The sequence below is a fragment of the bacterium genome (genome assembly GCA_035945995.1).
GTDB lineage: Bacteria > Sysuimicrobiota > Sysuimicrobiia > Sysuimicrobiales > Segetimicrobiaceae > DASSJF01.
Map to the genome: position 1 here is coordinate 1 of DASYZR010000163.1, position 53,840 is coordinate 53,840.

Genomic DNA, 53,840 nt, shown 5'->3' on the forward strand with positions numbered 1-53,840 from the left:
GCACGACGCCGAGTCCCAGGCCCCCGGCGATCGCCCCGAAGAACGAGCCCATCCCGCCCAACGCGAATGCGACGAAGCCGAGGTTGGTGAAGAAGCGCCCGGTATCGAACGCGATCGAGGTGACCGGTCCCAGCACCTCGCCGCCGATCGCGCCGATTGCCGCACCGACGGCGAACGCGAAGAGCGTCATCCCCGAGACCTGGACGCCCATGAGGCTGGCCGCGACCGGGTTCTCCGCGCAGGCGCGGAGCGCCTTGCCGAAGGCCGTCCGCGCCAGCACGTACCACAGCGCCGCGACGATGAGGCCGGAGATGCCGACGATCCAGAATGCCTGCGTCGGGACACCGACGCCGCCCACGATCACCGGCCGCTCGCCCGAAAACGCCGGAATCGAGTAAGGCTGGCTGCCCCAGATGAGCAGGCTCGCGCCCTCGAAGAACGTGAGGAGCCCGACGAGCAGAATGAGCATGCCGCCCACCGCGAGGTGCGCCCGCGCTGGCCGGACGACGAACCGTTCCATCGCGGCGCCGATCAGCGCGGCCGCGCCCGCCGCGCCGGCGGCCGCGGCCGCCGGCGGCCAATGGCCCTGCGTCTCGAGCGAGTACATCCCCAGCGCCCCGAGCACGACGAACGCACCCTGTGCAAGGTTCGGGACGCCCATGACGTTGTAGACGAGCGTAAACCCGAGGGCAACCAGGGCGAAGACGCTGCCCGCCAGCAGGCCGCCGACGGCGATCTCAGCGGCTTCCCGCACTGCCGCGCCGTTCCTTCGATCGGGATGAGGGGAACGTCATGGTCCCACGCACGCCTCACGACGTTCAGGCTCGCGGCGCGATTTCCTTTCCGCGGCCCCGCGGCCCGCGTAGCGAGGCGCCGGCGTCCGGCGCGGGTCCGCCGGCGAGGGAACCCCCGTGTAGGTTTCTCACGATAGTTTTCAGTGGCACCCCGTCAAAATCAAGGAAATCGAGCGGGTCACCTGAGATACTTTTCAGTGGTATTCTCAAGATAGTTTTCAGTTTCTACGTCGAACGACCGTGCGGTAGTGTGGCCGCGCCCAAAGGTGTGTCCCATGACGACGCCTTGGATCGAGGTCCTCCGCAACGCCACCGTGGGGGCATTCCAGGGGCCAAACGGGGATTACCCATCCGTACTCGACGTGCTCGACGGGCTGACCGCCGTGCAGGCATCTTGGAAACAGTCCCTGTACCGGCATTCGATTTGGCAGATCGTCGATCATCTCGCCAAGAGCAAGGAATGGGAGCGCCGAGTCATCCTCGGCGAGCGGCCACCGGCACCGACCTGGGAGGATCCCGGCGGCGACGATGCCGCATGGCTGGCGGCCATTGTGCGGCTTCGAGGTGCGCAGGGACAGCTATTGGAAACGATCGACCGCTTGGCCGAGGACGAGTTGTGGAAACGCCCGCCGACGCAGACAGGATGGCCGGTCGTTAACCTGGTCCTCAACAAGGCAGCCCATGACGCGTACCACGCCGGCCAAATCCGCCACCTGCGGGCACTTCAAGAGAATCTGAACGATGAGATGGTGACTCGTCTAGTCAGGCAGCGCGCAATGCCAACAGGACCTATTGAGGCGACGGTTCGCGCCGTACGGAGAGAGCACTTTCTTCCCGGGGTAGCGTTGGAGGCCGTTTACAGCGGCGAGGCGGTAATCACGCGGCGAGGGCCCGAGGGGATCCCGATCAGCTCATCCAGCATGCCCGAGATCATGGCGCTAATGTTGCAGCAACTCGACGTGCAGCCCGGGCACCGCGTCCTCGAGGTTGGCGCCGGAACCGGATATAATGCGGCGCTCTTGGGCGTCCTGGCAGGGCCGGCCGGCGACGTGACGACTGTCGATATCGACGCGGCAATCGTTCAAGAGGCACGACAGCGCCTTGATGCTTCAGGCCACCCGGTTGTTCGCACTGTGACCGCCGACGGCTGGCTTGGCGTGCCGGAATACGCACCCTTCGACCGGATCGAGGTGACGGTCGGCGTGTCGGACCTGTCGCCCGCATGGGTGACCCAGCTCAAAGACGGTGGCCGGCTCGTCGTCCCGCTGTGGCTCGCGCGGGGCCAGGAAGTGGCGGTCGCCTTTCATAACCGCGCGGGTTGCCTGCGGAGTGTCGCTGTCATACTCTGTGGCTTCATGCGCCTGCGCGGTCCGCACGCCGGACCCGAAACCTTCGTCACGGTGCGCGATTGGTTCATTCCGTTGGAGGAACCTGATCCAGTGCGGTTGGCGGCGCTCGAGACTGTTCTCGCATGCGAGCCGCGCGTCGAGCCGGCTCCGCCTGGACTGCAGGGCTGGTGGGCCCGCCTGCTGCTCGAGGAGCCCCGCGCCATTACTTTAGGCCGCAAAGGTGAGTGGCGAAAGAACGGGTGCGGCATTTTGGAGGTTGGCGAACGGCCAGGTCTCGCGTTCGTCACCGCGAGGACGTGGGATCATCAACTCTACACGTTCGGAAGCGATGCCGCCCGCGCCATGCTTCTTGAGAGGTTGGTGGGCATCCGACCCCTCGACGTTCGTGATCTAACCATCGAGGCGATTGCTGCGACGGCGCCGCAACCGCAGGATGGCATGGTGCTTCGCCGGCGGAATTTCCAGTTCGTACTCCGAGAGCGCGGAGCCACCGACAGGCAGGGGTGCTTTACGATCTAGGGCCTAGTGATGGGGGACCCGTCGCCCGCGAGCGTCAGCACCCAGGCCATGCGCTCTCCGGACCGGCGCATCTCCTGGCACTGGCGAAGAAACTCGTTTACCTCGTCAACCGCGTAGTCCGGGCCCCACGTCAAGTATCGGACGACGTCGGCGTCCTGCGCCCACCGCTCGAAGATCGCCGGCCCATCGTCCATCGTCGGTGCGCGCAGCACAAGCCGCGCGGTCTGGATGCGGTCGGGGAACGACAAGGTCATCCGGCGGCCCTTTGGGACGAACTCCAGTCGGCCCGGTTGAGCGCGTACCATACAACATCCCGCGGGACGTGCAGCCGGCGGTCGATCACCGCCACGGTACCTTGGTAGGTCAAGCCGCACTTCTCCATCACGCGGCGTGACGCGGTGTGGTAGGGCACCGTGATTGCGATGAGCCGCTCAAGCCCAAGACCCTCGAACGCTTGCCGGATGACGGCGCGCAGCCCAGGCGCCAAACCCGCGTTCGTCCCAGAGCCGAAGAATCCGCGCGTGAGCCTGTTTCGCCTCCTCGTAGGACAGCGGTCCATACTCGTGCGTGATGTAACGCATGACGTCGGGATCAGCAAGCAGGCGCGCATACTCGTCCAGATCGGTGGGCCGCCAAGGGTACAGCACAAGACGAGCGGTCTCGATCTCACGAGTCATCGAAAATCATCCCAGTCGACTACTGAGAACGAGATTTTGTCGCCATCGCTCAGGCCGAGAAGTGGCCTAAGCTGAATCCCCGCGACCAACTCGACTTGGTCCGCGGGGTATCCGGGTTCGTCAGCCTGAAACGCCAACCCTCGGTAGCGGTCGGCGATGAGGGCGCGGATGAGGAAATAGCCAGCTTGACCAATCTGCTGATGCCACTGCGGGCTGATTTCCGCTGCGGCGAGGTAGCGCCAGTTTGGGCCCCGCGTAGCCGGCTCGGAGAGGCGCACGTTAAGCGTACCGGGGACGATCGGACAGCCGGCTGCTGCCTGCAGTCGTTCGATGATCGCGGAGTCGGTCATGCGTGGCACTGCGAGTCCGCGGCCTGGCTTCACAACCCCGGTCATGACTGCACCCACACCACGATTCTACCGGTAAAGGCGAACCGGAGCAGTCCGATTGCTGACTAAGGTATTGTGCCAGCTCGCCGACCTACGTCCTCGGGGAAGGGAATACGATCAAGCGTACGCTGAAAAGTACCTTAATCGAAGGTGATCGCCGATTCCGAAGGGAACGCGGTCACCATTCCGGGATGATCCCGGTCAGCCATCGGAGTGAAGCGACACAGATTTTGTGATTGTGGAAGAAGTGATCGGATTCGTCAAGAGAAAATCCGGAGCGCAGCGGAGGAAGAATGCCGCAGCCGAGGAAAGGGGCGCGGGGAAAGGACGGCACGTCCTGTCCCCGCCTCAGCGCACAGAGACCCCGGAGCGCGAAGAGCGCTCCGGCACCAAAGATAATCCGGATTGCCGACGATGCACCCGAGGCGACGCTGCGCCACCTTCCCCAAAATGCATTGCACCGGCGGCGCGGGAGAATAGTAGCGAGGGAGGGATTCCCGTGAAAGCAGTCAGGACTCACGGCCGGGGCGGGCCGGAGCAGTTGTTTTTCGAGGATGCACCGGTGCCGGTGGTTCGGCCTGGGGATGTGCTGGTACGGGTACGCGCGACGGGCATCACGCCCGCAGAACTGACTTGGGATGAAACCTATCAGAGCGCCGATGGCACGCCGCGGATTCCAGGCATTCCGGGACACGAGCCATCAGGCGTGGTAGAGGAGACGGCACCCGATATCACGGATTTTCGGGCGGGCGACGAGATATATGGCCTGGCTGATTTTCCACGGGACGGGGCGGCCGCCGAGTTCGCGGCAGTGCGTGCGGCGAACCTCGCGTTAAAGCCACGCAGCATCCCACACGTGCAGGCGGCGGCACTGCCGCTTTCGGCGCTGACCGCCTGGCAGGCGCTCTTCGAACACGCGCATCTCGCTGTGGGGCAAGCCGTGCTGATCCACGGAGGCGCCGGCGGGGTGGGAACGTTGGCAGTGCAACTGGCACGGTGGCGAGGGGCCCACGTACTAGCCACGGCATCTGCGCGCGACACGGCGCTCGTGCGCAGTCTGGGGGCTGACGACGTGATCGACTACCACGCTACGCGTTTCGAAGACATTCTGCGAGACATCGATGTAGTGCTGGACACGATCGGCGGCGAGACGCGGGAGCGTTCCTGGCGCGTGCTGCGGAAGGGCGGTGTGCTAGTGACAACGGTCTCCGCGATTCCGGCTGATGTCGCCGAGCAGCACAGCGTGCGCGGTGTGTTTTTCATTGTTAGCGGAAATCGAAAGCAGCTTGATCAAATCACCGGACTCGTGGACACCGGGAAGCTGAAGCCGGTATTATCCGAGGTGCTTCCGCTTGCCCGCGCACGCGAAGCGTTCGAGCACGGTGCTGCAGGCCACACTCCAGGCAAAATCGTGCTTCAGGTGGCTGCATAGCCGCGTATTAACCGTCGTGAGACGGTATCATCCTGACCACGAAAGGATAAGTATGCATAGATATCTTTGGTTTCGTCTTCGTAGCTCTTGACGATCGAAATTCGGATCAGCGGCATAAAGCATACGGGAGTCTGTAAAAATCCCTCGCGAAGTCGTTTCACTGTATTATGATGGCAATCTTTTACAGTCAAGAAGAAAAGGAATCTTTTCTAAAGAAGTGGCAAAATAACATAGCTGATTAACGTGTAACCATTATCCTCCAGCCGAAAATACGATTTATGACGGCGGCGTCGGCGGGCCTCATCATGTTCGGCTACCTGATCGGGGCGGTGCCGACGGGGTTGGTGCTCGTGCGCCTCTTGTCCGGGGCCGACATACGCGAGCACGGCAGCGGCAACATCGGCGCCGCCAACGTGCTTCGGGTGGCGGGCCCCGCGGTCGCGGCCGTCGTGCTTGCCGCAGACGTCCTCAAGGGCTACCTACCCGTGTGGCTGGCGATCCGGTACGGCGGGGGGCCCTGGACGACCGTGCTGTGCGGGCTGGCCACGATCGCTGGCCACAACTGGTCGGTGCTCCTGCGCTTCGGCGGCGGCAAAGGGATCGCGACGTCGTTCGGGGTGCTGCTGGGGCTATCGCTTCCGGCCGCGCTGGTGGCCGCTGCGGTCTATGTCCTCGTCGTCGCCCTGACCCGCTACTCCTCGCTAGGCTCGCTGCTCGCAGCCGTCCCCGTGACGTCCTCCCTGTGGCGCCTCCGCGCGCCGGATGCCTACGTCGTTTTCGGCGTCGTGGCCGTCGCGTTCGCGATCTACCGGCACCGCGGCAACATCGAGCGCCTCCGCGCCGGCACGGAGCGCCGGATCACCGACCGCGAGTCCCCCACGCGCTAACCCAAGTTCCGCAGTTGAGGCACCACTGAAAGAATTTTAGGCCATTGAATCGGAAATCCGGACTTAATAGTTCCTAGGCGCAGATCTCCGACGGGAACCGGCTGCAGATGTCCACCCACCGGAGACGCAGCAACTCGATGGTGGAGTAGTGCCTCCGTGGCTGTAACAACTCGACGTGGTGCCTCTGCGGCAGAATTTGATTTGTCCCCGTGAAGTTTGCGATGGCCGCGATGGCGATGAGGAGCAATCCTGCGGCAGCGAGCCTGATCAAAACCTCGCGGGTTCTCATGGGGATCGCCTCCGTCGATGGTCGCCGGCCTAAGCTTCGCTATATCGTCCGCCATCGTGCCCCAGTGCTCTCATGGCGGGGGCGCGGGCACCGATCAAACGTACGCTGAAAAGTACCTTGACGCTGTTCGCTGAACGTTCGCTGAAAACTATCTTGATGTCATAAGAGCGTTGGCTTCCGATCCAGGGTAGGGTAGGCTGGCTCTCAAAGGGCCAGCCGAGACGATCCGGGGGAGGCTGAGGCATGGTGACGGTTGGGGTAGACCTCCACAAGCGCGTGTCCCAGATTGCAGTGCTCACGCCGGCCGGCGAGATCGTACAGCATCGCCTGGACAATGATGCGGAGAAGATCGCGCAGTTTTTCGGTCAGATCCCGGCACCGGCGTCCGTGGCCATCGAGGCCTCAGGCACCTGGTGGTGGCTCGCGGACCTACTCGAGCAACTCGGTCATCACCCAGTGCTCTCCAACCCGAAGCAAACGAAAGCGATCGCCGCGGCCAAGCTGAAGAATGACCGCGTCGACGCGGAGCTCCTGGCGCTATTGTTGCGGGCTGATCTCCTCCCGCGAGTGTGGATCCCTCCGGCGGCGTTGCGCGAGGCGCGCGAGCTCCTCCGACATCGCATTGGCCTAGTGTGGCTCCGTACCCGGACAAAGAATGCATTGCAGAGCCTCGTGGCGCGCCGAAACCTTTCCCCACGGTCGGCGATGAGCTGGATGAGTGCCTCGGGGCAACGCGAGCTGGCGGCGTTGCCTTTAGCGCCGCAGCCGGGGACCATCAGGCAGCAATATTTCGCGCTGCTGGATTTCCTCAATCAACAGATCCGTGTGGTCGATAAGACGTTGATGGAACACTGGCAAGCCGACCCGCAGGTGCGTCGACTCACGACGATCCCGGGGATCGGCTTCTTCACCGCCACGCTATTGGTGCTGGAGCTCGGCGATATCCATCGCTTTCCCTCCGCGAAACACGTGGCCAGCTATGCGGGCCTAACGCCCCGGGTGCGCGCGAGCGGCGAGCGGCTTCGTACCGGCCAGATCTCAAAGGAGGGCAACCGCTTGATCCGGTGGGCCCTGGTCATGGCAGCGACACAGGCCGCCCGCCGGCCGGGTCCATTGCGTGTCTGGTTTCGCGCGATGCAACGACGCCGCGGTACAAAGATCGCCAGAGTCGCGCTGGCGCGGCGGCTGAGCGAGATCGTCTACCAAGTGTGGAAGACGGAGACGGATTACTTCTCCACGATGAATCGGACGGCTTGTGCAGGGGCGGGCCCGTTAGTTTCTCTGGTCTCCGGACCGCTATCTTGATTGGGCAACCCCTCGCCTTCGACAGAGGGCGATAGTCGAACCGTCATCATGGGCCGCACGTGCCCGAAGAGATGAGTGGTGCACAAGCAAGTGTGGGCCAACGCTTGCGACACCGCCCGCGTGAAGCGCAGCAGCAGAACCACGTCCGCGAGCAACGGGATGGCGGGAGGTAGGTCGATGTTCATAAGTCAGGCAAGCAAAGGCGGACGGCTAATCGCGGATCAGATCGCACCACGCTACTGCGAAAATCCCCACGTTGCCGCCGCGGTCGTAGGTGGATCGGTAGCTAAGGGATGGGCAGATGAGTTCTCAGACCTCGAGCTTACGATCTTTTGGTTCGAAGCTCCGTCGGATGCGGAGCGTAAACAAGCGATTGGGCAGCTTGATTGTGATATCTGGAAGTTCGACTCGTATGATCAGGGACAGCGCGGGGAAGCGGTGGAGCACCTAGGCCTGCGTTCCATCGAGATCGACGGGACCCGCCACAATGGCACAGTGATGGTGAGTGTGCAGCACCTGACTGTCCGGGAGGTTGAGGCCCATCTCGAGGACGTCACCGATCACTGGGACACCACGGTAGAGAAACAGACTCTCGTATATGCTATCCAGCACTGGCTTCCGTTGCGAGGAGCCCGCTTGCTGGATGCTTGGCAGGCAAGGGCAGCGCAATATCCGGACGGGCTAGCTCGAAAAATGGTTGAGGAGAACCTCTGGATGGGCCCGTGGTTCTATCCCGAGGCGTACGCGTCGCGGAATGATCGACTGGTACTCTACCGGCATTTCTGCATGACAACGCAGCGTCTGCTCTGCGTGCTGCTCGGACTGAATCGAATGTACCACCCCTCGCATGAGTACAAGTGGTTGGAGCACGTTGCCGGAAAGATAAAGATCGCGCCGCAGGATCTGGCCGGGCGACTGAAGGGGGTATTTGGTGGCGATCTGCTGGCCGGCGGCCACGAACTCATCTCGCTGATTCACGAAACGCTGACACTGGTGGAGCGAGAGATGCCGGAGATTGATACGAGACGGGAACGCGGTCGATGGCAAGGTTGGCACCCGTACACGCTGTTGAATCGAGTAGGAGCGACAGCAAGCTGAATTGGTCTATGATTTGAAGCTGGCTGCTGGATGCCCGTCGCATTCGGCTTGACAGGGCCAACGCCCTTAGAGATGAGAAACTGAAAACTATCGTGAGAATCTACACCCCGCCGCCGCAGGACCCGTTTACTGTGAGCGCGAACAGACGCGGCAAAATGAATAACAATAAGACAATTAGGAGGTCTCCGCCGTGCGTGTAGCCCTCAGCAGGCGACAGGTCCTGACGATGGCCGGAGGCGCCGCGGCCGCGGGGTGGCTCGGGGCCGCCCGGGCGCCGGTCCGGGCGCAGGGCATGACGCCGCTCCAGGTCGGCATCGCGTTCCAGAACCTCGACGCGGTCTGCGCGTGGATCGCGCTGGACCGGGGGTACTTTCAGCGGTACGGGCTCGACGTGACGATCGTCACCATCCAAGGGGGCGCCCGGACGATGGCGGCGATGGCGGGCGCCGACGTCCCCCTCGCGTTCACGGCCGGGTCCGACGTCATCACCGCCCGGTCCCGCGGGGTACCGCTGTCGTTGGTCGCGGGCCTCATCGACAAGTTCCCGTACGACTTCGTGGTGGCGAAGAACATCTCCAGCGGGGCACAGCTCAAGGGGAGCAAGGGCGCGATCAGCGGCTTCGGTGGCTCGTCCCATTTTGCCGCGCTCTACGCGCTCGGCAAGCTCGGGGTCAATCCCACCGACGTGACGCTGCTGCAGGTCGGCAACGAACCGGCCCGGCTCGCGGCGCTCCAGTCCGGGCAGATCCAGTTCACCGTGCTCACGGCGGGGCTCGATCTCGAGGCGTTCGACATGGGATTCAAGCCGATGCTCAAGCTGTATACGCTGGACCAGCCCTACCAGCACACCGGGATCGCCGTCAATACGAACTGGGCCAAGGCGCACGCGTCGACGCTGGACGGGTTCATGAAGGCCATCGTGACGGGCACCGTGTACGTCCAGGACCCCCTTCACGTGGCCGCCGCGCAGGCGCTCATTCACAAGCACCTGCCGATCAAGGACGACAACCTGCGGCGCGGATTGGCGCTCTACCGCGAGCAGTTCTATCAGACCTACCCGCTGGTCACGGTCCCGGGGATGGAGTTCATCCTGCGGCAGAAGAAAATGACCGACCCGGTCACGGAGTTCTACGACAACAGCTACATCCAGGCGCTCCAGAGCGCGAACTTCGCGGCGACGGCGAAGAAGTCGCTCTGATGCCCCGCCCCGGGACGGCCGCGATCTGCGCGCTGCTCGCGATCGCGTGCGGCGCCGTCCCGCGCGCTCTTCCCGGTCCGGCGGACGCCGCGCCCGCCGGACCGCGGACGATTGTGGACGAGTGGACGGCGGCGAAGGCGCCGCCGGCGCCCCCGCTCAAGCCGGTGACCGCGGACCCCGGAACGACGGCGTTTCTCATCCTCGACGTCCAGCGACAAAACTGCGCGTCCCGGCCCCGGTGCGCCGCGACCGTGCCCCGGATCGCCGCGCTGCTGGCCCGCGCGACCGCCGCGGGGGTGCTGGTCGTGTACAGCGTCTTTCCCGGAGGGCACGTCGACGACATCCTCCCCGAGGTCCGTCCGCTTCCGGGCCAGCCGCTTGTGGCCGCGGGACCGGACAAATTCTTGAACACGAATCTCGACGCGGTGCTGCGCGGCCGCAGCATCAAGACCGTCATCGTGTCCGGCACGGCGGCCAACGGGGCGGTGCTGGCCACGAGCAGCGAGGCGGCGGAGCGGGGATTCGCGGTGGCGGTGCCGCTCGACCTCATGTCCGCCGAGGCGCTCTACGCGGAGCAGTACACAGCCTGGCACCTGAGCCACGCCCCCGTGATCTCTCCGCATATCACCCTCACACGGAGCGATCTGATCCGGTTCTGATGCCGCCCGACGCGCGGAGGCCCGAATACGGATCCGACGTCATCGTCGACTGCCTGAAGGCGTTCGATGTGGAGTACGCCGCGCTCAATCCCGGCGCGACCTATCGGGGGCTGCACGACTCCCTGGTCAATTACGGCGGCAACACGCGCCCACAGATCATCCAATGCTGCCACGAGGAGATCGCGGTGGCCGTCGCGCACGGCTACGGCAAGGCCAAGGGCCGGCCCATGGCCGCGATCGTGCACGACCTCGTCGGGCTGCTGCACGCCACGATGGCGGTCTACATCGCGTGGCTGGATCGCGCCCCCGTGCTCGTGCTCGGCGCCACCGGGCCGATGGCCGTCGAGCAGCGGCGGCCGTGGATCGATTGGATCCACACGGCGCTCGTGCAGGGGCAGGCCGTGCGCGATTACGTGAAATGGGATGACCAGCCGGCGAGCCTCGAGAGCATCGTCGACTCGGTCGTCCGCGGCCATCGGGTCGCCATGACCGAGCCGCGCGGCCCGGTGTACCTCTGCTTCGACGCCGCGCTCCAGGAGCAGCGGCTCACCGGTCCCGTGCCGATTCCCCCGGTCGGGCGGTTTGCGCCGCCGGCGCCGGCGCAGGCGGACCCGCGGGCCGTGGAGACGGCCGCCCGCTGGCTGGTCGAGGCCAGGTACCCCGTCGCCGTGGCGGATTACGTCGGCCGGAACCCGGACGGCGTCGGCGCCCTGGTCGACCTGACGGAGGTCCTGAACCTGCCGGTCATCGACCTCGGCAGCCGCTTCAATTTCCCGAACACCCATCCGCTCGATCTGACCGGGGCGGACGAGGGCCTGCTCGCGGACGCGGACGTGGTGCTCGCCCTGGACGTCTTTGACCTGCAGAAGGCGCTCGGGACGGTCGACCGGACGACCCGGCTCGCCCGAAGCCTCGTCGGTCCGGACGCCAAAGTGATCCACATCTCCCTGAACGATCTCGTCACCCGCGCGTGGGCGCAGGAGTACGGCCGGCTGCAGCCGGTCGACCTGGCGGTGACCGCCGACACCGCGGTGGCGCTGCCGGCGCTGGCCGCCGCCTGCCGGGCGCTCCTGCACGATGACGCCGGACACCGTGCGCGATCCCAGACGCGCCGGGCGGCTCTCGACCGGATCCGCCGCGAGGTCCGCGGCCGCTGGCACGAGGCCGCCGAGCGCGCCTCGGACGCGCGTCCCATCTCGTTTCCCCGGCTGGCCGCGGAGCTGTGGGAGGTGGTCCGGGACGAGGACTGGGCGCTCGTCAACCGGACGCTGCGCGGGTGGACGCGGCGGCTGTGGGACTGGACTGTGCCCGCGCAATACGTCGGCGCGCTCATGGGGGGCGGCGTCGGGTACGGCGTGGGCCACGCGATCGGCGCCGCGCTCGCGCATGCGGACACGGACAAACTCTGCATCGACATCCAGCCGGACGGCGACTTCCTGTATACCTCGAGCGCGCTCTGGACCGCGGCCCATCACCGCACGCCCCTGCTCGTCGTGATGTTCAACAACCGGTCGTACTTCAACGACGAGGATCACCAGGTGTTGATGGCCAAGGCCCGGGGCCGCCCGGTGGAGAACGCGCACATCGGCCTGCGCATGGACGATCCGCCGGTCGACTTCGCGGGGCTCGCGCGATCGCTCGGCGTGTACGCGGAGGGCCCGATCGACGATCCGGCCGATCTTCGCCCGGCGCTCAGCCGCGCCGTCCGGCACGTGCGGCGCGAACGGCGGCCGGCGCTCGTGGACGTCGTCACGCAATCCCGGTAGGCCAAGAACGCAGCGGAGGTGCGGGATGCGAATCGTGCGCACGGCGCTCGGGACGTTGGCGGCGGCGGTGCTCGTCGCGAGCCTCGGGGCGCCGCCCGGCCCGGCTTGGTCCGGCCCAGCGGGCCAGGCCGGGCCGGGCGCGACGATGTTGTGGGTCGCGGCGTCCGGCTCCCAGGCCGTGGCGTGGGTGACCCAGGAGGGGCATTACTTCACGCGCAACGGCGTGAACGTGAACCTCGAATACATCTCCGGCAGTCCGACTGCGGCCGCCGCGCTTGTGGGCGGGCGCGTCGATTTCGTCCAGATGGCCGGCCCGGCCGTCGTGACGGCGGACGCGCACGGCGCGCATCTCGTCATGGTGATGGGGTTCGTGACCAAGCCGGTGTTCGTCGTCATGGCGACACCCGACATCAAGAGCCCGGATCAGCTCAAGGGCAAGACCGTGGCGGTCGTCAAGGTCGGGTCCTCCGACGACTTCATGTTGCGCGAGGCGCTGACACACTGGAGCCTGGCGCCCGAGACCGACGTCAAGATCACCGGCGTCGGCTCGGTGGCGGGGCAGATCGCCGCCCTGTCGAAACACTTGGTCGACGCCGCGGTCTTCGATCCGCCGAACGACGTGCTGGCTTCGCAGGTGGGCGCGCATCTGCTGGCCCGCGTGGCCGACCTCGGGATTCCCTACCAGGCGGCCGGGCTCGTGACGACGCGCGAGTACATCCGGGCGCATCCCGACATCGTCGCGAAAGTGGTGCGCGCGATGACCGAAGGGGTCCACCGGTTCAAGACCGACCGGGCCTTCGCCGAGGAAGTTATGGCCAAGTACCTGAAGAACAGCGATCCCGTGGTCGTGAACGCGTCGTACGACGCCTACGTCGACGTGTTTGCGCAGGTGCCGGCGCCGAGCAAGGCCGGGCTTCAGGAGATCGCCAAACAAGATCTGGCGACCGGCGCGCTCCGGAGCCCGATCGACGTGACGCCGATGCTCGACGCGTCGTTCGTCGAGCGCCTCGCGCAGACCGGGTTCATCCAGCGTCTGTACGCCAAGTGAACCGCCGGTCGTGACGCGGGAGGTGCTCGTCCCCGTCGAGGAGGGCCGGGACGGCCGGATCGACGGGGATTTGAAGCTGGCGGGCCGGATGCTCTACGCGGCCGACGTCCCGGTCGGCGGGTGTCTTCACGCCGCGGTGCTCCGCAGTCCGTATCCCCACGCGCGGATCGACGCGATCGACACGTCCGCGGCGGACCGCCTGCCGGGCGTCCATGCCGTCCTGACCGGCGCGGACGTCGCGGACATCCGGTACGGCCGCCTGGTGCGCGACGTGCCCATCCTGGCAGTCGGGAAGGTGCGGTTCGCCGGCGAGCGCGTCGCGGCGGTGGTCGCGGACACCCGCGCGCAGGCCGAGCGCGGTACCATGGCCGTCCGGGTCGACTACACGCCGCTGCCCGCGGTCTTCGACCCCGCCGCCGCCCTGGCCGAGGACGCGCCCGCCGTGCACGACGAGCCGTGGGCCTACGCCGGCGCGCTCGTGATACCGGGGGGCCCGCGGAATCTGCAGAGCCGGCACGTCTGGAGCGGCGGGCGCGACGTGGACGCATCCCTCGGCGAGGCCGACGTCCGGATCGACGAAACGTTCACGACCCCGGCCGTCCACCAAGGGTACATCGAGCCGCACTCCGCCACGGCGTGGATCGACCCCGACGGGTCCATCCACCTCTGGGCGTCCAACAAGTCGCCGTACCGCCTCCGCGCGCAAGTGGCCGCCGCGTTCGCGGTCCCGGAGGAGCGCGTGGTGGTTCACGCGCTGGCCATCGGCGGCGACTTCGGCGGGAAAGGTTCCCCGATGGACGCGCCGTTGTGCGTGGTGCTCGCGCGCCGGACCGGCCGCCCGGTGCGCCTGACGCGGCGGTACGCCGAGGAGTTGATGGCCGCCAATCCGCGGCACGCCTCGACGGTCACCGTGCGCCTGGGACTCGGGCGCGACGGGGTGATCGGCGCGATGGACCTGCTGTTCACCTTCAATGTCGGCGCCTATGCCGGCTTCCGGCCCCGGCCGTTCCTGCACGGCGCCGCGGACGCCGCGTGCTGCTACCGCCTCGGCGCGTTGCGGATCGAGAGCCGCATGGTGTACACGAATCAGGTGCCCGGCGGGCACAAGCGGTCGCCCGGCGCGCCACAGGCCGTGTTCGCGGTCGAGTCGGCAATGGACATCGCCGCGCGCCGGCTCGGGATCGACCCGTGGGAGTTTCGACGACGGCATCTCCTGCGGACCGGCGAGGCCACACTACTCGGGGAGCGGTGGTCCGAGATCCGCGGGGGGGAGACGCTCGCGGCGGCGCACCGGCTCGAGCGGGCCGCCGTGCCGGCGCCGGCCCGTCCCTCCGTCCGGGTCGGCCGCGGCGTCGCCGTCTACTGCCGGACGACCGCGATGGGCGCCACGAGTCTGCGCCTGTGGGCCGACGCCGCGGGACGTGTGTGCGCGGAAGTGCCCATTCCCGAAACGGGCACGGGGTCGCACACGATGCTGCGCGCCGTGCTCGCGCGGCACCTCGACATCGATCCGGCGCGCGTGCGGGTTCACTACAACGGCACGGCAGATCTTCCTCATGACGACGGCGTCGGCGGCAGCCGCGTCACGGCGACGGTCGGCGAAGCGGCGCTCCGTGCGGCGCGGCTGCTGCGCGGGCGCGCCGCCGCCGAGGCCGCGCGGTACCTCGCCGTCCCCGCCTCACAGGTCGTGACGGCCCCGGGCGGCCGGTGGGTCGATCCGGCGTCGGGGCGCGGGGTGGATCTCGCCGGCCTCGCCGCGGCGGCCGGGGCGCGCGGGGCAGAGGTGGCGGTCGATCTCGAGATGCGCCGGCCGGCGGACGGCCACCCTGACGAGGCCGTCGGCTTCTGCGTCCAGGTCGCGCAGGTCGGCGTCGACGTCGAGACCGGCCAGATCTTCGTCTACGAGATCCTGACGGTCCACGACGTGGCGGAGGTGCTGAACCCGCGCGCGCACCAGGTGCAGATCGAAGGCGGCGTCGTCATGGGCCTCGGCGAGGCGCTCACGGAGGACCTGGCCGTTCGGGACGGGCGGGTGGAGGCCGCCCACCTTGGCGACTACCGGCTCCCGTCGATGCGTGATGTCCCGCGGATCCGGATCGCGTACCTGACCGGGGGCCGCGGCGTCGGCGAGAACAACGTGAAGGCGATCGGAGAGATGAGCAACGTCGCGGTGGCGGCCGCGCTGGCCAACGCCGTCGACGACGCGGTCGGCGTCCGGCTCCGCAGCCTCCCGCTCGCGGCCGAGAACGTCCACGCCGCCCTGTCCCGCGAGCCGTGAGCCACGACGTCCCCATCCGGCTCACCGTCAACGGGCGGGCGGTCGAGGCCCGCACCGCCACGGACTCGCTGCTGCTCGATTTTCTCCGCGACCGGCTCGGCCTGACCGGCACGAAGGAAAGCTGCGGCGTCGGGGTCTGCGGAGCCTGCACGGTCCTCCTCGACGGCCGTCCGGCCAGCTCGTGTCTCCTGCTCACGGTCCTCGCAGGCGGCCGAGAGGTCTGGACCATCGAGGGACTGGCGGACCGCCTGGACGTCCTCGACGGCCCGGGCGCCGTGCGCCGGTTTCTCGACGTGCGGCGGGCGATGCTCGAGCACGAAGGGCTGCAGTGCGGGGCCTGCACGCCGGGCGTCGTCGTCGCCGCGTGCGCGCTCCTCGAGCATACGCCGCGGCCGACGGATGAGGAGATCGCGGACTGGATGGCCGGCAACCTCTGCCGTTGCACCGGCTACCGCTCGATCATGCGCTCGATTCGCGCCGCCGCCGGTCAGGCACCGCTCGAGGAGACGCCCGAAGAGATCGCCGCCGGAGACCGCGCGGCGGACGGTGGGGACGATGCAGCCGTTTGACTACCTAGCGCCGGACCGGCTCGAGGACGTGCTCGAGTTGGTGGCGCCCCCGGATCACGACGTCACGTTGCTCGGAGGCGGGACGGCCGCCGTCCTGCTGATGAAGCAGGACCTGATCGCGCCCGGCACGGTCGTCGACCTCGCGCACGTCGCTGAGCTCGGCGGTATCACCCCGCAGCCCGACGGGGGGCTGCGGGTGGGGGCGACGTGCCGGCTTGTCGAGCTCGAGGAGTCCCCCATCGTGGGCTCCACGTATCCCGCAGTCGCCCGGGCCGCCCACGGGATCGGCAATGTGCGCGTGCGCGCCGTGGCCACCGTCGGCGGCAACCTCGTCCACGCCGATCCCGCCCAGGACCTGGCCCCCGTCCTCATGACGCTCGACGCCCGCGTCGTCCTCGCCAGCCGGCAGGGCACGCGGCGGCTGGCCGTCGACGCGTTCTACGTCGACGTGATGGAAACGGTACTCCGGCGTGACGAGGTGCTCACCGCGGTCGAACTACCGCCGCCGCCCGCGGGACGCCGGGCGGCGTACCTCAAGTTTACGCCCCGGAGCCTGGAGGATTACGGCACGGTCAACGTGGCCTGCGCCCTCGTGATCGAGGAGGCCGCCTGCCGGTCGGCCGTCCTGGTCCTCGGCGGCGTGGGCCCGACGCCCATCCGGATTCGGGCGGCCGAGGCCGTGCTTGCCGGGTACCCGATGACCGACGCGCGCATCGCCGAGGCGGCGCGGCTCGCGGCGGAAGGGATCGAGCCCTGGGACGACCTGCGCGGCAGCGCGGCGTACAAACGCGCCATGGCCCGGGTTTGGACCGCGCGCGTCCTCACCCGCCTGCGCGGGGCGACCGCGTGACGTTCGCGTATACGATTCCGTTTGCCCGTCCGGCGGACGCGGCCTGGGACGCGCTCGCGGACACGGAGCGGTTGATCCGCTGCATCCCGGGGTGCGAGGCGGTGGAGCCGGCGGCCGGCGACGCGGCCGGCGGGCCCGGACGCGAGCCCGTCCCGGCCGGGGCGGAGACGTATAGCGTCCGGGTGGCGACCGGCCTCGGCCCGGTCCGGCTGCGGGCGGCGGGGATCGCGGCGGTGCGCAGGGACCCGTCCGCCCGGTCCGTGACCGCCAAGGTCTCGCTCGCCGATCCGCGCGCCGGCGCGATGTACGCCACGATGACGCTCGAGGTGCGCCCCGCCGCGGACGGCCGGAGCGAGCTCCGGCTCGCGGCCGACGTCGTGCTCGCCAGCAAGATGGGCGAGTTCGCGCAGCCGCTGCTGCGCCACAAGGCGGACCAGACCGTTCGCCAGTTTGTCCAGAACCTCACCGAAGCACTCGACGCGCGCGGCTGATTTCGCCCCGACGCTACTTCTGCATCATGATGCGCTTGATGAGCGCCGCGACCTCGGCCGGCGGATGTGAGGCGTCCGTGATCAGGCGCGTCGTTTCCGCGGCGTCGAGCGGGTTGACGACCAGCCTGGCCCGGGCCGCCGCGGCGCGCAGATCCGGGTCCTGGAGCGCCTGGGCGAACGCGCGGCGGAGGGCCGCGAGCCGGTCCGGCGGCACCCCCGGCGGCGCGGCGAGAGGGTGTCCCAGGACCGCCTGGGAGAGCATGAGAGAAACCAGCGCCTCCTTCCCCGGCGGCGCCGCCTGCGGCAGCGCCGGCGCGTCGGGAAACTCGGCCACCGGCGCCTTGCCGATCACGAGGATGACCCTGGCGCCCTCATTGTGGATGAGCGACTCGACGGAGCTGAGCGTGCTGACTTTGCCGTCCACTTCGCCGCGCAGCAGCGCGAGATCGATGTCGTTCCCCTGGTAGCCGGTCACGATCTTGAGATGCCTCAGGTCGAAGATGGTCTCGAGGAACTTGTAGTCTTCGTAGTCCTCCGTGCCGACCCCGTTCGCCGCGACCGTGACCGTTCGCCCGCCCTCGACCGCGTCCTTGAGGGTCCGTATCGGCGAAGTCTTGGACACGATCCAGACCCGCGGCTCGGAGTCGGGGACGCCGATCCAATCGAATTTGGTCATGTCGAAGCGGATGCCGTGCACGCCGGCGATCTGCGCCACGACGAGGCCCTTGTTGAAGGTGCCGACGGTCAGCCCGTCGGGCTTCGCGTTGTAGACTTCGTTGGCGCCGATGATGTGTCCGCCGCCGGGGATGTTGCGCACGACGAACGTGCTGCCGGGCAGGTACTTTGGCATGTAGCGGGCCAGCAGGCGGCCGTATCCGTCGTAGCCGCCGCCGGGCTTCGTGGCCACGATCAAGGTCACCGTCTTGTCCTGGTAAAATGCCGTGCCCGAGTCCGCGGCGGGCGCGGCGCCCCCCGCGGGGGGCCACAGCATCGCCGTCACCACGAGCAGGCATGCCGCGATGGCGGCGGGCAGGGCGGGGCGCGTGCCTTCGTGCGTGTGGTCGCTGCGGTTCATTCCCATCGCTCCTTTCGTGGCCGCGGGCCGGGTCGAGCGCGGGCCCGGGCGTTATGTCAGCCAGTGCATCAGAAAGCCTCTGAACAAGAAGACCTTCATCCCGACCGCGAAGACGGCGTAGACGAAGGCGAAGCCGCCCCCGGCCAGCCCCAGCGTCACCGGCCAGCTCTCACGGCCGCGCAGCCGGAGAAAGAGGACGAGGAACAGCGGAATGCTGACCGTGAATCCGAAGCCGAGCGTCAGCGCCACAAGCGCCGCGGCCCATCCGAGAACGCCGAGTTCCTGCCGCGCCCAGGCGGCGGTCGCGAGCGGCGCGGCGGCCCACGGCACGCCGGTGCGCAGGTCGAGAATGAGCTGCGCCGCGGCGAGCAGCACGCCCGGGATCGCGATCACGAGCGGCATGAGCCGCGCCAGCCCCGGATAGCCGAGCGCAATCGCAAGGTAGCCGGCGAAGGCGGCCGTGAGCACGCCGCTCAGGAGCGCGCCGCCCCCCGACGAGACGGGGCGCGGTTCGTGAGAGGCGGCGCTCCGCCGGAGCCGCGACCAGACGTGCGCGCCCACCGACAGGAGCGCGAGGGCGAGCAGGAACGCCGTGAGCGGCCGCGCGAGGAACGCCCAGCCCCACAGCTGCAGCGCGAGGTTCAGGTTCGTCTCGGCGAGCCGGCCGAGGACGAAGCCGATCACGAACGGCGCGCGCGGATACGCGAGGCGCTTCATCGCATAGCCGAGCGCGCCCGCCCCGAGCGTCAGGATCATGTTCTGCCAGGCGCCCTCGGACAGGAAACTCCCGAGCGCGATGAACACCAGCACAAACGGCACGATCAGGCTCACGCGCAGGAACGAGATCCGCGCGACGAGGCCGCTCGCGGCCAGAAACACGGCGACCGCGAGCACGTTGGCGAGGCCGAGGATCCACACCATGGCCCACACCACGTCGAGGTGCTTGATCAGCATGAGCGGCCCCGGCTCGAGACCGAGGATGACGAACGCGCCCAGCAGGATCGCCATGCCGGACCCGCCGGGCACGCCGAACGCGACGGTGGGGATGAGCCCGCCGCCTTCCTTCGCGTGGTTGGCGCTCTCGGGCCCGATGACGCCTTCGACGTTGCCTTTGCCGAAGGTCTCGGGGTGTTTCGACGTCTGGCCGGCGTGGCCGTAGCAGATCCACGCGGCCGCATCGCCGCCGAGGCCGGGGATCATGCCCACGAACGCGCCGATCAGCCCGCAGCGCACGCACAGCCACGCGTGGCGCCGCACGTCCATGAGGCCCCGGACCACGTCCCGGAGCGCGTAGGCCGTGCCGGGATCGCGGTCCCGCTGCGCGATCGCCGTCCGGTGCCAGCCCAACTCGATGACCTCGGCCAGCCCGAAGATGCCGACGACGATCGTCACCAGATTGACCCCGTTCCACAGCCAGAGCTGCCCCCACGTGAGCCGGCCGATCCCTGTCTGCGGATCAAGGCCCACCGTCGACAGGGCCAGGCCGAGCGCGCCGGCGAGCAGGCCCTTCAGGATCGACCCGCGGCTGACCGCGGCGATCAGGGTGATGCCGAGCACCGCCACCATGAAGATCTCCGCGGGACCGAAGGCGAGGACGATCGGCCGCACCGCGGGGATGAGGGCGGCGAGGAAGAGATCGCCGACGATGCCGCCGAAGAGCGACGCGCCGAGGGCCGCGCCCATCGCCCTCGCCGCCAGGCCCTGCTTGGTCATCGCGTACCCGTCCGCCACCGCCGCCGCGCTGGGACCGGTGCCCGGCGTCCCGAACAAAATCGCCGGCAGCGCCCCGCCGGTGTGCACGACGGAGTGCATGCCCAGGAGAAAGGCGAACCCTGCCACGGGCGACATGCCGAAGACGAACGGGATCATGAGCGCCAGCCCGAGGTTGCCGCCCAGTCCGGGGATGGCGCCGAAGAGCATGCCGATCGGCACGGCGACGAAGATGAGCCCGACCGCCGGCCACGAGAGCGCCAGCGCCAGCCCGTGCCAGATCGCCTCGAGCATCAGTCGCGAATGTCCTCGAGAAACCAGGCGTCCGGGACGTCGGTCCCGAGCCCCTCCTCGCGCGCCCGTTGGAGCACGTGCCCGCCGACCGCGGCGAACTGCAGGCCCTGCGTCCCGGTGTTCAGGAACAACGTGATCTCGTCCGCGCGGGTTCGGCCGGGATGACGGCCCGCGCGAAGGTCCGCGAGCGACGCGTCCGCCGGCCGCTCTGGCGCCGCGCCGCGGCCGGGGGGAATGCGGGCGCGCTCCGCCGCGGTGCCCGCGATGAAGGCCGCGATCCCGCCGCGCCGCCACTCCATCCCCGGCACCGGCGTGCCGGCCGGCACCGTGTCCAGCCCCAGTTGCACCACCACGTTCGCCCGCGCCAGCAGCGCTTCGTTCACTTCCCGCCGGGTCACGCACGTGACGTGAGCACCCGGCGCGAGCCACGCCGGGTCGAACGTCTGGTGCATGGCGTCTGTGGCGGTGGCGACGATGTCGGCGCCCACCACCGCCTCCCGGGCCGACGCCACCGCCTCGACCGCGATGCCGAGCTGGTGCGACATCTCGGCCGCGAGTCGCTCCCGATGCGCCGGGGTCGGACTGTAGACGCGCACGGCGCCGAGCGGCCGTACCGCGGCGATGGCCTCGAGGAAGGTGCGGGCCATTCCGCCCGAGCCGAGCATCCCGAGCGTGCGCGCATCGCGCCGGGCGAGGGCGTCGGCGCCGAGGCCGGCGCTCCCGCCGGTCCGCATGTGCTGCAGGTAACCGTCGTGCATCAGGGCGAGGGGACGTCCGTCGGCGAGGGCGTACAACAAAATGATGCCGGAGTAGAGTCCCGGGCGGACGCAGTACTTCTCCTCGGTGCGGCCGTCCGGCCAGGACACGACGTCGGATTTGATGCGGCAGGCCAGCACGCCGAACGACCGGCAGACGCCGGTCATGCTTCCCCACCGGTAGTAATCCTCGGTGCGCCCGGTCGGGGCGTAGAGGTCGATCCGCGGGATGAACGTGGCGTCGCCGCCGTCGGCGTCGCGGTATCCTTGTTCTAGGGCGGCGAGGCATCCCCGCATGTCCAGCACTGCCGCGACATCCCGGTTGTTAAGGAAGAGCACCGTCAATGCTCCCTTCTGCGAAAAAAGGGGAAACGTCTCGATCTGAGATATAACAGTATGACAATACGCGCCGCGAGGCGGCTGGGGGTCGGCCGTGACGCCGAAACTGGAAGCGGTGGACATCACCGTCCTCTACGAGAACCCGCGGACCGGGACCGCCACGCTCGCCCTCGACGGCTTCTCGGTTGACGTGCACGCGGGCGAGTTCCTCTGCCTGGTCGGGCCGAGCGGGTGCGGGAAGACGACGTTCCTGCACTGCCTGGACGGGCTGCTGCCGCTCACCCGGGGCACCATCCGGCTGGACGGCAGGCCGATCGCGGGGCCGGGGCGGGACCGGGCGATGGTCTTCCAGAGCCCGTCGCTGCTGCCGTGGCGGACGGTGCTGCGCAACGTCACGTACGGGCTCGAGCTGCAGCGCACGCCGCTGCGCGACGCGATCGCGCGGGCCCGGCAGATGATCGCGCTCGTGGGCCTCGAGGGCTTCGAACGCTACCACCCGTTCGAGCTGTCCGGCGGGATGCAGCAGCGCGTCAACCTCGCGCGCGCGCTCGTGATGGACGCCGACGTCGTGCTCCTCGACGAGCCCTTCGCGTCCCTCGACGCGCAAACGCGGGAGTTCATGCAGGCCGAACTGATGCGCATCTGGCAGGAGACCCGCCGGACGGCCGTGTTCATCACGCACCAGATCAACGAGGCGATCTACCTGGCCGACCGCGTCGTCGTCTTGTCGCGGCGGCCCGGCCGGGTGAAGAGCGTTCTGCCCGTCGAGCTGCCCCGGCCGCGTGAGCTGCGCGTGAAGCGGACGCCGCCGTTCCTCGAGCTCGAAGATCACATCTGGGGCCTCATCGAGGAGGAGGTCCGGGCGGATCTTCGGAGTCCCGCGCATGCTTGACGAGAAGACGTTGACGGCCTCCGCCGAGCAGGCGGCCCGTCTCCCCATGCTGCCGGCCCGCCGGCGGACGTCGCCCGCGCTGCGCTCGCGGACGATCAGTACCATCGCGGTGGCGGTGTTCCTGATCGCCTGGGAGGGCGTCGTGCGGCTCGGCGGCGCGAACCCGCTGTTCACGAGCTCGCCGACGCGGATCGTCAACATGTTCGCGCAGATGCTGCACGAGGGCGTCCTCGCCAAGGACATCCGGGTCAGCGGGACCGAGTTTCTCATCGGGTACTCGCTCGCCATCGTCGTCGGCGTGCTGGTGGGCGTCGGGACGGGGTGGTATCGGGACGTGTCGGCCGCTCTGCAGCCGTTCGTCTCGGCCCTGTACTCCACCCCGCGCATCGCGCTGCTGCCGCTGCTCATCATTTGGCTCGGGATCGGGATCTGGTCGAAGATCGCGGTGGTGTTTCTCGTGGCCGTGTTCCAGATCCTCATCAACACGGAAGCCGGCGTGCGCGCCGCGGACGAGGCGCTCATCAAGACCGCCCGGTCATTCGGGGCCAACGACTGGCAGATCTTCACGACCATTGTCGTCCCCGGGGCGGTGCCGTTTCTGATCGCGGGGCTGCGCCTGGGGCTCGGCCAGGCGCTCGTCGGCATCGTGGTCGGCGAGCTCTACGCGGCCACGGCCGGCATCGGCTACGAGATCGCGGTGGCCGGCGAGACGTTCCAGACCGACCGCGTGTTTGTGGGCATCGTGATTCTCGCGACGGCCGCGATCTTTCTGATGTGGTGCCTGCGGCGGCTGGAAGTTCGCTTCGAGGCCTGGAGACCGCAGCGCCTCGGCTGACGCGGCGTCGTCCATCGGCCTCAGCCGTCGGGGCCGGGCCAGTCACGCAGCTCGGCCAGGACCGCCTGCTCGATCGCCCTGAGCGCGCCGGCGTCGGGGCCCCGCCACTCGTACGCGAGCGGTGCCACCGCGACCGGCGGCCACGCCTGATCCTTGATCTCCGCGACCGCCAGTTCCCACATCGCCATGGCGAACGGGGATGCGGCGACGCGCCCGCGGCATTCCCGGGCCGGGCCCTTGATGAGCGCGACGAGATCATCCCGGCCGATCACCTGCAGCGCCGCCTTGCCGGTCCGGGCGAGGTTCGCTTCGGTCGCGCTCCCGCGGTCGGCGATGAATCGCACGCGGTCCCTGGCCCGCGGCCGGGCCGCAGCCGGGGCCCCCTGGGCGGGGGCCAGGGCCACGGCCCAGGTCATGGCCGCATGTCCCCACCCGTCGGCACCGACGGTGACCAGGATGGCGGGAACGCCGGAGGCGAGCGCGCGGGCAAGCCGGGAGCAGAGCGTCGTGCCGGTCACCGCGCGACTCCCCGGACGCGGCGGAGCAGCCGCGCCGCCGTCCCGCCGAGGATGCCTTCCGCCGTCTCGGGCGGCAGCCCGGCGTCGCGGATCAGGGCGGCGTAGTCGCGAATCCCGGCGACGCCTTTGCCGGTCTGCGTGGTGGCCCCGGTGAAGTCCTGCGGGTAGTCGGTCGCAAAGACCAGCCGGTCCGGCCGGATCGTCTCGAGCGCGCACCGGAACGCGCCCGGTCCTCCCTCGAACCCGGCCGTGTCGAAGTAGAGCCGGTCGAACGACTCCGCAAACGGCCGGCGGAGCGTGCCGAACCGCCCCGCCTTGGCGACGAGGCGCTCCTTGACCGCGGCGATGCCGCCCCCGAAATGCGCGAAGACGAGCACGAGCTCCGGGAACTCTTCGAGCACGCGGCCCGCGATCACGCGGGTGACGGCCAGCTGGAGGTCAAGCTCCCGTCCCAGGATCCGCGCCAGGTCGTAATCGCCGCAGAACGGGTAGCCGGCGGGGAGCTGCGCGGGATGAACGAAGACCGGCAGGCCGCGCGCGGAGGCCAGCCGGTAGAAGGGGACCAGGGCGTCTGCGTCCAGCGGCAGCCCGTTCACCTGCGAGGTGATCGTGGCGCCGCGCAGTCCCAGATCCTGGACCGCGCGCTCGATCTCCGCGAGCCCGGCCGGCTCGAGGATCGGCGCGTGCGCGAGCCCGAGGAACCGCTCCGGATGCCGGCGCTGGAGCTCCGCCGCCCGGTCGTTGATCAGCCGGCAGTCGTCGAGCGGCGCATCCCACCCGAGGTTGCAGGACAGGACCGCCACATCGATGCCGGCCGCATCCATGTCCCGCAACTGGAGATCGAGATCGTACAGGCGGTTGTGCAGGGTGAGCTTCGGCACGCCGCCTTCGATGAGGTTGCGCCGCTCGCCGGCGCCGAATCCGCGCCGCTCGACCAGCTCGAACGGGACGAAGTGGTGCTGCACGTCGACGACCATCGGCCCGGTCCGCGGGTCTTGGCTCGCCGTCATGTCACGGCGATGACCACGTCGAGCAGCGCCGGCCGCCCCTCGTCCTTGACGGCGCGGACCGCCCGCCGGAGCGCGGGACCGAGGAGCGACGGATCGTCGATCGGCCCGTCGGCCTCCACGCCGAAGGCGCGCGCCATTCCGGCGAAATCGACGGCCGGATCGTCGATCCGAATGCCGACCGTCCGGTTCTCCACCGGACGGCCCCGTGCGCGGGCGATGAGCGTCTGATGGTGCTCGTCGTTCGCGTACGAGTGGTTGTTGCAGATCACGAACAACACCGGGAGCCGGTGGTGCGCCGCGGTCCACAGGGCGCTGGGGGTGTAGAGGAGGTCCCCGTCGGCCTGCAGGTCGAGACAGATCGTGCCGGTCCCCCGGTAGGCGAGGGCGGCGCCGATCGAGGCCCCCGCGCCGTAGCCGAGTCCCGCCCCGCCGCTGCCGCCGAGGTATTGCTCGGGCCGGGTCCACTCCCACAGATCCCGCGCCCAGCCGTCGAGGCCGCCGTTCGCGAGCACCCAGTCTTCGTCCCGCAGCACGTCCCACATCTCGGCCGCGAGCCGCGCCGGCGACATCGGCCGGTCTTCCCACCGTTCCTCGCAGCGCGTCCGGGCCTCTCGACGGAGCGCCTCGTGGCGCGTCCGGAGCCGGTCGGCGCGCGCGCGGTGCGCGGCGCCGCCGGCGGGCTCCGCTTCCAGCAGCGTCGCGAGCGCCGGAAGGGCGACCGCGGTGTCCGCGAGGATCGGCAGATCCACGGGATGCAGCCGCCCGTACGTCTGCGCCCACGACCGGGCCGCCGGTTCGTTCAGCGAAATGTGCACCACGCGGGCGGCGTCGCCGATCAGGGGGCGCGCGCGGCGCGTCGTGCGATCCACCGTCCCGAGCGCGCGCTGCAGGTCGACGACGTCGAGCGCGAGGATCAGGTCGGCCTCGCCCAAGATCTCCGCCTCGGCGCCGGTGAGGTCGAGGGGATGGGTGGTCGGAAAATTGAACCGGCCGTGCCCGTACCCGTCGATGACGGGGGCTGCGGCGAGTTCCGCGAGGCGGACGAGGGCGGCGGCGGCGGCCCGGTTCCGGCCGACGTACTCCGCCACGATCACGGGCCGCTCCGCGCGCCGAAGCAGCGCCGCGGCCTCCTCGAGGGCCGCCGGCGCCGCCTGGATCGGGGAGGGCGCCGCGTAGCGCGCGACGTCGGGGATGGCGATCGGCTCGTCGAGCGTCGTCTCCTGCAGGTCCGCGTCGAAGCACACGTAGACCGGGCCCTGCGGTTCGGTCGTGGCGATCCGGTAGCCTCGGATGAGCGCTTCGGGAATCGACCCGAGGCTGGCCGGCTGGTCGTCCCACTTCACGTAGTCGCGCACGGCCTGGCCCTGCACGAGCGCGGTGTGGATCCAGTCGATCCAGGGCCGCCGCCGCTCGACGGCCATGGGCCCGGTGCCGCCGAGGACCAGTATCGGAACCCGGTCGCACCAGGCATTGTAGATCGCCATGCTGGCGTGCTGCAGGCCGACGAGATCGTGGACGATCGCGGCCATTGGTTTGCCGGCCGCTTTGGCATAGCCGTGCGCGATCGCGACCGCGATTTCTTCGTGGCAGCACTGGATGAGCGCCGGCCGCCCCGGGGCCAGGCCGCCGCCGTAGTTCACGACCGAGTCGTGAATGCCGCGAAAGGTCGCGCCGGGGTTGAGCGCGGCGTACTCGATGCCGAGCGCCCGCAGCACGTCGACGATCAGGTCGGACCCGTACGCCGGTCCCGCGCCGCGCTCCGCTCCGTGTGTCATGGCCGTTCTTCGATCCGCAGCAGTCGCCACGCCCCGTACGAAAGCGACCAGGTCGCCACGAAGAGCCCGACGAGCAGGTACCCGAGCCGGCCGAAATCGAGCATCTGCAGCCGGCCCCAGACGCCGGCGGTGAGCCCGAGCGCCTGGGCGGCGGCTTGGGCGAGCTCGATGCCCCCGACGAGGAGCGCCGCGACGACCGAGAGTCCGGTCACGGTGAGATTGTAATACACTTTGCGGATCGGCGTGGCGAACGCCCACCGGTAGGCCGTGGTCATGAAGATGCCGTCGGCGGTGTCCATGAGGCTCATCCCCGAGGCAAACAGCAGCGGCAGGGCCAGCACGCCCCAGACGGGCAGCGCGCTGGCGGCGGCGCCCGCGGCCAGCGCGAGCAGCGCCACCTCGCTGGCCGTGTCGAACCCCAGGCCGAACAGAAAGCCCAGCGGATAGGCATGCCAGCCGCGGCTGATGAGGCGGACGAGCGGGGCGGCCGCCCGCATGACGAGGCCCCGCGAGTCCAACAGGGCCTCGAGCGCCGTCGCGTCGTGGCGGCCGCGGCGCATCCGTTGAAAGATGAGGTAGATGTCGAGCCAAATGAAGAGGTTGATCACGCCGATGAGGATGAGAAACCCGCCCGACACCGTGGTGCCGATCAGGCCCCCGAGCGTGCGGAGATGCGGCAGCGCCTGCTCCGTCCCGTGCGTCAGCGCGACCGCGGCGGCGGCCATGAGGAAGACGACCGTGGAGTGGCCGAGCGAGAAATAGAAGCCGACGCCGAGGGCGGCCCGCCCGCGGCGGGCCAGCCGGCGGACGACGTTGTCGATCGCCGTGATATGGTCGGCGTCGAACGCGTGGCGCAGCCCGAGCGTGTAGGCGAGAAACCCCATCCCGAGCAGCGCGGGATGCGCCCGGGCCGCCGCGAGCAGGGCCGCCAGCCCGCCGGCGTGCAGCGCGAGAATCGCGGCCCCGTAGCCCGCCCACGCCGGCCGGACCTTCGCCGTCACCCCCGGCCCCCCGCCGGCCGCGTACGCGCCCGCCGCATGCCTACCGTCCGGTGCGCGCGAGCAACTCGACCCATCCCCGCATCAGGGCCTTGCCCTTCGCAATCTGCTCGGCGTCGAAGAATTTGTCGAGGCCCACCGTCTGGATGGGGTAGACCGGCCGCTGGAAGTCCTTCTCGTATCCGTACGGGACCGTCGCGTCGATCGCCATGCCGCCCTCGAAGCGGGTGTTCATGGCGGTCCACTGGCGGTCGCCCGCGGTGAGCCGTTCCTCGGGCATGAAGGTCTGGCCGGCGCCGCCCGGCACCGGGTTCAGGATGTCGTTGCGCGGGTTCACGCGGGTCGTCAGACACCAGATGATCTCGTCCATGTTGTAGATGTCGACGTCCTGATCCACCGCGATCGCGAGCCGCATCCCGTGGCTCGTGGCCATGGTGGCGGCCAGGAAGTTGCGGACGTGGCCGTCGTCGGTCTTGAGCCGCTTCTTCACCTGGAAGATGCAGCCGCCCCAGTCGGTCATGCAAAAGGGGATGTTGACGTCCTGGACGATGCCGGGCTGCAGCCGCTCGCACAGTTCGTAGATCGCCGACTCGCGCACCGTCGTGTCGATGTTGTTGCAGTCGAGCATGTGCACGCCGAGCAGGTAGAAGATCGGCTTCGTCGCGCGGCGCCGCATCGTGATCCCCGTGACGTGGAACGTCGGCGCGCGGTACGCCTTCCCCATGTAGCCGGCCCACTCCGGGTGGAAGGGGAACCGCCCCTGGACGTCCGCGGCCTCGGCCTCCGCGGTCTCGTAGCGCTTGTCCCGCGGGTGGAGCAGGCCTTCGAGGACCAGCTCGCAGTCCGCCACGGCCCAGGCGTCGACGGTCCGCGCCCGGACGATCCGGATCGGAGCGCCCTGCGCGGCCCCGGCGGCGCCGAGCTCGTCGCCGCCGCGCGGCAGGATCACGTAGTCGAACCCGCCGCCGGCGATCAGCGTGGCGGCCGGCGGGAGGCCGAAGCACATCGTCAGCGGGATCGGCTGCTCGTCGTGATAGTGCTCGGTGATGACCTGCCACATGTGCGAACCGGGGGCGGACTGAAACGTGCAGACGTTCCCCCATCGGGCGTTCATCCGGTTGTAGCCGATGTGGCTGCCGCCGTGGAAATAGGGCCCGACCACGACGCTGTTCCCGCTCCCGATCGTCCGCTCGGACTCGAGCTCCGTGTGGCGGATCGCGATCACGTGCTTGTTCACGTCGAGGTCGCCGGTGAGGACCTCTTCCTGGCACGGCGCGTCGGCCTGCGGGATTTCGACCGGCGGGATCGGGTGCGTGAGGGCGTGGGCAAGGCGGTGGGTGCGTTCCACCGGCGAGCTCCAGCCGAACAGCCGGTCCACGATCCCCATGTTCGCAAAGAGGTTGGTGACCGCCTGGGCGGCGGGATAGCCCTTCACGTTCTTGAACAGCAGCGGGTAGCTGCCGTCCAGGTGCTTCTGCACGCCGGTGACCTCGAGGTCCGGGTCGATCGGGACCTCCGTTTCCAGGAGCAGGCCTTCCTGCCTGAGCCACTCGAGCGTGCCGCGCAGCGACTGAATGCCGCGCTCGACCTTCACCTGCGTCGCCATGGCGTGCCTCCTCTCGCCGCCCTCGGGTGCCGTCCCCCTGCGGGGCTCACTCGATGACGCCGTCTCGTGTCAACCGCGCGATCTCGTCCTCGCGGAGCCCCAGAATGTCGCGGTACACCATCGCGTTGTGCTCGCCGAGCAGCGGGCTGCGGTACAACGCGGCCGGCGTCTCCGACAGGAGGAACGGCGGCGCTTCGTAGGAGAACCGGCCCAGCTCCGGATGCTCGAGCTCCCGCCAGGTGAGCCGGTGGCGCAACTGCGGGTCGTCGAACAGGTCGGAAAGGCGGTTCACGACGCCGGCCCGCACGCCCGCGGCCTGGAGCGCGTCCATCACCTCGCGGGCGTCGCGCTCCGACGTCCATCCGCGGACGAGGGCGTCGAGCGCGTCCTCGTGCGCCTTGCGGGCGGCGAGCGACGCGAACCGCGCGTCGGCGGTCCACTCCGGGTGGCCGGCCGTCTCACAGAACCGGCGCCACTCGTCCTCCGAGCAGACCGCGATGACGCACCACCGGTCCTCGCCGCGGCAGGGATACGCGCCGTGCGGCGCGCCATGCGCGCTCCGATTCCCCGCCCGCATGCGGAGCCGTCCCGTGAGCTCGTACTCGAGCAACGCCGGTGCGATGAACTGCAGCCCGCTCTCGTATTGCGACAGGTCGATGTGCTGTCCCTGCCCGGTGCGCCGGCGATGGTCGAGCGCGGCCAGCACCGCGACCAGCCCGAACCCGACCGCCACGAAATCGATGTACGGCCCGAAGAGCAGCATCGGGTCGCCGTCCGCCTCGCCGGCGAGAAAGGTGAACCCGCTCTGCGACGTGAGCTGCGACCCGAACCCCCGCTGGCCGGCCTTCGGGCCGGTCTGGCCCATGTTGCACGAGCTCAGGTAGACGATCGAGGGGTTCATCGCGCGCGCGGCCTCGTAGCCGAGGCCGTTGCGGGCCATCACGCCGGGGACGAAGTTCTCGATCAGCACGTCGGCCCACGCCACCAGGCGGGCGGCCAGGCCGAGCGCCTGCGGATGCTTGAGGTTCAGCGTGACGCCGAGCTTGCTGTCGTTGAAGATGGCGAAGGTGCCGGTGCGGTTGAGCCCGGGGATGTTGTCTTTGTAGGGGGGATAGTGAACGCGGAACCCGTCCGGCCGCGACCGCGACTCCACGCGGACGACCACGGCCCCGTGCTCGCCCAGATGTTTGCCGACGGTGGGGCCCGCCGCGAACACGCCGAACTCGACGACCCGGATGCCGGCGAGGGCCACCGTCACACCACACCCTCCCGCCGCAGCCGCGCGAGATCGTCCCCCGAGAGCTCCAGTTCCCCGCGATAGATCTCCTCGTTGTGCTCGCCGATGCCCGGGGCGCCGCGCCGGATCGCCGCGGGCGTCGCCGAGAACCGGGCGAACGGGCCGGGGTAGGTGACCGCGGTGCGGTCGCGCGGGTGGTCCACGGCCTGCCAGAAGTCCCGGGCGGCCAGCTGCGGGTCCGTGCGGATGTCCCGCGCGTCGGCCACCGGGTAGCCCAGGATGCCGTACGCCAGCGACGCGGCGGAGAACTCGGCCTTGGTCCGCCGCGCCAGAAACGCGGCGAGGGGCCGCTCGATCTCGTCGACCTCGTCCTGCGCGGCGCTCGCCACGTTGAAGGCACCCCAGTCCTTGTGCCGAAGCCACTCCGGCGCCTCGCCCGATGCGGTCATCCAGCGCACCAGGCCCTCGTTGGACCGGCGCCCCGCCTCGCCGCCGTAGAGAATGAAGTTGATGTGGCCGTCGCGGCAGCGGTAGATCGCGCGCATGGCCGCGCCGCTCGTGCTGCGCCCCACGATGCGGGTCCCGCCCCGCTGCAGGTCGGCGCGCCCCAGGCTCCAGTACGCCGGCGCGTTGGCGAGCGCCCACAAGAGGCTGGACTGCATCGAGACGTCCACCTGCTGGCCGCGGCCGGTGGTCTCGCGATGGTAGTGCGCGGTCAGCGTCCCGGCGGCCGCGTACATGCCGGTCCACATCGGCGCCTGGGGCAGCGAGACCCGGAGCGGGGGACGGCCGGGTTCGCCGACGAGCGACATGAAGCCGCTCATCGCCATCGCGACCAGGTCCGTGCCCCTGTACGCCGCGTACGGCCCGCTCTGGCCGAACGGCGTGATGGAGGTGACGATGAGCCGGGGATTGAGCGCCCGGAGGTCGCGATAGCCGGCGCCGCAGGCGTCGAGGTGTCCGGGCGGAAACGTTTCGATGAGGAAGTCCGCCCGCGCCGCGAGCCGCCGCAGCAGCTCCCGCCCCGGGGCCGAGGCCACGGCCAGCGTGATCCCCCGTTTGTTCGCGTTGTAGGCAAGCCACGGCAGGCCGCGCTCCGGGTCGGGCTCGTCGCCGGCGAACGGACCCACGAACCGGCCGTCATCGCCGCCGGGCGGCTCCACTTTGACGACGTCGCAGCCGAGATCGCCCAGGATGCGTCCGCACAGCCACCCGTTCCGGTCGGTGAGGTCGAGAACCCGGTAGGAGCGCAGCGGACCCGACGGCGGCTGAGGCACGCGCGGTGTCACACCCGGGGATCCGTGCCGGCCCGCGGCCGCCTCGCCCGTACCGGAGCGCCGGGGCGCGCGGCCGGGCGGGGCGAGTCGACGTCCCCTGCGGTGGGACTTACCCGGGCGGCGAAGTAGGAGACGTGCTCCTGCATCAGGCGCCTCGCCCGCTCGCCGTCCCGCGCGCGGATCGCTTCGAGAATGCGTTGATGATCGTCGACGGCGCGCTCCGCCATGTCGTCGGCCGGCAGCAGCGCGGCGAGGGCTTCGTGGAACAGCGCCCGGAACGAGTTGACGGTGAAGAACAGCACGGGATTCTTCGCCGCCTCCGCCAGCGCCAGGTGGAACGCTACGCTGGTGGGGATGAAGTAGCGGTCGCCGGCCGCGCGGCCGGCGCGGGCCGCGGCGATCGCCTCCTCCATGGCCCGCAGATCTTCGGCGGTCGCGCGCCGCGCGGCGATGTCGGCCACGTGGGGCTCGACGAGGATCCGGGCCTCGACGAGATGTCGCAGCGTCGCCTGCTTGAGCCGGAGCATGTTGGCGAGGGATTCGCTCACCGGCAGGGTGCTCGGCCGGGCGACGAAGGCGCCGCCGCGCGCGCCGACTTTGATGTTGATCAGCCCCTGCGATTCGAGCACGCGCAGTCCGTCCCGGACAGTGATCCGGCTGACCTGGAACTGCCCGGCCAGGTCCTTCTCGGACGGCAGCGCGTCGGTGGGCTTGAGGTGGCCGTCGAAGATCAGGTCCTTGATCTGGCGGATGATCCCGTCGGACGCCCGGGTCGCGCGGACAGGCTGAAACATCGAACGCCCCTCCGGTGAGCACGGCACGAAATGTATGATATTTATACGTTTCGCCGGCCGACACCTGCCGGCCGCGGCCCGGCGGGGATCGATCCTTCCGGCGAACGCCGGCTAGTGGAACACGAGGCTCTTGACGACCACCGGGACGACGTTCTGTTCGAGCATGAGGCTGCCGATGTCCACGTAGTCGAATTCGCGCAGCGCGATCTGGTCGATGCACACGAGCGGTCCGCGGACGCCGTACTCCTCCCTGAGCGTCCCGCCAATGAGGCCGGCCACGTCGGCGTCGATCACGAGCAGCAGCGGGCGGCCCGACGCCACCGTCTCCGGCAGCGCGTCCACGATCCCGCCGCACAGCGCGGCCAGCGCGGGATACTGCGGTCCGTGGTGCCAGTGGATCGCGAGCGCGAACCGGTCCTGCCCGTCCGTCAGGTCCAGCCGCCGCAGCCCCCGGCGCACCGCGTCGGCGACACGGTCGGGCGAGGGGCGGTCCAGGCCGCGGACGGCCGCGACGGGGACGTTCCGCACCGGCAGCAGGCCCGCGTCCGACAGAAAGATCGTGTTGCCGCTCACCTGCACGGTGTACTGGGAGGCGCCGATGCAGGTCGCGCGAATGCGTTCCCGCGGCTCCAGGACCACGCGGCCCCGGCAGCGCGCGAGAATCGCGCGGGCCAGCCGCGGCCCGAGGTCGCCGAACTCCGCGGCCTCGCACCCGTAGATGTACTCCGCGACGCCCCCGGAGAACACGAGATGCGTGAACGGGCCGGGGGTCCCGAGGCGCTCCGTGATCCACAGACCGTCGTCGCCGTTCGTGGGCGCCCGTCCGTCGATGACGCGGACGACGAGATCGGCCATGCGGTTCGCGACCGCGTCCAGGAGCTCGGCCGGCGGGCGGCGGCCGACGGCCGCGTCCCCGCCGGCCTCGTCGGCAAACGCGCGTCCGCGCGCCTCGACGCGCTGCAGCACGCCGTCCGGCCCCCAGGCGAGCAGACGCGCGCCAGCGTGGATCGCCGCCGTTTCCTGGACGGCGCCCTTCCGGCAGACCGCGAACTTCGTGGTCCCGCCGCCGATGTCCACGTTGAGGACGGTCGGGTGCTGCGGTTCCCGGGACATCGCGGCGGCGCCCGAGCCGTGCGCCGCGAGCAGGCTCTCGAGATGCGGCCCGGCCGTGGCGCACACGAACTTCCCGGCGTCCGCCGAAAACAGCTGAATGATCGGCGCCGCGTTGTCCTTCATCGCGGCTTCGCCGGTGGTGATGACCGCCCCCGAATCGATGTCCGACCGGGCCAGGCCGGCCTCCCGGTACGCCTCGTCGAGAAACGCCGCGATGCGCGCGGTATCGATCTGAGACGGCGACGCATAGGGCGTCAGGATCACGCGGGAGCGGAAGGACACCTCCCGGTGCACGACCGTGTACTGGCTCGACAGATACCGCCCCTGGCGCGTCAGGACGAGGTCGGAGAAGACGAGGTGCGACGTCGAGGAGCCGATGTCGATGCCCGCGCTGCGCAGGCGGATGTGCTCGCCGACGTAGACCGCCGGGTCGGCGTCGCCGCCGAGATGGATGTGCTCATTGTCGTCTTCGTGCATCCCCCCGCTACACCCGCACCGAAAACGCGTCCATCCGCACGGGGACCCCGCGCGCCGCGCACCGCTCCGCGAACAGGCGATGGATCCGCGGATCCTGATCCTCGTACTCGATCTGGTTGCCGCCGTCCTTCTTGCTTTTGTCCACGCCCTGAATGTCGAGGTAGCGGGCCACCTTCCACTTGGCGCCGCCCCAGCGGATCGCGAGGTAGCGCGCCGGCCGTGGCCCGGTGTTGAAGTGCTGGTGCCACCACATGCCCGGCGGCACAAACATCGTGCCCGGGTGCCAGGGGATGTCGGTCATGTCCGGGGCCCCGTCCGGCCACATCACCGAGAACCCCTCGCCTTCGAGGAGGATCACGTGGGCGCCGGGGCCGTGCCGGTGCGCCTTCTTGTACGTGCCGACCGGAAACTCCGAGATGTGCGCGCACAGGGTGTTGTTGGCGAACTCGAACATCACGTTCTTGCCGCCGGCGCCTCGCTCCGCCCACTCGTGCAGCTGGAAGCGGTTCACGTCGGCGACAAAGTTGGTGTCCCAGACGCGGCCCGGGTACAGGGTGCCTTCCCCCCCGAAGTAGCCGGCCCGTCCGTCGAAGCGGTCGAGGAAGTCGAACGGGCAGTTGAAGAGGAAGTCGGTGTTGTGCAGGAGGTTCATCATCATTGGCGCGGTCGTCACGCCGAGGAGCCGCGCCCGGTCCCGGCCCGAGCCGTTGTGGAGCCGGTGCGAGCAGTTGAGCGGAATCGAGAAGAGGCTGCCGGCCTGCCACTCGAACGACTGCTTCGCGCCGCCGTCGTTCCAGACTTCACAGCCGCCGCGGCCGTCCACGACGTAGTAGAATTCTTCGAACACGTGCCGCTCGGTCGCCGTACCCTTCCCGGGCGCGAGTTCGACGATATAGGCGTTGTTCGTATCCTCGGTGCCGGCCAGCCGGAGATAGGCGCCGCGGGCCTCGAGCCGCGGCCACGGCGCGACCGCGACTTCCCGGAGATCCGGGACCGCGTAGCCCGCGACGACGGGGACGCCCTCGGATTCGAGCCACCGCTCGTACGCGCTCTTGCGCCATTCCTGCGGCAGCCGGTCTTCTTGAGCGATCCGCGCTTCACCAGCCATCGCCATCCCCTCCCGAATGCTGCAGCGGTTCGTGCCGACGTGCCCATCATACCATCCCGCCAAGCAGGGAATCGCGGCATGAACGTGAACCCGTGGCATCGTACGCAGCTGCAGGTGGGAGGATGGCGATGAGCCAAACGATCGCCCACGGCCGGCGGACGGGGCCGTACACCGATCTCCGCGACTGGCTTCGGGCCGTCGACGAGATGGGCGAGCTGCGCCGCGTGGACGGGGCCTCGTGGGAAGAGGACATCGGCCGCGTGGCGGAGATGCTGCACCACACGGAAGAATCACCGGCCGCGCTGTTCGACGCCGTGCCCGGCTACCCGCGCGGCTACCGGGTGCTCGTGAATCCGCTCGGCGCGCGCCGCCGGCTGGCGTTCACGCTGGGGATGGATCCCCAGATCGGCGCCTTCGACTTGATCGACGCGTGGGAGCAGCGGCTCAATCGCATCGATCCGGTGCCGGTCAAGGAAGTGCCGGACGGGCCGGTGCTCGAGAACGTCCTCGAGGGCGACGCGATCGACCTGTACAAGTTCCCGACGCCGAAGTGGCACGATCAGGACGGGGGGCGGTATATCGGGACCGCGGTGGCCGACGTGACGCGCGACCCCGATTCGCAGTGGATCAACTTCGGCACCTACCGGGTGATGATCCACGACCGCAACCGCGCCGGGCTGTACATCTCGCCCGGAAAGCACGGCCGCCTGCACCGCGACAAGTACTTCAGCCGCGGCGAGGCGATGCCGGTGCTGGCGATCGTCGGCATGGACCCGATCCTCTTCCTGGCGAGTTGTCTCGAGATCCCGCTCGGCGTGAGCGAGTACGAGTGGGCGGGGGCGGTGAAGGGCGGCCCGGTGGAGGTCATCCGCGGGCGGCACACCGGGCTCCCGCTGCCGGCGCACGCGGAGATCGTCATCGAGGGATTCGTGCACCCGAACGCGCGGCTCATGGAGGGGCCCTTCGGCGAGTGGACCGGCTACTACGCGAGCGGCAGCCGCGAGGAGCCGGTCATCGACGTGAAGGCGATCTACCACCGGAACGACCCCATCCTCATGGGGTGCCCGCCCGAGAAGCCGCCGTACGAGGCGCACCATTTCCGGAAATATCTCCGGTCCGGGTTGCTGCGCAAGGCGCTCAAAGATGCCGGCGTCCCCGGCATCACCGGCGTGTACTGCCATCCGGTCGGCGGCTGCCGGCTCCTGTACATCGTCGCCATCAAGCAGATGTACCCGGGCCACGCCCGGCAGGCCGGACTGCTCGCCTCGCAGGTGCGCGCGGGCGCCTACCTCAACCGCATGGTGGTCGTGGTCGACGAGGACATCGACATCACCGACCTCAACGACGTGATGTGGGCCGTGCTGACGCGGGCGGACCCGGACGGCGATTACGAAATCATCCGCCGGTGCTGGAGCGGGCCGCTCGATCCCGCGATTCACCCGGATCACAAGGGCTTCAATTCCCGGGTCATCATCGACGCGACGCGGCCGTGGGAGTGGAAGGAGCGGTTTCCGGTTCCCATCGGGCCGGACCCCGAATACAAGCGGCAGACGCGCGAGCGGTGGGGGTGGCTCCTGCGGGGGGACGGGCCGCCCGCCGCGCCCTGAGGCCGGCGGCGCCTCCCTTAGAGGATCCCTTCCCGCCGGCTCTTGGCGACGTAGTGGTCCCAGGTCTTCAAGACGATCGGCCGGTGCCAGAGGCTCTCCCGGACCCGGCGGACGACCTCGTCGGGGAACGGCCGCGGGGTGCCGAGCGCGGACGCCAGGAGTTGCTGCTTCGCATTTTCCTCCAGCCAGATCGCGGTCGTGAAGCACGTTTCGATGTCGTCGGCGACCACGACGGCACCGTGGCCGCGCAAGAGTGCCGCACGGCCGGATCCCAATACGCGCGCCACCGCATCGGCGTCCTCGTTCGTGCGAATGAGGTCCGGGTCGTCATATACGGGCAGGCCCTGCGTCGGAAAGATGGCGCCCAACTGAAACACCGGGACGAGCGGCCGATCGGCAACGGTGAACGCGGTCGCGACGGCCGGATGGAGATGGGCGACGCACTGCACGTCCGGACGCGCCGCGTAGATGCGCGTGTGAATCGGCGTCTCGATCGGCGGTTCCCCGTCTCCCCCGGCGGGCCGGCCGTCGAGATCGACGGTCACGATGTCCTCCGGCCCCACGGTGCTGCGGCCCGCCCGGCGGCTGTTGATCAACAGATGATTCGTTCCGGACAGCCGCGCGCTCAGATGCCCGTTCATGTCCATGAGCCCTTCCGCGGCCAGCAGCCGGATCGCGGTGACGAGAGTGCTCTTGAGCGTGTGAGGATCGGCGTCGGACACGGCGACCGGATTCGGCGGGTGCGAGACGTCCCCTGCGCCGCCGGCGCGACTCGCCGATCCCCGACCCTCCCGGGCCGGAGGAGGTCCGGGGCGGGGCCACGAACGCGGAGCGCGTCAACGGGTAGCTTCCGCGTCACGCCGTGAGCCGGGAGGAAAGCCAAATGGCGGGGGGTTCCGATGCTGCGCTTCGTTGAGGAGGTCCGGACGGTTGTCGACGAAGGCGGCGGCGAAGAGGTCGTACCCGAGAAGGTGGCCGCGCTCCTGCGGTCGCTGCTCAACGAACCGGACGTGCTGGATCCCCGCTACACCAGGCCGAAGACCGGCAACTATGTACTGTATCCTATCTGGGTGGAGCCCGGCGGACGCTTTTCCATCGCATCGGCCGTCTGGGACGTGGGCCAAGTCACCCCCGTTCACGATCACGGCACGTGGGGAGTCATCGGCATCTATCGCGGCATAGAGCACGAGGTGCGCTATCGGTCCCAGCGGGACGGCGGCGCCATTCACGTCTACGGGGCCGACATCGGCGCCATCCGGCGCCACGTGTATGATCTCCAGACGGGAGATGTGCGCACGTTCGTGTCCGGCTGGACGGCCGTCGAGGCCTAAAGACCGCGGGGTGCCGGAACTCCCGGACGTCGAGGCGCTCGCCCGCCGGCTCCGCCGGCGGATCCTGCGGTGGCGCATCACCCGCGTCGCGTTGCCTGACCCGTCGGTGGTCCGGTCTCCGCGCCCGTCCGTCTTCGGCCGGCGCCTGCGCGGCCGGAGCATCCGCGACGTCGGGCGCCGCGGCAAGTACTTCCTCGTCCACCTGAGCGGCGGCCTCGTCATCGTCGGGCACCTTCGGATGACGGGCGACATCGCCGTGGTGCGGAGGACGGACCCCCTCCGGCCGCACACGCGCCTCATGATCGGGTTCGACGGCGACGAGCTTCGCTTCGTCGATCAGCGGCGGTTTGGGCACGTCGAGTTGGTCGGCGCCCGGGCGCTCGACACGGTCTCGGGGCTGCGGGGGCTCGGCGTGGAGCCGCTCGACCCCGCGTTCACGCCGGCGCGCCTGCGCGCCCTGCTCCGCGGGCGGCGCGGGGCGCTCAAGGCGCTCCTGCTGCGTCAAGACCTCATCGCCGGCATCGGCAACATCTTCGCCGACGAGATCCTCTATCAGGCGCGCCTCCATCCGGCGCGGCAGATTCGCACGCTGCGGCCGCTCGAGATTGGGGCGTTCTACCGGTCGATCCGGCGCGTCCTGCGGCGGGCCGTGCGCGCGCTGTCACGCCGCCGCGGTGCCGAGGGGACGCTGCTGGCGGTTCGGGCGCCGGGGGGTGTCTGCCCCCGGTGCGGGGGTCCGTTGCGCGTCGCCCGGATCGCGGGACGGACTACGTACTTTTGTCCGCGCTGCCAGCGTTGAGAGGGACCGTCATTCGCAGAGAATTTTGTCGGTCCACTCGCTAAGGCGCACCAAGTGGCTCCTGGCTGTGGAAGAGATTCAGCGCGGACCCCTTGCGGAACCACTGGAGCTGCGCATCGCTGTAGGAGTGGTTGAGCCACAGCGTTTCGGTCGAGCCGTCCGCGTGCCCGATGCGGCACTCCACGGGCCGGCCGGCGGCCATCTGGGCCAGTCCGACGAGGCTCACGCGGTCGTCTTCCCGGAAGCGCTCGTAGTCCGCGGGATCCGGCAGCGTGAGCGCGAGCAGGCCCTGCTTCTTGAGGTTCGTCTCGTGAATCCGGGCGAAACTGCGGGCGATGACCGCCGCGCCGCCGAGGAAGCGCGGGGACAACGCCGCGTGCTCGCGGCTGCTGCCCTCGCCGTAGTTGTGGTCTCCGACGACCACCCAGCGCAGTCCGCGGGCCTGATAGTCCCTGGCCACGGCCGATACCGGCTGCCCCGTCTCGCCGGTCACGACGTTCTTCACCTTGCCGGTCTCGCCGGTGAACGCGTTCGCAGCGCCCATGAACATGTTGTCGCTGAACTTATCGAGATGCCCGCGGTACCGGAGCCACACGCCCGCGGGGGAGATGTGGTCCGTGGTCGTCTTCCCGCTCGCCTTGAGCAGGATCGGCATGTCGGTCAGGTCCTTGCCGTCCCAGGCCGGCCACGGCTGCAGCAGCTGCAGGCGCTCGCTGCGCGGGTCGACCCGGAGCTCCGCGCCGCGGCCGTCGGCCGGCGGCGCGACGTAGGTGATGCGCCCGGGATCAAACGGCTTGGCCGGGACCTCCGGGGCCGGGGCCGGGGGCCGGAGCCGGAACGGCCGGCCGTCGGCGCCGGTGAGCGCGTCGGTGAGCGGATTGAACGACAGCCGTCCCGCGAGCGCGAACGCGATCACGAGCTCGGGACTGCCGATGAAATTCATCGTCGTGGGCTGGCCGTCGTTGCGGCGCGGGAAGTTGCGGTTGTAGGAGGTGACGATCGTGTTGGGCGCCGCCGCCGCCTTCGCCCGCCGCCACTGGCCGATGCACGGGCCGCAGGCGTTCGCGAGGACGGTCGCGTCGATCTCGGTCAGCGACGCCATCTGGCCGTCCCGGTCGATCGTCGCGCGGATTTGCTCGGACCCCGGCGTGACGAGCAGGGGCACGGCCGCTTTGATGCCGTGGGCCCGCGCCTGCTCAGCCACATCGGCGGCGCGGCTCATGTCCTCATAGGAGGAATTGGTGCAGCTGCCGATGAGCGCGGTCGAGATATCGTCCCGAAACGCGTTCTTGGCGTCGGCCACCTCGGCGGCCAGCCGCGAGACCGGCCGGGCGCGGTCCGGGGAGTGCGGGCCGACCACGTACGGCTCCAGCGCCGAGAGGTCGAGGCGAATCACCCGATCGTAGTGGCGCTCCGGATCGGCCTCCACCTCGGCGTCGGGCGCCAGGAGGTCGCGGTGCTCGCGCGCCGGTGGAACGAGATCGCCCCGGCCGGTGGCCTCGAGGTAGGCGGCCATCCGCTCGTCGTACGGGAACATCGACGTGGTGGCGCCGAGCTCCGCGCCCATGTTGGTGATCGTGGCCTTGCCGGTCGCGCTGATCGTCCGCGCCCCGGGTCCGATGTACTCGACGATGGCGTTGGTGCCCCCCGCCACCGTCAACTGGCCGGCGACGAAGAGAATGACGTCCTTCGGCGCCGTCCATCCGTTCAGCTCGCCGGTGAGGTAGACGGCGATGTGCTTTGGATACAGCACTTCCCACGGCAGGCCGGCCATCACTTCGACCGCGTCGGCGCCGCCCACGCCGACGGCGCAGGCGCCGAGGCCGCCGCCGTTCGGCGTGTGCGAGTCGGTGCCGATGATCAGCTCGCCCGGAAACGCGTAGTGTTCCAGGACGACCTGGTGGATGATCCCGGCACCCGGGCCCCAGAAGCCGGCGCCGTACCTCGCCGCCGCCGAGCGGAGGAAATCGTAGACCTCCGCGTTCTCTTCGAGAGAGGCGCGCAGGTCCGCCTGGCCCTCCGTCCGCGCCTGGATCAGGTGGTCGCAGTGGATGGTCGTGGGCACGGCGACGGCGGTGCGCCGGGTCTGCATGAACTGCAGCATCGCCGTTTGTCCCAGCACGTCCTGTAGCACCACGCGGTCGGGGCGAAGCAGCAGATAACTGTGCCCCGGCTCCAGGTCCTGCGTGTTCGCGTCGTCGAGATGGCCGAGCAGCACTTTGTCCGCCAGGGTGAGCGGCCGTCCGAGGCGGCGCCGGACGACGGCGAGCGTCCGCGTCATTCGTTCGTATACGCCGGCGGCCATGGCCGCGGTGGACTCGATGGTGACCACGGGATCCCCCCACGCTGCGTGCGTCGGGCCGGTGTGAGAGGTGCAGGTGAATGAGGCGACGCTGCGCTACTCCAGCCTGAAATGAGGATATCACGCCTCGTGGCGCACGTCGACATGGACGCGTTCTTCGCCGCCATCGAGGTCCGCGACCATCCCGAGTATCGCGGCCGTCCGGTCGTCGTGGGCGCCGGCCCCCACGCGCGCGGCGTCGTCGCCGCGGCGTCGTACGAGGCGCGCCGGTACGGCATCCGGTCCGCGATGCCCTCGCGCCGGGCGTTCGAGCTGTGTCCGCACGCGGTCTTTCTGCCGCCCGACATGGAGCGCTACCGGGCCGACTCGGACCGTTTGTTTGCGCTTCTGGAGACGTTCACGCCGCACGTCGAACCGGTGTCGATCGACGAGGCGTTCCTCGACCTCACCGGCTGCCCCGCAGTCGGCGGGGCAGGCCCCACGCCGGGCGAGGCGCGGGACGAGGCAGGGGAGCCGGGGCTCGCGTTCGCCCGCGCGATCCGGCGGCGGATTCGCGAACGCCTGGGGCTGCCGGCGTCGATCGGCGTCGCGCCCAACAAGTTTCTGGCCAAGCTGGCCTCCGAGCTCGCGAAGCCCGACGGCGTCCGGCGCGTCATGCCGAACGACGTCCAGGCGGTCCTCGACCCGTTGCCCGTAGACGCGTTGTGGGGCGTCGGCCCGGGCACGCGGGACCGCCTGCGCGCGCACGGTATTTCGACGATCGGCGCGCTGCGGCGAACGCCGGCCGCCACGTTGCGGGCGATTCTCGGGTTCGCCGCCGAGCGGCTCGCGGCGTTGAGCCGCGGCGAGGACGACCGGCCCGTCGACGCCGGCGGCGAGGCCAAGTCGATCGGTCGCGAGGTGACGTTCGAGCGCGACACCCGCGACGCGGGGCTGCTCGCCCGGACGCGCCGCGCGCTCTCCGAGGACGTCGCGCGCCGGCTCCGGGCGGCCGGCGTCGTGGGCCGGGTCGTCACGCTGAAGGTGCGCTTCGAGCCGTTCGACACGCGGACCCGCCGCCTCACACTGCCCGTCGCGACCGATCACGGCGGCCGCATCGCGCGCGCGGCCGAGGACCTCTGGCGCTCGCTCGGGCCGCTCCCGCGGCGCGTGCGCCTCGTCGGGGTCACGATGTCCGGTCTCGAGCATCCCGCGGCGATCCAGGTCGGCCTGTTCGGAGGCGCCGACCGGGCGGTGGGGCGGGACCCCGCCCCGGTCGACCGCGTGGTGGATGCGATCAACGACCGGTTCGGGGCGGGCACGATGGGCCCCGCCCGGGTGCTGGCGGCGGACCTCCGGCGCGGCCCCGAAGATCCGCGGCGCGCTACCCGGCGGAGTTCGCCGCGGCGCCCGCCAGGATCTCGTTCTTGAGCACGCCGATGAACGGCAGGTGCCGGTACTGCTCGCGATAATCGAGGCCGTAGCCGACCAGGAACCGGTCGGGCACTTCGAAGCCGCGGTACGTGATGTCGAGCGTCTCGAGAATCCGCCGGTGCGGCCGGTCGAGCAGGGTGCAGATCCGCAGGCTCGCCGGCGCGCGCGCCTGCAGCAGCCGCAGAAGATACCCCACGGTCAGCCCGGTGTCGATGATGTCTTCGACGAGGACAACGTCCCGCCCGGTGATCTCCACGTCCAGGTCTTTGATCAGGCGAACGACCCCGCTCTGCGCCCGGGCGCTGCCGTAGGACGTGATGGCCATGAAGTCGATCTGCACGGGCACGGCGAGCGCCCGCGTGAGGTCGGTAAGAAAGTACACGGCGCCTTTGAGCACCGAGACGAGCAGCGGAGAGCGGTCGGCGTAGTCCTGCGAAATGGCCCGGGCGAGTTCGCCGACGCGCCGGGCGATCACGTCTTCGCTGAAGACGACTTCCTCGATGTCCGCCGAGGGCGGTGGGATCACCCCGGCTACCGCGGGACGAGCGGCCGCGCGGCCGCGGCCGGCGCGAGGCCGTACTTCAGCAGTAACTGCCGGTAGTCCCGGCCGTAGAAGATCTTCACGTTCACGCCGGGGTAGAGCTCCCGCAGCCGGCGCAGCTTGCGGTTCTTCTTCGTCACGAGGCTCTGCTTCAACGTCGTCAGCTCAATGTACAGGTCGAGGTCGGGCAGGTAAAAATCGGGGTTGAAGCTCTCGACGGTGCGGCCCCGGGCGTCCCACCGGAGGGGGAAACTGCGGGGTTCGTATTCCCACCGAACCCCGTAGAAATCGAGGATCCGGGCGAATTCCGCCTCGCTGGCGTGGGCAAAGCGGGGACGTTCCCCGCCGGCGCCTTCGCGGCTCTTCACCGAGCCCCGCAGTCCTCCGCGCGTGCCAACCTGATGATAGTATAGCCGTCATGGTAAATTATTCAATAGGAGAGGATTTGGGGGGCGGCGAACGTCTGGCCAAACCCCAGGAGGCATGTGTCATGACGACGCCCCCATCGGGTGGTCGCCAGGAGCAGGCGGGGCCGGAGCACGAGGTCGAGCGGTACGTGCAGCAGTTGCGCAGCCCGGATGTGACGCTGCGCAGCGACGCCGCGCATGCGCTCGGAAAGCTCGCGGACGAGCGCGCCGTGCCGGCGTTGGCCGAAGCCCTGCACGATCAGGACGAGTACGTGCGCAAGAGCGCCATCATGGCCCTGCGGCGGATCGGCGGGCAGGGCGCGATGGAAGCGATGCGGCAGGCACTGGGCGATCGCTCGGAGCAGGTCTGCGTGCAGGCCGTCAAGGGCCTCGGGGAACTGCGCGACGCCGGCGCCGGCGACGCCTTGATCAAGGTCCTGTCCCGGCGGGAGCGGTCGCTCGTCGCCGCGGCCACCGACGCGCTGATCCGGATCGGCCCCGAGGCGGTCGGGCCGCTCATGGGGGCGTTCAAGGACCGCTATCTCCGCCGCCGCATCGGCGCCCAGGTCTGGCGGATCCTGACCGAGATGGGGCCGCGCAGCACCGACGCGCTGCTCCAGTCCCTCGGCGACGAGAACTACTACGTCAAGCTCACCGCGCTCACGATCCTCGGGCGGATCGGCGACAAGCGGGTCGTGGCGCCGATCATCGGCGTCTTCCTCGCCGATCCGCGGCTTCAGGAGACCGTCGTCGGGACGATCGGGCGCCTGGAAGAGCGGGCCGTCATCACCCTGCCGCCGGGCGACCGCGAGGCGGGCCTGCCGGTCGAGGTCGTGCAGGCGCTGTCGCAGGGCGACCGGGAGGCCGTCCTCGCCGCGCTGGCCGGCGCCATGGACAACCCGATCGGCAAGGTTCGCCGGTTCGCGCTCAAGGCGATGTTCGGCCTCCTCGGGGACGCGTCGTTCGAGCGCCTGCTCGCCTATCTCGCGGACGAGGACCCCGACGTCAAGCGGCTGGTGGTCCGGCTGCTCGGCAAGCTGCGCGACAAGCGGGTCATCGAGCCCCTAATGGACCTCCTGTTGAAGGACGGCGGTCAGGTCGAAGAGGCGGTGTGGGACACCCTCAAGGTGCTCACCAACCTCCACGAGTATGAAGAGCTCCGGACGCGGGTGGCGCGGGAGAAGGCGGGAAGTCGGCCGGTCGTGAAGACATATAAGAAGAAGGATGTCTCTCCGGATTGGTGGCGCGACCAGGATTGATTCCCCCCCGTCAGGGGGGGACGGTCCGCTGCGCGTTCTCCTGACGAACGACGACGGTGTGACATCGCCCGGACTGCTCGCGCTGGCCCGGGCGGTGAGTCGTGTGGCCGCAACCGCGATCGTGGCGCCCGAGCAGGAGCGGAGCGCCGCGAGCCACGCGATCACCCTGCACAAACCCTTGCGCGCGACGCGCGCGGCGCTGCCCGGTCTCACCGCCCCCGCGTGGGCGACGAACGGGACGCCGGCCGACTGCGTCGTGCTCGGGCTCCTGGATCTCCTGGCCCAGCCCCCCGATCTGGTCGTCTCCGGCATCAACGCCGGCGCCAACCTCGGCATGGACCTCCTCTACTCGGGGACGGTCTCGGCCGCCGTCGAGGCGGCCCTCTTCGGCATCGCCGCCATCGCCGTGTCCGTGGCGGCGTTTCGGGACATCCACTGGGAGCCCGCGGCCGAGTTCGCCGCCCTCCTCGTCCGGCAGGTCGCCGAACACGGCCTGCCGCGCGATACGTTCTTGAACGTCAACGTACCGAACCGGCCGGCCGGCGACATCGCCGGCGTCGAGATCACGCGGCAGAGCGCACGGCGGTACGTGAGCCGGGTGGAGAAGCGCGCGGATCCTCGGGGGCGCGACTACTACTGGCTCACGGGGTCGCCCGAGGACGACGACAGCCCGGCCGGGACGGACTCCTGGGCCGTCGCGCACGACAGAATCTCCGTGACCCCCCTCCGGCTCGATATGACCGACGACGAGCTCGACCCGGTGCTCCGGACGTGGGCGCTCAGGGCGCCGGGCCGCTGACGCGGGCCGGGCCCGCCCGCCCGATGGTGCGGTTCGCGGGGGTGTCCAAGACCTATCCCAACGGCATCATGGCACTCCGCAACGTCTCGCTCGAGATCACCGCGGGAGAGTTTGTGTTCATCGTCGGCCCGACCGGCGTCGGCAAGTCGACGCTGATCAAGATGATCTACCGCGAGGAAATCCCGACCCGCGGCACGGTGCTGGTCGATGGCCGGGACGTGACCCGCATGCGGGCGCGGCACATCCCGTTTCTGCGGCGGCGCGTCGGCGTCGTCTTCCAGGACTTCCGGCTCCTGCCCCGCAGGACGGCGTGGGAGAACGTCGCGTTCGCGCTCGAGGTCACCGGGGCGCCGCCGCCGCACGCCGAGCAGCGGGTCATGGACCTGCTGGAGCGCGTGGGCCTCGCGGCGCGCGCCGATGCGCTGCCGGGCGAGCTGTCGGCCGGGGAGCAGCAGCGGGTCAGCATCGCGCGGGCGCTCGTGCACCGGCCGCCGCTGCTGCTCGCCGACGAGCCCACCGGCAACCTCGATCCCGACACCTCGTGGGAGATCGTGCAGCTGCTGTCGCGGATCAACGGCGACGGGACTACGGTCGTGGTGACGACGCACGACAAGTCCATCGTCGACCGGCTGCGACGCCGGGTGGTCGCCATCGACCGGGGCGCCGTCGTGCGGGACGAAGCGGAGGGGGCCTACGCCGGGCAGGGGCGTCATGAGCGATAGCGCGGGGGGCCGCTGGCGCGACCGCATGTGGCACCTCCGTATGCGGTACCTCGCGGACGCCCATGAACGATAGCGCGGGGGGCCGCCGACGCGACCGGCCGCGGCGGATCCGCCCGCTCGGGCTGCGATACGCGCTCGCGGAGGGCGCGCAGGGGTTTGTCCGCAACGGCCTCATGAGCGCCGCGTCCGTCGTCATCACCGCCGTGACGCTGCTTGCGCTCGGCGCGGCGCTCGCGGTGGCGGGGGCGCTCAATCACGTGGCGGCCGGGCTGGAGCAGCAGCTGCAGGTGGTCGTCTACCTCAAATCCGGCGCCGGCCCGGAGGAGGTGGCGTCCCTCCGCCGGCGCCTGGAACGGCTGCCCGGCGTGGCCGGCGTCGAATACGTGTCGGCGGCGGAAGCGCTCGCGCGGCTCGAAGCGCAGCTCGGCGCGCGCGGGAGGTTCCGCGACCTGCTGGTCCGCAACCCGCTGCCGGCCTCGTTCGTCGTGACGGCGACGCGCGCCGACCGGTTGCGCGCGATCGCGGTGGGGGCGCGCAACCTGCCGGCCGTCGACGAGGTGCGCGACGGCGGGCGCGTACTCGACCGGCTGCTCGTCGTCACCCGGGCCGTGCGCCTCGTCGGCATCGCGGCCGGCGCGATCCTCGCCAGCGTCGCCCTCATCGTCATCGCGGGAACGATCCGCCTCACGGTGTTCGCGCGGCGCGCGGAGATCGAGGTGATGCGGCTCGTGGGCGCCACGGCGTGGTTCATCCGCTGGCCCTTCGTCGTCGAGGGCGCCGTGACGGGCGCCTGCGGCGCGTGCGGCGCCGCGGTGGCCGTCGCCGCCGGGTACGGTCTGCTCGTGCGGAGCGCCGCGCGCGCGCTGCCGTTTGTGCCCCTGCCGGATCTGGGGCAGGTCGCGTTCGACATCGTCTGGAAACTCCTCGCGTGGGGCGTGGTGATCGGCGTGACCGCGAGCCTGCTCGCGGTGCGGCGGTACGTGCGCGTTTGAGCCCCGGGCGGACAATCCTAAGGAGGCGACGGCTCATGGCAAAGGCGGTGCTGACGGCACCTCGTGAGGACGCGTGGCAGGTGGCGCTGCGGCAGTTCGAGATCGCCGCGGACATGCTCGCGCTGAAGCGCGGCGTCCGGGAGCTGCTGGCGCATCCCAAGCGCGAGCTCACGGTGAACTTTCCCGTCAAACTGGAGGACGGATCCGTCCGCGTGTTCACGGGGTACCGCGTCCACCACACCACCGTACCCGGGCCGACGAAGGGCGGCATCCGGTATCATCCCGACGTCACGCTGAACGAGGTGCGGGCGCTCGCGATGTGGATGACGTGGAAGTGCGCCGTCGTCGGCCTGCCCTACGGCGGGGCGAAGGGCGGCGTGATCTGCAACCCGAAGGAGCTCTCGCTCCAGGAACTCGAGCACCTCACCCGCCGCTATGCGACCGAGATCTCGATGCTCATCGGGCCGGAGAGCGATATCCCGGCGCCCGACGTCGGGACCAGTCCCCGCGTCATGGCGTGGATCATGGACACCTACAGCATGCACCGCGGCTACTCGGTGCCGGCCGTCGTCACCGGCAAGCCGCTGTCGATCGGCGGCTCCCAGGGGCGGGTCGAGGCCACCGGCCGCGGCGTGACCATCGTCGCACGCGAGACGGCCCGCCACCTCGGCGTGCCCCTGCCCGGCGCGCGGGTGGTCGTCCAGGGGTTCGGCAACGTCGGCAGCATCGCCGCCGCGCTGCTGGCGGAGCAGGGGTGCAAGATCGTCGCGGCGAGCGACAGCGGCGGCGGGGTCTACAGTCCCAAGGGCCTCGATCCGAACGATCTCCTGCGGCACAAGGAGCATACCGGCAGCGTCGCCGGCTACCGGGGCACCGACGCGGTCACCAACGACGACCTCCTGGAGTTGCCGTGCGAGATTCTCGTCCCGAGCGCCCTAGAGGGGCAGATCACGAAGGACAACGCCGGGCAGATCAAGGCCCGCATCATCGTCGAAGGCGCCAACGGCCCGACGACGCCCGAGGCCGACGAGATCCTGCGCCAACGCAAGGTGTTTGTGGTGCCCGACATCCTGGCGAACGCCGGCGGCGTGGTCGTCTCCTACTTCGAGTGGGTCCAGGACCTGCAGTCCTTCTTCTGGACGGAAGAGGAGATCAACGAGCGTCTCGAGCGGATCATGGTTCGGAGCTTCCGCGAGGTGCTGGAGTCGGCGCAGGAGCGCGAAGTCGACATGCGGACCGGGGCCCTCGTGCGCGCCGTGAGCCGGCTCAACGACGCGCTGCTGACGCGAGGCATCTACCCTTAGGCGTCCTTCGAAACCTCTTCCTCGGGCTCTCGCGGTCGCGGCGCCTGCGTGACGCGGCGCTGCGGCATCCCGTGCTGCGCCGGGCCGCCCGTCGGTTCATCGCCGGCGAGCGGCTCGACGAGGCGCTGGACACCATCCGGCGGCTCAACCGCGAGGGGCTCTCGGCCACGCTCGATTTTCTCGGCGAAGACACGACGAGCCGCGCACGCGCCGAGGCGAGCGGCGACGCCTATCTGACGATTGTCGATGCGCTGCGCGCCCAGTCCCCGCCCGGCGGGGGGGTCGACAACAACCTGTCCTTGAAGCTGACGCAACTGGGACTCGCCGTCGATCCCGAGACGTGCGGCCGGCTGCTGCGGCGGATCCTCGACCGGGCGGCCGGCCCCGTGCAGACGGGGATCCCGATGTTCGTCCGGATCGACATGGAAAGCAGCGCCCACACCGAGGCCACGCTCCGGCTGTTCCAGGCGCTCTGGGCCGAGGGCCGCCGCAACGTCGGCCTCGTGATCCAGGCCTATCTCTACCGCAGTCCGGCGGACCTCGCGCTGTTGAACACGCTCGGCGCAGGCGTCCGCCTCGTCAAAGGCGCCTACGATGAGCCGCCCGCCGTGGCGTTTCCGCGCAAGGCGGAGGTCGATGCGGCGTTCGCGCGGCTCACCGAGACACTTCTACTGAAGGGCACCTATCCGGCCATCGCAACCCACGACGAACAACTGATCGACCACGCCCGCCGGACCGCCGAGGCGGCCGGGATCGCGGCCGGCCGGTTCGAGTTTCAGATGTTGTACGGCATCCGGCGGGACCTCCAGGCCGCGCTGCGCCGGCGGGGCTATCGCGTCCGCGTGTACGTGCCGTTCGGCGAGGAATGGTATCCGTACTTCATGCGGCGGCTGGCCGAGCGCCCCGCGAACGTCGGGTTTGTGGTGCGCAGCCTCGTGCGAGAGCGCGCTGCCGGCTGACCCGCACGCAGGAATCCCGCGCGCAGGTGCGAACCCACCGAACGCGGTTACCGTAATGGGGAGCGCAGGGGGGAGCGTAGGCGAGAGCCCGGGGGGAGAACTTGGCGCAGAGCTTAGGGGAGGTGGTTAGGTGAGAAGAGTTATCGCATTGATGAGCGTTCTGGCGGTGTTGGGGTTTGCCTTCGCCGGTCCGGGCGGCGTGGGCGTGCATCCGGCCAACGCGGCCGCCGGCCGGGTCGTCAAGATCGGCGTGGACCTGCCGATGTCGGGGGGCGAGGCGCCGAACGGCGTGCCGACCAACAACGGGGTCCTGCTCGCGATCGAGCAGGCCAATAAGGCGGGCGGCCCGTACACGTTCGAGGAAGTGTTGAAGGACGACGCCGTGAACGGCGTGCACGATCCGGCCCAGGGCGCGAAGAACGTCCAGGAGCTGGTCGCGGATTCCGCGGTCGTCGGCATCGTCGGCAACTTCAACAGCAACGTCGGCAAGGCATCGATTCCGATCAGCAACGCCGCGGGCGTGGTACAGATCACCCCGTCCCAAACGAACCCCACGCTCACGAAGGGGCCGGATGCGAAGGCGCTTCGGACCAAGCCGAACAACTACTTCCGCATCTGCTCGACGGATGATCTCCAAGGTCCGGTCGCGGCCGACTACGCGTACAAGGCCTTGAAGGCCCGGAAGATGGCGATCCTGGACGATACGGAGACGTACGGCAAGGGCATCGCCGACGAGGTCGAGAAGGAGTTCAAGAAGCTCGGCGGGACCGTGCTGAGCCACGACGGTATTCCGAAGGGCACTCAGGACTTCCACGCGATCCTGACCAAGATCAAGTCGGAGAATCCGGACATTCTCTTCTTCGGCGGCGTCACCACCACGGGCGGCGGCTTGGTCCGCAAGCAGATGCCGGACGTCGGCCTGAAGGCGGCCTACGAAGGCGGCGACGGCATCGTCGAGGATGAGTTCCTCAAGGTCGCCGGCGATACGGCGGAAGGCTCCTACGGCACGGTCGCGGCGATCGACGCGACGAAGATCGCCTCCGCGAAGGCCTTCCTGGCGGCCTACAAGGCCAAGTTCAACGATGATCCGGGTGCCTACAGCGCGAGCGCCTACGTCGCGGCGAAGGTCATCATCGACGCGGTCAAGGCCGGCGGGCCGGACCGCGCGAAGGTCCTTGCGCACGTGCGCGCCCTCAAGGGCTACAAGAGCATCCTCGGCACGTTCGGGTTCGACGCGAACGGCGACACCACCAACCGGGTCATCAGCGTCTACGTGGTGAAGAACGGCAAGTGGGTCTGGGCCGACCAAGAGATCGCGCAGTAGTTAGGCAGACGACCCAAAGGGAACGAGGGGGCGGGAGGCGGATCGCCTAGCCCGCCCCCTCGGCCCGTCTGCGATGAATTGGGTCCTCTTCAGCCAGCAGCTGATCAACAGCCTGTCGCTCGGGGCCATCTACGCCGTGGTGGCCCTCGGCTACACCATGGTCTACGGGATCATCGAGCTGATCAACTTCGCCCACGGCGACGTGTACACCGCGGGGTCGTTCGTGGCCCTCACCGTCCTCGTCTTCATGGGCACGACGCACCGCATGGTCGGCGCGGCGCTTACGTTTGCGCTCATCGTGGTGTTTCTCGTGACCATGCTCGTGATGGGGGCGACCGGGGTGGTGATCGAGCGGTTCGCCTACCGTCCGCTGCGGGGCCGCCAACGGCTGGCCCCGCTCCTGACCGCGATCGGCGTCTCGTTCAGTCTCGAGAACCTGCTCCAGATCTGGAAGGGGCCGTCGCCGGTGCCGTTCCCGCAGATCATCGCCAACCCGTTCTTCGACCTCGGGCCCGTGAGCGTGGGGCAGATGCAGCTCATCGTGATCGGCTCCTCGCTCGTCATGATGGTCGGGCTGCAGCTGTTCGTCAACCGCACGAAGCTCGGCCGGGCGATGCGGGCGACGGCGCAGGACTGGATGGCGGCCGAGATCATGGGGATCGACATCAACAAGACGATCGCGCTGACGTTTTTCATCGGCTCGGTGCTCGCGGGGGCGGCGGGGGTCATCACCGGCCTGTACTACGGCGACACCTGGTTCATCAACGGGTTCCGGGCCGGGCTCATCGCGTTCACGGCCGCCGTACTCGGCGGCATCGGCAACACCACCGGCGCGGCGCTCGGCGGGTTCCTCATCGGCTTCATCGAGGTCATGACCGCCCAGTACATCGGCTTTCAGTGGGCCGAGGTGACGATCTTTTCCGTCCTGATCCTGGTCTTGATCTTCCGGCCGACCGGCCTGCTCGGCCAGCAGCTGCCGGAGCGCACGTAGGCCCGTGGCCGGGCGTTCGGCTGGGCCGGATGCCGTGGCGCGGCCCGGCGTGCTGGAGCGGCTGGGGCGGTACCGCTTCGCGCTCGGCGCCCTGGTCCTGTTTCTGCTCTACCCGCTCATCGATCACAATCCCGGGCACGTCAACGCCGCCGCCGACGCGGCCGTGTTCGCGCTCCTGGCGCTGGGGCTCAACATCGTCGTCGGCTTCGCCGGACTCCTCGATCTCGGCTACGCCGCGTTCTTTGCGATCGGCTCGTACACGTACGCGCTCTCGGCGTCGCCCTTCTACAACATTCACATGCCGTTCTGGCCGATGCTGTTCCTCGGCGCGATCATCGCCGGCGTCTCCGGCGCGCTGCTGGGCGCGCCGACCCTCCGCCTCCGCGGCGACTACCTGGCCATCGTGACGTTGGGGTTCGGCGAGATCGTGCCGACGGTGTTTCTGAACCTTCCCAAGTACACCGGCGGGACGAACGGCGTGGTGGGCATCGACAAGCCGACGCTGTTCGGCTATAGTTTCGGGTTCAACCCGGTCCCGTACTACTACACGTTGATCGCGATCCTCATCCTCTCGGTGATCGCGGTCCTGCGTCTCCGGGATTCGCGCCTCGGGCGGGCGTGGCTCGCGGTGCGGGAAGACGAAGTCGCGGCCGCCTCGATGGGCATCAACCTGACGACGACGAAGCTCCTCGCGTTCTCGTTCGGCGCGTTCTTCTCGGGGTTCGGCGGCGCCCTCTACGTCGCCAAGCTCGGGATCGTGAGCCCGGAGCAGTTCAATTTCACCGTCTCGTTCACGATTCTGGCAATGGTGGTGCTGGGGGGGATGGGGAGCGTCTTCGGCGTGATCGCGGGCGCCGGCATCCTCTACGAGTTCCAGACCCTCTTCCTCAACGATCTCACCCAGTGGTCGCACAGCCTCGGCGGCGCGTGGGGGATTCCGCTCCTTACGAGGCTGAATTTCGTCGACCTCAAGTTCCTGCTGTACGGGCTGGGGCTGATTCTGTTGATGCTGCTCCGGCCCGAGGGGCTGTTCCCCGAGCGGCGGACGCGGGCGATCATCACGGAGCGGGTCGCGGCGGAGATCCCGCCCGAGGACGTCTCCGCCGCCGCCGGCGCCACCGGCGCCGCGGACGCTCCGCCGGAGGGCGGCGCGTGAGCGACTTCCTCCTTGACGCGCGCGGGGTCACGAAGACGTTCGGCGGCCTCGTCGCCGTCAACCACGTCGACTTCACGGTGCCCGCCGAGAGCGTCGTCAGCCTGATCGGACCGAACGGGGCGGGGAAGACGACGTTCTTCAACGTGATCGCCGGGCTGTACCATGCCACCGCCGGGAGGATTACGTTCGCCGGACGCGAGATCACGGGCCTGCGGGCGCACGAGATCGCCCACCTCGGGATCGCGAGGACGTTTCAGAGCATCCGGATTTTCGCCAACATGACCGCGCTCGAGAACGTGCTGATCGGCATGCACACCCATCTCACCGCCGATCCGGTCCGGATCGTGCTCGGGACGGGAGCGATCGTCCGTGAGGAGGAGGGCGCGCACCGGGACGGGCGCGAGCTGCTGGCGTTCGTCGGTTTGCGGGGGCGCGAGGACGAGATGGCCAAGAACCTGGCCTACGGCGACCAGCGGCGGCTCGAAATCGCCCGGGCGCTCGCGCTGCGGCCGCGCCTCCTCCT

General features: G+C 69.6%; 50 protein-coding genes and 2 pseudogenes. 29 read left to right on the top strand and 23 right to left on the bottom strand.

Going from position 1 to position 53,840, the window contains the following annotated elements:
• Window positions 1–754: branched-chain amino acid ABC transporter permease (locus VGZ23_19085; protein ID HEV2359700.1), on the bottom strand; the 754-nt coding region annotated here is incomplete at its 3' end.
• A 315-nt stretch (window positions 755–1,069) separates the two neighbouring features.
• On the opposite strand from VGZ23_19085, the gene VGZ23_19090 reads away from it, so the two are divergent.
• Window positions 1,070–2,662: a DinB family protein gene (locus VGZ23_19090; protein ID HEV2359701.1), complete on the top strand. Its 1,593-nt coding sequence runs from the start codon at window positions 1,070–1,072 to the stop codon at window positions 2,660–2,662.
• Here the strand turns inward: VGZ23_19090 and VGZ23_19095 are convergent.
• The 4 genes and pseudogenes from VGZ23_19095 to VGZ23_19110 form a co-directional block, all read right to left on the bottom strand.
• A complete protein-coding gene (locus VGZ23_19095; protein HEV2359702.1) occupies window positions 2,659–2,916 on the bottom strand; it encodes a GNAT family N-acetyltransferase in 258 nt (85 codons plus the stop codon). The two genes, VGZ23_19090 and VGZ23_19095, sit on opposite strands and share 4 nt — an antisense overlap.
• Window positions 2,913–3,255, bottom strand: a pseudogene (locus tag VGZ23_19100) (GNAT family protein). Before VGZ23_19100 ends, VGZ23_19095 begins: the two are co-directional and overlap by 4 nt.
• Window positions 3,235–3,339: pseudogene (locus tag VGZ23_19105) on the bottom strand (GNAT family N-acetyltransferase). The pseudogenes VGZ23_19100 and VGZ23_19105 overlap by 21 nt, the downstream one beginning before the upstream one ends.
• Window positions 3,336–3,734, bottom strand: a complete 399-nt coding sequence (locus VGZ23_19110) for a DUF120 domain-containing protein (GenBank protein HEV2359703.1) — start codon at window positions 3,732–3,734, stop codon at window positions 3,336–3,338. The pseudogene VGZ23_19105 and the gene VGZ23_19110 overlap by 4 nt, the downstream one beginning before the upstream one ends.
• 493 nt (window positions 3,735–4,227) lie before the next feature.
• Here VGZ23_19110 and VGZ23_19115 point away from each other — a divergent pair, with 493 nt between their 5' ends.
• Together VGZ23_19115 and plsY are read left to right on the top strand one after the other, a co-directional pair.
• Window positions 4,228–5,160 (top strand): NADP-dependent oxidoreductase, encoded by a 933-nt coding sequence (locus tag VGZ23_19115; protein ID HEV2359704.1) that lies wholly within the window; start codon window positions 4,228–4,230, stop codon window positions 5,158–5,160.
• Window positions 5,161–5,438: 278 nt separating this feature from the next.
• Window positions 5,439–6,047, top strand: coding sequence for a glycerol-3-phosphate 1-O-acyltransferase PlsY (gene plsY / locus VGZ23_19120; GenBank protein ID HEV2359705.1), 609 nt, complete (start codon window positions 5,439–5,441; stop codon window positions 6,045–6,047).
• A 73-nt stretch (window positions 6,048–6,120) separates the two neighbouring features.
• Here the strand turns inward: plsY and VGZ23_19125 are convergent, their stop codons facing one another.
• Window positions 6,121–6,336, bottom strand: a complete 216-nt coding sequence (locus VGZ23_19125; GenBank protein ID HEV2359706.1) for a hypothetical protein — start codon at window positions 6,334–6,336, stop codon at window positions 6,121–6,123.
• 243 nt (window positions 6,337–6,579) lie between these two features.
• Here VGZ23_19125 and VGZ23_19130 point away from each other — a divergent pair, with 243 nt between their 5' ends.
• The 10 genes from VGZ23_19130 (at window position 6,580) to VGZ23_19175 (ending at window position 17,598) form a co-directional block, all read left to right on the top strand.
• Window positions 6,580–7,641 carry an IS110 family transposase gene (locus VGZ23_19130; GenBank protein HEV2359707.1) on the top strand — a complete coding sequence of 354 codons (1,062 nt, stop codon included), beginning with the start codon at window positions 6,580–6,582 and terminating at the stop codon, window positions 7,639–7,641.
• A 177-nt stretch (window positions 7,642–7,818) separates the two neighbouring features.
• Window positions 7,819–8,739 (top strand): hypothetical protein, encoded by a 921-nt coding sequence (locus tag VGZ23_19135; protein HEV2359708.1) that lies wholly within the window; start codon window positions 7,819–7,821, stop codon window positions 8,737–8,739.
• 190 nt (window positions 8,740–8,929) lie between these two features.
• Complete coding sequence (locus VGZ23_19140) at window positions 8,930–9,937, top strand: ABC transporter substrate-binding protein (protein HEV2359709.1); 1,008 nt, start codon at window positions 8,930–8,932, stop codon at window positions 9,935–9,937.
• Window positions 9,937–10,596, top strand: coding sequence for an isochorismatase family protein (locus VGZ23_19145; GenBank protein ID HEV2359710.1), 660 nt, complete (start codon window positions 9,937–9,939; stop codon window positions 10,594–10,596). Before VGZ23_19140 ends, VGZ23_19145 begins: the two co-directional genes overlap by 1 nt.
• Window positions 10,596–12,362 (top strand): thiamine pyrophosphate-dependent enzyme, encoded by a 1,767-nt coding sequence (locus VGZ23_19150; GenBank protein ID HEV2359711.1) that lies wholly within the window; start codon window positions 10,596–10,598, stop codon window positions 12,360–12,362. The genes VGZ23_19145 and VGZ23_19150 overlap by 1 nt, the downstream gene beginning before the upstream one ends.
• A 25-nt stretch (window positions 12,363–12,387) precedes the next feature.
• Window positions 12,388–13,410, top strand: coding sequence for an ABC transporter substrate-binding protein (locus VGZ23_19155; protein ID HEV2359712.1), 1,023 nt, complete (start codon window positions 12,388–12,390; stop codon window positions 13,408–13,410).
• A 10-nt stretch (window positions 13,411–13,420) separates the two neighbouring features.
• Window positions 13,421–15,688, top strand: coding sequence for a xanthine dehydrogenase family protein molybdopterin-binding subunit (locus VGZ23_19160; protein HEV2359713.1), 2,268 nt, complete (start codon window positions 13,421–13,423; stop codon window positions 15,686–15,688).
• On the top strand, window positions 15,685–16,257 hold the full coding sequence (locus VGZ23_19165; protein ID HEV2359714.1) for a (2Fe-2S)-binding protein: 573 nt from the start codon (window positions 15,685–15,687) through the stop codon (window positions 16,255–16,257). Before VGZ23_19160 ends, VGZ23_19165 begins: the two co-directional genes overlap by 4 nt.
• Entirely contained in the window at window positions 16,244–17,107 is an 864-nt protein-coding gene (locus tag VGZ23_19170; protein HEV2359715.1) for a xanthine dehydrogenase family protein subunit M, read from the top strand. Before VGZ23_19165 ends, VGZ23_19170 begins: the two co-directional genes overlap by 14 nt.
• Complete coding sequence (locus VGZ23_19175) at window positions 17,104–17,598, top strand: SRPBCC domain-containing protein (GenBank protein HEV2359716.1); 495 nt, start codon at window positions 17,104–17,106, stop codon at window positions 17,596–17,598. Before VGZ23_19170 ends, VGZ23_19175 begins: the two co-directional genes overlap by 4 nt.
• Before the next feature lie 13 nt (window positions 17,599–17,611).
• On the opposite strand, the gene VGZ23_19180 is transcribed toward VGZ23_19175, so the two are convergent.
• From VGZ23_19180 to VGZ23_19190, 3 genes are read right to left on the bottom strand one after another with little or no spacing between them, the layout of a single operon-like run.
• A complete protein-coding gene (locus VGZ23_19180) occupies window positions 17,612–18,673 on the bottom strand; it encodes a tripartite tricarboxylate transporter substrate-binding protein (GenBank protein HEV2359717.1) in 1,062 nt (353 codons plus the stop codon).
• A 51-nt stretch (window positions 18,674–18,724) separates the two neighbouring features.
• Entirely contained in the window at window positions 18,725–20,677 is a 1,953-nt protein-coding gene (locus VGZ23_19185; GenBank protein HEV2359718.1) for a tripartite tricarboxylate transporter permease, read from the bottom strand.
• Entirely contained in the window at window positions 20,677–21,771 is a 1,095-nt protein-coding gene (locus VGZ23_19190; protein ID HEV2359719.1) for an ornithine cyclodeaminase family protein, read from the bottom strand. The genes VGZ23_19185 and VGZ23_19190 overlap by 1 nt, the downstream gene beginning before the upstream one ends.
• Window positions 21,772–21,865: 94 nt before the next feature.
• Here VGZ23_19190 and VGZ23_19195 point away from each other — a divergent pair, with 94 nt between their 5' ends.
• Window positions 21,866–22,663 (top strand): ABC transporter ATP-binding protein, encoded by a 798-nt coding sequence (locus tag VGZ23_19195; protein ID HEV2359720.1) that lies wholly within the window; start codon window positions 21,866–21,868, stop codon window positions 22,661–22,663.
• Window positions 22,656–23,498: an ABC transporter permease gene (locus VGZ23_19200; protein HEV2359721.1), complete on the top strand. Its 843-nt coding sequence runs from the start codon at window positions 22,656–22,658 to the stop codon at window positions 23,496–23,498. Before VGZ23_19195 ends, VGZ23_19200 begins: the two co-directional genes overlap by 8 nt.
• 20 nt (window positions 23,499–23,518) lie before the next feature.
• On the opposite strand, the gene VGZ23_19205 is transcribed toward VGZ23_19200, so the two are convergent.
• From VGZ23_19205 to VGZ23_19250, 10 genes are all read right to left on the bottom strand, one after another.
• Window positions 23,519–24,016, bottom strand: a complete 498-nt coding sequence (locus tag VGZ23_19205) for a hypothetical protein (protein HEV2359722.1) — start codon at window positions 24,014–24,016, stop codon at window positions 23,519–23,521.
• The gene (locus VGZ23_19210; protein HEV2359723.1) at window positions 24,013–25,026 is read right to left on the bottom strand and encodes an amidohydrolase family protein; all 1,014 of its coding nucleotides are present in this window, start codon (window positions 25,024–25,026) and stop codon (window positions 24,013–24,015) included. Before VGZ23_19210 ends, VGZ23_19205 begins: the two co-directional genes overlap by 4 nt.
• Window positions 25,023–26,801, bottom strand: a complete 1,779-nt coding sequence (locus VGZ23_19215; GenBank protein HEV2359724.1) for a thiamine pyrophosphate-dependent enzyme — start codon at window positions 26,799–26,801, stop codon at window positions 25,023–25,025. The genes VGZ23_19210 and VGZ23_19215 overlap by 4 nt, the downstream gene beginning before the upstream one ends.
• The gene (locus VGZ23_19220; GenBank protein ID HEV2359725.1) at window positions 26,798–27,802 is read right to left on the bottom strand and encodes a HoxN/HupN/NixA family nickel/cobalt transporter; all 1,005 of its coding nucleotides are present in this window, start codon (window positions 27,800–27,802) and stop codon (window positions 26,798–26,800) included. The genes VGZ23_19215 and VGZ23_19220 overlap by 4 nt, the downstream gene beginning before the upstream one ends.
• Before the next feature lie 40 nt (window positions 27,803–27,842).
• Window positions 27,843–29,405 carry a UbiD family decarboxylase gene (locus tag VGZ23_19225; protein ID HEV2359726.1) on the bottom strand — a complete coding sequence of 521 codons (1,563 nt, stop codon included), beginning with the start codon at window positions 29,403–29,405 and terminating at the stop codon, window positions 27,843–27,845.
• Window positions 29,406–29,451: 46 nt separating this feature from the next.
• Entirely contained in the window at window positions 29,452–30,663 is a 1,212-nt protein-coding gene (locus tag VGZ23_19230) for a CoA transferase (protein HEV2359727.1), read from the bottom strand.
• Window positions 30,660–31,931, bottom strand: coding sequence for a CoA transferase (locus VGZ23_19235; protein ID HEV2359728.1), 1,272 nt, complete (start codon window positions 31,929–31,931; stop codon window positions 30,660–30,662). The genes VGZ23_19230 and VGZ23_19235 overlap by 4 nt, the downstream gene beginning before the upstream one ends.
• Window positions 31,928–32,713: a FadR/GntR family transcriptional regulator gene (locus tag VGZ23_19240; GenBank protein HEV2359729.1), complete on the bottom strand. Its 786-nt coding sequence runs from the start codon at window positions 32,711–32,713 to the stop codon at window positions 31,928–31,930. The genes VGZ23_19235 and VGZ23_19240 overlap by 4 nt, the downstream gene beginning before the upstream one ends.
• A gap of 111 nt (window positions 32,714–32,824) precedes the next feature.
• Window positions 32,825–34,303: an ethanolamine ammonia-lyase reactivating factor EutA gene (locus tag VGZ23_19245; GenBank protein ID HEV2359730.1), complete on the bottom strand. Its 1,479-nt coding sequence runs from the start codon at window positions 34,301–34,303 to the stop codon at window positions 32,825–32,827.
• A gap of 7 nt (window positions 34,304–34,310) precedes the next feature.
• On the bottom strand, window positions 34,311–35,411 hold the full coding sequence (locus tag VGZ23_19250; GenBank protein HEV2359731.1) for a cupin domain-containing protein: 1,101 nt from the start codon (window positions 35,409–35,411) through the stop codon (window positions 34,311–34,313).
• A 128-nt stretch (window positions 35,412–35,539) separates the two neighbouring features.
• On the opposite strand from VGZ23_19250, the gene VGZ23_19255 reads away from it, so the two are divergent.
• Window positions 35,540–37,018, top strand: a complete 1,479-nt coding sequence (locus VGZ23_19255; protein HEV2359732.1) for a UbiD family decarboxylase — start codon at window positions 35,540–35,542, stop codon at window positions 37,016–37,018.
• A gap of 17 nt (window positions 37,019–37,035) precedes the next feature.
• Here the strand turns inward: VGZ23_19255 and VGZ23_19260 are convergent, their stop codons facing one another.
• Window positions 37,036–37,740: a class II aldolase/adducin family protein gene (locus tag VGZ23_19260; GenBank protein HEV2359733.1), complete on the bottom strand. Its 705-nt coding sequence runs from the start codon at window positions 37,738–37,740 to the stop codon at window positions 37,036–37,038.
• Window positions 37,741–37,917: 177 nt separating this feature from the next.
• On the opposite strand from VGZ23_19260, the gene VGZ23_19265 reads away from it, so the two are divergent.
• Both VGZ23_19265 and mutM read left to right on the top strand, forming a co-directional pair.
• Window positions 37,918–38,349, top strand: coding sequence for a hypothetical protein (locus VGZ23_19265; GenBank protein ID HEV2359734.1), 432 nt, complete (start codon window positions 37,918–37,920; stop codon window positions 38,347–38,349).
• Window positions 38,350–38,359: 10 nt separating this feature from the next.
• Window positions 38,360–39,148: a DNA-formamidopyrimidine glycosylase gene (mutM, locus tag VGZ23_19270; GenBank protein HEV2359735.1), complete on the top strand. Its 789-nt coding sequence runs from the start codon at window positions 38,360–38,362 to the stop codon at window positions 39,146–39,148.
• 40 nt (window positions 39,149–39,188) lie between these two features.
• Here the strand turns inward: mutM and VGZ23_19275 are convergent, their stop codons facing one another.
• A complete protein-coding gene (locus VGZ23_19275) occupies window positions 39,189–41,453 on the bottom strand; it encodes an aconitate hydratase (GenBank protein HEV2359736.1) in 2,265 nt (754 codons plus the stop codon).
• A gap of 126 nt (window positions 41,454–41,579) precedes the next feature.
• Here VGZ23_19275 and dinB point away from each other — a divergent pair, with 126 nt between their 5' ends.
• Window positions 41,580–42,860: a DNA polymerase IV gene (gene dinB / locus VGZ23_19280; GenBank protein ID HEV2359737.1), complete on the top strand. Its 1,281-nt coding sequence runs from the start codon at window positions 41,580–41,582 to the stop codon at window positions 42,858–42,860.
• Here the strand turns inward: dinB and hpt are convergent.
• Together hpt and VGZ23_19290 are read right to left on the bottom strand one after the other, a co-directional pair.
• Window positions 42,814–43,389, bottom strand: a complete 576-nt coding sequence (gene hpt, locus VGZ23_19285; protein ID HEV2359738.1) for a hypoxanthine phosphoribosyltransferase — start codon at window positions 43,387–43,389, stop codon at window positions 42,814–42,816. The genes dinB and hpt overlap by 47 nt on opposite strands.
• A gap of 5 nt (window positions 43,390–43,394) precedes the next feature.
• Complete coding sequence (locus VGZ23_19290) at window positions 43,395–43,772, bottom strand: hypothetical protein (protein HEV2359739.1); 378 nt, start codon at window positions 43,770–43,772, stop codon at window positions 43,395–43,397.
• Window positions 43,773–43,894: 122 nt separating this feature from the next.
• Between VGZ23_19290 and VGZ23_19295 the strand changes: the two genes are divergently transcribed.
• The 10 genes from VGZ23_19295 to VGZ23_19340 form a co-directional block, all read left to right on the top strand.
• Window positions 43,895–45,070 (top strand): HEAT repeat domain-containing protein, encoded by a 1,176-nt coding sequence (locus VGZ23_19295; GenBank protein HEV2359740.1) that lies wholly within the window; start codon window positions 43,895–43,897, stop codon window positions 45,068–45,070.
• A 28-nt stretch (window positions 45,071–45,098) separates the two neighbouring features.
• The gene (gene surE, locus VGZ23_19300) at window positions 45,099–45,869 is read left to right on the top strand and encodes a 5'/3'-nucleotidase SurE (protein HEV2359741.1); all 771 of its coding nucleotides are present in this window, start codon (window positions 45,099–45,101) and stop codon (window positions 45,867–45,869) included.
• Between the two features lie 23 nt (window positions 45,870–45,892).
• Complete coding sequence (gene ftsE, locus VGZ23_19305) at window positions 45,893–46,591, top strand: cell division ATP-binding protein FtsE (protein ID HEV2359742.1); 699 nt, start codon at window positions 45,893–45,895, stop codon at window positions 46,589–46,591.
• Window positions 46,592–46,653: 62 nt separating this feature from the next.
• The gene (gene ftsX, locus VGZ23_19310) at window positions 46,654–47,583 is read left to right on the top strand and encodes a permease-like cell division protein FtsX (GenBank protein HEV2359743.1); all 930 of its coding nucleotides are present in this window, start codon (window positions 46,654–46,656) and stop codon (window positions 47,581–47,583) included.
• A 35-nt stretch (window positions 47,584–47,618) separates the two neighbouring features.
• On the top strand, window positions 47,619–48,887 hold the full coding sequence (locus tag VGZ23_19315) for a Glu/Leu/Phe/Val dehydrogenase (protein HEV2359744.1): 1,269 nt from the start codon (window positions 47,619–47,621) through the stop codon (window positions 48,885–48,887).
• 71 nt (window positions 48,888–48,958) lie between these two features.
• Window positions 48,959–49,846 (top strand): proline dehydrogenase family protein, encoded by an 888-nt coding sequence (locus tag VGZ23_19320; protein HEV2359745.1) that lies wholly within the window; start codon window positions 48,959–48,961, stop codon window positions 49,844–49,846.
• Window positions 49,847–49,976: 130 nt separating this feature from the next.
• On the top strand, window positions 49,977–51,170 hold the full coding sequence (locus VGZ23_19325; protein ID HEV2359746.1) for a branched-chain amino acid ABC transporter substrate-binding protein: 1,194 nt from the start codon (window positions 49,977–49,979) through the stop codon (window positions 51,168–51,170).
• Window positions 51,171–51,243: 73 nt separating this feature from the next.
• Window positions 51,244–52,161, top strand: coding sequence for a branched-chain amino acid ABC transporter permease (locus VGZ23_19330; GenBank protein ID HEV2359747.1), 918 nt, complete (start codon window positions 51,244–51,246; stop codon window positions 52,159–52,161).
• Window positions 52,162–52,195: 34 nt separating this feature from the next.
• Window positions 52,196–53,317 carry a branched-chain amino acid ABC transporter permease gene (locus VGZ23_19335; protein ID HEV2359748.1) on the top strand — a complete coding sequence of 374 codons (1,122 nt, stop codon included), beginning with the start codon at window positions 52,196–52,198 and terminating at the stop codon, window positions 53,315–53,317.
• Window positions 53,314–53,840 (top strand): ATP-binding cassette domain-containing protein (locus tag VGZ23_19340; protein HEV2359749.1); only part of this gene is annotated, 527 nt, incomplete at its 3' end. The genes VGZ23_19335 and VGZ23_19340, both read left to right, overlap by 4 nt.

Bases quoted from the DNA above. Each gene is read 5' to 3' on its own strand.
- ftsE (HEV2359742.1), top strand. From the start codon at position 45,893: ATGGTGCGGTTCGCGGGGGTGTCCAAGACCTATCCCAACGGCATCATG.
- VGZ23_19210 (HEV2359723.1), bottom strand. From the start codon at position 25,026: ATGACGGCGAGCCAAGACCCGCGGACCGGGCCGATGGTCGTCGACGTG.
- VGZ23_19265 (HEV2359734.1), top strand. From the start codon at position 37,918: ATGCTGCGCTTCGTTGAGGAGGTCCGGACGGTTGTCGACGAAGGCGGC.
- VGZ23_19250 (HEV2359731.1), bottom strand. From the start codon at position 35,411: ATGGCTGGTGAAGCGCGGATCGCTCAAGAAGACCGGCTGCCGCAGGAA.
- plsY (HEV2359705.1), top strand. From the start codon at position 5,439: ATGACGGCGGCGTCGGCGGGCCTCATCATGTTCGGCTACCTGATCGGG.
- VGZ23_19170 (HEV2359715.1), top strand. From the start codon at position 16,244: ATGCAGCCGTTTGACTACCTAGCGCCGGACCGGCTCGAGGACGTGCTC.
- VGZ23_19255 (HEV2359732.1), top strand. From the start codon at position 35,540: ATGAGCCAAACGATCGCCCACGGCCGGCGGACGGGGCCGTACACCGAT.
- VGZ23_19295 (HEV2359740.1), top strand. From the start codon at position 43,895: ATGACGACGCCCCCATCGGGTGGTCGCCAGGAGCAGGCGGGGCCGGAG.
- VGZ23_19180 (HEV2359717.1), bottom strand. From the start codon at position 18,673: ATGAACCGCAGCGACCACACGCACGAAGGCACGCGCCCCGCCCTGCCC.
- VGZ23_19240 (HEV2359729.1), bottom strand. From the start codon at position 32,713: ATGTTTCAGCCTGTCCGCGCGACCCGGGCGTCCGACGGGATCATCCGC.
- VGZ23_19135 (HEV2359708.1), top strand. From the start codon at position 7,819: ATGTTCATAAGTCAGGCAAGCAAAGGCGGACGGCTAATCGCGGATCAG.
- VGZ23_19200 (HEV2359721.1), top strand. From the start codon at position 22,656: ATGCTTGACGAGAAGACGTTGACGGCCTCCGCCGAGCAGGCGGCCCGT.
- VGZ23_19145 (HEV2359710.1), top strand. From the start codon at position 9,937: ATGCCCCGCCCCGGGACGGCCGCGATCTGCGCGCTGCTCGCGATCGCG.
- VGZ23_19095 (HEV2359702.1), bottom strand. From the start codon at position 2,916: ATGACCTTGTCGTTCCCCGACCGCATCCAGACCGCGCGGCTTGTGCTG.
- VGZ23_19185 (HEV2359718.1), bottom strand. From the start codon at position 20,677: ATGCTCGAGGCGATCTGGCACGGGCTGGCGCTGGCGCTCTCGTGGCCG.
- VGZ23_19330 (HEV2359747.1), top strand. From the start codon at position 51,244: ATGAATTGGGTCCTCTTCAGCCAGCAGCTGATCAACAGCCTGTCGCTC.
- VGZ23_19130 (HEV2359707.1), top strand. From the start codon at position 6,580: ATGGTGACGGTTGGGGTAGACCTCCACAAGCGCGTGTCCCAGATTGCA.
- VGZ23_19245 (HEV2359730.1), bottom strand. From the start codon at position 34,303: ATGCACGAAGACGACAATGAGCACATCCATCTCGGCGGCGACGCCGAC.
- VGZ23_19150 (HEV2359711.1), top strand. From the start codon at position 10,596: ATGCCGCCCGACGCGCGGAGGCCCGAATACGGATCCGACGTCATCGTC.
- VGZ23_19315 (HEV2359744.1), top strand. From the start codon at position 47,619: ATGGCAAAGGCGGTGCTGACGGCACCTCGTGAGGACGCGTGGCAGGTG.
- VGZ23_19215 (HEV2359724.1), bottom strand. From the start codon at position 26,801: ATGACACACGGAGCGGAGCGCGGCGCGGGACCGGCGTACGGGTCCGAC.
- VGZ23_19110 (HEV2359703.1), bottom strand. From the start codon at position 3,734: ATGACCGGGGTTGTGAAGCCAGGCCGCGGACTCGCAGTGCCACGCATG.
- VGZ23_19125 (HEV2359706.1), bottom strand. From the start codon at position 6,336: ATGAGAACCCGCGAGGTTTTGATCAGGCTCGCTGCCGCAGGATTGCTC.
- VGZ23_19090 (HEV2359701.1), top strand. From the start codon at position 1,070: ATGACGACGCCTTGGATCGAGGTCCTCCGCAACGCCACCGTGGGGGCA.
- ftsX (HEV2359743.1), top strand. From the start codon at position 46,654: ATGAACGATAGCGCGGGGGGCCGCCGACGCGACCGGCCGCGGCGGATC.
- VGZ23_19155 (HEV2359712.1), top strand. From the start codon at position 12,388: ATGCGAATCGTGCGCACGGCGCTCGGGACGTTGGCGGCGGCGGTGCTC.
- VGZ23_19275 (HEV2359736.1), bottom strand. From the start codon at position 41,453: ATGGCCGCCGGCGTATACGAACGAATGACGCGGACGCTCGCCGTCGTC.
- VGZ23_19225 (HEV2359726.1), bottom strand. From the start codon at position 29,405: ATGGCGACGCAGGTGAAGGTCGAGCGCGGCATTCAGTCGCTGCGCGGC.